This window comes from Nocardiopsis ganjiahuensis DSM 45031 (genome assembly GCF_000341085.1).
In the GTDB taxonomy this organism is placed as follows: domain Bacteria; phylum Actinomycetota; class Actinomycetes; order Streptosporangiales; family Streptosporangiaceae; genus Nocardiopsis; species Nocardiopsis ganjiahuensis.
This window is the reverse complement of record NZ_ANBA01000008.1, coordinates 507,177-563,800: the sequence shown is the minus strand read 5'-3', so window position 1 is coordinate 563,800 and position 56,624 is coordinate 507,177. Positions and strand designations below refer to the sequence as shown.

Sequence of the window (56,624 nt, the reverse complement as noted above, 5' to 3'; positions counted from 1 at the left end):
CGACTGGGGCCCGGGCCTGGACTACCTCAACGGGCTCAAGGACAACGGGGCCTCCACCGCGGCCCAGACCGCCACCGCCAAGGTCGCCCAGGGCGAGATCCCCATCCTCATCGACACCGACTTCAACGGCTACAAGCTCCGCGACGAGGGCGCCGACGTCTCCGTCGTCATCCCCGAGGAGGGCTCGCTCCAGATCCCGTACATCGTCGGCCTGGTCAACGGCGCCCCCAACGAGGACAACGGCAGGGAGCTCCTGGACTTCTACTTCTCCGAGCAGGGCCAGGGCCTCTTCGCCGCCGGGTACATGCGCCCGGTCATCGGCGAGATGCCCGCCGACCTCGCCGAGAAGGTGCTGCCGCCCGAGGACTACGAGCGCGCGGAGACCATCGACTACGTCGAGCAGGGCCTGCGCCAGCAGGAGTTCGTCGAGCTCTACCAGGACGAGGTCGGCTTCTAGTGCCCCTCCCCCTCCGCGCACCCGCCCGGGGGCGCGGCGCGGCGGCACCGGCCTGGCTCGCCGCGCTCCCGGCCCTGATCGTCATCGGCCTGTTCAGCGCCTACCCCGTCGCGGTGATGGTCGCCAACTCCCTCGGACTGGGACAGCCCCCGGCCGACGGCGGCCCCACCCTGGAGCACTACGTCCGGGCGTTCGGCTCCGCGACCGTCCGCGACGCGCTCGTGAACTCCCTGCTCATCGCCGGGGGAGCGGTCCTGTTCACCCTCGTGGTCGCCGTGCCCGTCGTCCTGCGCCAGGCCGACGACGACCGCGCGGGCCGCGGCGGTGCCGCCGCCGACGCCCTGCTCACGCTGCCCATCGCACTGCCCGGCATCATCATCGGGTTCTTCGCGATCGTCCTCACCGGCCGGACCGGGCTGCTGGGGCTGGCCTGGGACGGCTTCTCCGGGCTGGCCTACACCTTCCCCGGCCTGCTCATCGCCTACGTCTACTTCTGTCTGCCGCGCGTGCTCGGTCCGCTGCGCGGCGCGGCCGCGACGCTGGACCCCGCCCTGACCGAGAGCGCCCGCACCCTGGGCGCGTCCCGGCCGCGCGTGTTCTGCACCGTCACCCTGCCCCTGCTGCTGCCCGCCGCCATCGAGGCCGGCGGAACCGCGTTCGCGGTGGCCCTGGGCGGGTACGGCACGGTCGCCACCCTGTCCGAGGGGGTGCGGCTCCTGCCGCTCAACGTCGCCAACGAACTCACCACCGGCTACCGGCTCGCCGCCTCCTCCACCCTCGCGGTGGTCCTCGCGGCGATGGCCGTCCTGGCGCTGGTCCTGGGCCGGGTCCTGGCCCGCCTCGTGCGAAGGGCGGTGGCCTCATGAGCCGCATCGCCACCTGGTCGACCTGCGTTTTCGTGGCCGTCCCGATCCTGGCCACGCTGGTGGCCGCCACCAGTGTCGACTTCTCCCAGGGGCCCTGGGGCCGCGGCCCCACCCTGGACTGGTTCGCCTACGCCTGGCCGCCGCTGGCCCCGGTCATCGGCCGCAGCCTGGCCGTGGCGACCCTGGTGGTCGTGCTCAACCTCCTCATCGGCGGGCCGCTGGCCTGGTGGGTGGCCCGCCACCCCTCACCGCTGACCCGGATCACCGGTTACCTGGTGAACGTGCCCCTGGCCGTGCCCGGCATCGCGCTGAGCGTCGCGCTCGTGGGCACCTACCCGATGCTGCGCCCCAGCGGCCTGCTACTGGTCCTGGGCCACCTCGTCTTCACCCTGCCGTTCACCCTGGCCGCCCTGGTGCCCGCCCTCGCCGACGACGAACTGCGCACCAACGAGAGCGTCGCGCGCAGCCTCGGCGCCGATGGCGCCCGGGTCCTGCGCACCATCACGGTCCCGGCCTGCCTGGTCGCCGTCACCCAGGCGGTCACCATGGTCTTCGCCCTGTCCTTCGGCGAGTTCAACATCAGTTTCTTCATCAACCCGCCGGCCACTCCCACCGCGCCTTTCGCCCTGTTCGACTCCTACTCCACCCAGCGCCTCGAACTCGCCTCGGCGCAGTCGATGATCTTCATCGCCTTCGTCGCGCCGGTGCTGACCGCCATCGCCTGGGCCCGGCGCCGGGCCCCGAGGAGGACCCCGTGAGCACCCACGCCACCGCCACCGGCCACCCGCCCGCCGCCGCACGCGCGGGCGGACTGACCGTGGACGGCCTGACCGTCCACTACGGCTCCACCGCCGCCGTGGAGGACCTGGCCCTGGACGTGGCCCCGGCCGAGACCGTCGCCGTCATCGGCCCCTCCGGCTGCGGCAAGAGCACCACGCTGCGCGCCGTCGCCGGACTCGTCCCCGTCTCCGAGGGGGAGGTGACCCTGGCCGGACGCGACGTCACCGGCCTGGGCCCGGCCCGCCGCAACATCGGCCTGGTCCCGCAGAACTACGCGGTCTTCCCGCACATGAACGTGGCCGCCAACATCGCCTACGGCCTGCGCGCCCGGGGCGCGGCGGCGGACCGCCGTGAGGAACGGGTCCGGGAGATGCTGGAGCTCACGCGGCTCACGGAGCTGGCCGAGCGCCGCCCCGACCAGCTCTCCGGCGGTCAGCGCCAACGGGTCGCCCTGGCCCGGGCCCTGGCGATCCAGCCCGACGCCCTGCTGCTGGACGAACCCCTGGCCGCGCTGGACCCGCAGCTGCGCGGCGGCCTGCGCCGGGAACTGGCCGCGATGCTGGCCGCCACCGAGTGCGCCACGCTCATCGTCACCCACGACCAGCGGGAGGCGCTGGCCCTGGGATCGCGGATCGCCCTGCTGCGCGAGGGGCGACTGGTCCAGTTCGACACCCCGCAACGGCTCTGGGACGACCCGGCGGACGCGTTCGTCGCGGACTTCCTGGCCGGCTCGGTGCTGCTGGACGCCGAACGCGACCACGGGCACGTCGTCGCCCTGAACGGCCGCTGGCGGATCCCGGTCCGGGACCTGGCCGTCCGGACCACCGGACACGGAACCACCCGGCTGCTGCTGCGCCACGACAGCCTCACCGTCACCGACGACTCCGACGAGTCGGCGCTGGTCGCGGAGGTGACGCACTCGGAGTTCACCGGCGACGCCGTCCACCTCACGGTCCGAGCGGGAGGGCAGGTCCTGGGCGTCCGGGTGCCACCGGACGCGCGCATCGGCCGTTCGGTCTCCCTGGCCGCGGTCCCGGGCCGGGCCACCCTGCTCACCCCCGAGACCTGACCGGGTCTCACCCCACCACCTCGCCCCGTGCCCCGGGCGACAGCCACGAGAGGAACGCACATGCTGGAACTGGAGATCCTCGGGTCGAACGCGACCGCACCCACCCGGGAGGGGCCCGCCTCCTGCTACCTGCTCCACACCGAGACCGGGGTGGTGCTGGTCGACGCCGGTCCGGGGTCCCTGCTCGCCTACTGCTCCCGCTACGAGCTGGACCGGCTGCGCGGGATCGTGGTGACCCACATGCACGCCGACCACAGCCTGGACCTGATGGCCTGGGCCTACCGGTGGACCTTCCCCGAGGTGCTGCCCCGGATCCCGCTCTTCGTCCCCGAGGGCGAGACCGACCGGCTGGCCGCCTTCGACGCGGTCTTCGGCATCCCCACGCTGCCGACCATGAACCGGCCGATCACCCAGTCCTTCGAAACCAGGGAGCTGCCGAGGGACGGCACGACCGTGCACGAGGTGGACGGGGTGGGGTTCAGGTCGTTCGCGGCCCACCACAGCGTGCCCTCGGCGGCGCTGCGCTTCGAGGGCCCGGACGGCCGCACGGTGGCGTTCTCCTCCGACACCGGCTACCGCGCCCCGGTCGTGGAGGCAGCCCGTGAGGCGGACGTGTTCGTGTGCGAGGCCACCTACCTGGAGGCCGACGAGCAGGCCCTGCACGGACACGGCCACCTGACCGCGCGCATGGCGGGCGCGCTCGCCGCCGAGGCGGGCGCCCGGCACCTGGTACTGACCCACTTCGCCGACCCCGCCGACTGGGAGGAGGGCCACGGCCACGCCAAGGAGGCCTTCGACGGCCAGGTCAGTGTGGCCGTCCCGGGCACGGCCTTCGTGCCCTGAGAGACTGCCGGGCGGTCCGCCGAACCGCCCGGCGCGGCCGTTCGGCCTCCCCGGTGGGCGGGGGAGGCCGAACGGCCGATCCCTCGTGGCCGGACCCGGCGCGCCCGGCTCCGCGGCGGGCTCCCCGACCCGCCGCCGGTACCGCCGTACACTGCGTTCGGCGCCGTTCGACGGCCCGCCCACCGTCCGCCGTCCGTCCGGACCGGCCGAACACCCGAGGAAAGCATGACCGAACCGACCTCCGTCACCCGAGACGAACTCCGCCGCGTCGAGACCCCCGCCGGACCCGTCGTCGGCAGGGTCCAGGGCGAGGTCGTCCGCGCCCTCGGCATTCCCTACGCGCGCGCCGAACGCTTCGCCCCGCCCCGGCCCGAACCCGGGTTCACCGAACCCTTCCAGGCCACCAGCCCCGCGCCCGCCGCACCCCAGCTCACCTCCAAGGTGGTCTCCGCGGCCGTCGAGGGCGTCTCGGTCGGCCGCCACGACGAGCACTGCCAGCGGCTCTCGGTCACCTTCCCCGCCGACCTGGCCGAGGGCGAGCGCCTCCCCGTCATGGTGTGGATCCACGGCGGCTCCTACGTGACGGGCTCCGGGGACATGGAGATCTTCGACCCCACCCGGCTCGTCGGCGAACAGCGCGTCATCGTCGTCGCCGTCACCTACCGGCTCGGCGTGCTCGGTTACCTGCGCATCGGCGGCACCACCCCCGCCAACCTCGGCCTGCTCGACCAGATCGAGGCCCTGCGCTGGGTGCGCGCCAACATCGCCGCGTTCGGCGGCGACCCCGACCAGGTCACCCTCTTCGGCCAGTCCGCGGGTGGTGACGCCGTCGCCCACCTGATGATCAGCCGGGGCACCGAGGGCCTCTTCCGGCGGGCCGTCATCCAGAGCGCCCCGCTGGGCATCCTCACCGGCCGGTCCCGCATGTCCGAGGCGATGGCCGAGGCCGTGGGGATCCCCGCCCCCGACACCCCGGCCGCCGAGCTCGTCGCGTTGGAGGAGAGGGCGGGCGCCGCCGCCAAGAGGTTCGGGCTGCCCAGCGCCATGCCCTTCGGTGTGCAGTACGGGCACGCACCCCTGCCCGCCGAGTCCGTCCGAACCCGCGCCTGGCGCGAGGCCGCGCCCCGGATCGACGTGCTCATCGGCGCGACCAGCCAGGAGACCGGGCTCTTCGCCGAGTTCCTCCCGCCGATCAAGCGCCTCAGTGCGCTCCCGGTGGTGGGAACGGCCCTGCGCCGCCTCCTGGTGTGGGCCACCACGTACCGCATCTACACCGGTCCGACCAGGCGGTTCGCCCGCGATCACCGCAGGGGCGGCGGACGGGCCACCCGCTACACCGTCACCTGGCAGCCCGAGGGCAGCCCTTTCGGCGCCGCGCACATCGTGGACCTGCCCCTGCTGCTGGGCACCAGGCGGGCCTGGGAGAACACCAAGCTCGTCGGCCGCACCAGCTGGGCGGACCTCGACCGCCGGGGGAAGGCGGTCCGCAAGCTCTGGGCCGACTTCGCCCGCACCGGATCGGTGTCCCGTGAGAACGCCCGCGCCGCCGCCGACAGCCTCACCGTGCACCGCTCCTGACGGTCGCCGGCACCAGCCGCGACCTGCTTCCGGCCGCGGCTGTTCAGGGCGGCCGCCGTCCGCCCGGGGCAGGTGGCGAACAGCGGGCGCACGGTCGGGTCCCGGCACGGATGTTTATCCGACCCGACCGCCGGTCAGGGCGCTCCACGTAGGTTCCGACATCCACCACAGCCGGGGGCCGAGATGAGTGACCACGAAGACGACGCGAAGAACCGCGACCTCGAAGGGGCGCGGGTCGGGTCCGAAGGTGCTCTGACCACCGAGACCGGGGTCAGAGTGGAGGACACCGACAACTCCCTGAAGGCGGGGGAGCGCGGGCCGACTCTCCTGGAGGACTTCCACTTCCGGGAGAAGATGACCCACTTCGACCACGAGCGCATCCCCGAACGCGTGGTGCACGCCAGGGGAGCGGGCGCCTACGGGTACTTCCAGCCCTACGAGGGCCTGTCCGACCTGACCGCCGCGCACTTCCTCAGCGGTTCCGACGTGGTCACGCCGGTCTTCGTGCGGTTCTCCACCGTGGCGGGTTCGCGGGGGTCGGCGGACACCGTGCGCGACGTCCGGGGCTTCGCCGTCAAGTTCTACACCGAACAGGGCAACTACGACCTGGTCGGGAACAACATGCCGGTCTTCTTCATCCAGGACGGCATCAAGTTCCCCGACTTCGTGCACGCGGTGAAGCCCGAGCCGCACAACGAGATCCCGCAGGCCCAGTCCGCGCACGACACCCTGTGGGACTTCGTGGGGCTCCAGCCCGAGACCACCCACATGATGATGTGGCTGATGTCGGACCGGGCGATCCCGCGCAGCTACCGCACGATGCAGGGCTTCGGCGTGCACACCTTCCGGTTCGTCAACGCCGAGGGGCGGGGGACCTTCGTCAAGTTCCACTGGAAGCCGAAGCTGGGCACCCACTCGCTGGTGTGGGACGAGGCGCAGCGCATCCAGGGCAAGGACCCCGACTACAACCGGCGCGACCTGTGGGAGGCCATCGAGCGCGGCCAGTTCCCCGAGTGGGAGCTGGGGGTGCAGCTCGTTCCCGAGGAGAACGAGCACGACTTCGACTTCGACCTGCTCGACGCCACCAAGATCATCCCCGAGGAGCGGGTCCCGGTCCGCCCGATCGGCAAGCTCGTCCTGAACCGCAACCCGGACAACTTCTTCGCCGAGACCGAACAGGTCGCCTTCCACACCGCCAACGTGGTCCCGGGCATCGACTTCACCAACGACCCCCTGCTCCAGGCCCGCAACTTCTCCTACCTGGACACGCAGCTGCTGCGCCTGGGCGGTTCCAACTTCCAGCAGATCCCGGTCAACCGGCCGGTGGCCGAGGTGAACAACAACCAGCGCGACGGCTTCGCCCAGCACCGGGTGCACCGGGGCAAGACCTCCTACTTCCCGAACTCGCTCGGCGGAGGCTGCCCGGCACTCGCGGACGAGGGGGTCTACCGGCACTACACGGAGAAGGTCGAGGGCGACAAGATCCGCAAACGGGCGGAGAGCTTCCAGGACCACTACTCCCAGGCCCGGCTGTTCCTCAACAGCCTCGCCGACTGGGAGCGGGAGCACCTGGTCGCGGCGTTCCGCTTCGAACTGGGCAAGTGCGAGGAGCTCTCGGTCCGCCAGCAGGCGGTGGCCAACCTGGTCAACGTCGACCACGCACTCGCGGTCGGCGTCGCCGAGGGCATCGGGGTGGAACCGCCGGAGGACCCCGGGACGAGCGGTCACACCGACTCCTCACCCGCGCTCAGCCAGGCCAACACGGCCTTCGGCGACCTGACCGGCCGCCAGGTCGCCGTACTGGTCGCCCACGGGGTGGACGGGGAGGCCGCCGAGGCCGTGCGGGACTCGCTGGTGGACCGGGGCGCGGTGGTGGAGTTCCTCGCCCGGTCGGACGGCGCGGTCGGGACGCGGGACGGCGGGGACCTGCCGGTGGACCGCGCGTACACGACCGTCTCCTCGGTCCTCTACGACGCGGTGGCCGTGCCCGGCGGCGCCGACTCGGTCGCGTCGCTCAGCGAGGACGGTGAGGCCAGGCACTTCGTCCTGGAGGCCTACAAGCACAACAAGACCGTCGCCGCCGTCGGTCAGGGGACCGCCCTGCTCTCGGGGGCGGGGGTGCCCGAGATGCTCTCCGAGCCGCCGCTGGACACGGAGACCGTCGACGGGGTGGTGCGCGCCCCGGGCGCGGACCAGCGGTTCGTCGAGGAGTTCGCCCGCCTGATCGGCCTGCACCGGCACTGGGACCGCGCCACGGCGGCCGTGTCGGCCTGACCCGACGCCCTCCCCGGCGGGGAGAGGGCGGTGGACCGGTTCACACCACGGTCGCGGGCGGAAGACGGTTCCGCTCGCGACCGTGGCGCGGGTACCGCCGTCAGACGTCGGACGGCCCGGAATCGGGGCTCAGCGGGTCGTGGCCCACGCGCATCAGCCGCCTGCGCCAGCCGTCGTCCTCCGGCCGGGGCTGCGCGAGCTCGTCACGGACGAACCGGGTGACCCGTTCCATGAGCTCGATGTCGGACGAGGTCACGTCGGTCCTGCGCTTGCCCAGGAGGCGGACGATCTCCTCACCCTCGGCCCCCACGCCGCCGTCGGCGGGAAACGCCTCCTCCCCCGAAGCGTCGGTGAGCAGCCATCGGCGCAGTTCCTCGGAGGTCATGTTGACCGATTCGTGGAACTCCTCCCAGAGGCGATCAGTCTCCGGATCGCTTACCGCCATCGGAAACCTCCTGTTCCCATGGTTCGGGCACGGTGGGCGCTCCTGCGCGGAGCACACCCCCTCGTGCCGTGTGCCGTGTGTTCGACGGTGGTGGCGCGCCCCCGCGCCCGGCACACCGTCCTGTCTGGTCACGGCTACCCGGCCGGGCCCGGTCCCATGCGTGCGGACCGGGCCCCGGGTGCCCGGGGAACTGACGGGGGCCGGAGGTTTTGTACGGGAAGGAGGAGGTTAGTGGCTCTGAGGAAGACAGCGGCCGGACACGGATCGCTGACACGCACCGGCGGACGGGGGCCATCCCGCCCGGCTCGGCCTACGGTGGTGGCGTCGAACCCGGCCCGGCCGACGGCAGACGCGTCGGCCGCCTCGGATGGTGTGGTTCCCGCGGGTCACGGAACCTCCGTCCACAGGTGCCGAGCGGGACGCGAACGGCGTGAGCCGAACACACGTATACGAGGCTGAAGAACCGGAGGACTCCTGATGCTCTCGTTCCCCACCGGCATCATGGTCGTGGACGACGGCTCACCGGAATCCGACAGAGCCCTGACCGCGGCGACGGAGTTGGCGCGCGCCACCCGGTCGGTACTGAGCCTGGTCCACGTCAAGTCGCTGGAACCGAGCGTGGCCGGCACCACCGTGACCCCCGCGCAGGTCGACCGGCTGCGCGAACAGGGCGAGGCGCTCGTCGAACGCCGCGCCGCGGAGGCCGCGGAGCTGGGGACCGAACTCGAGCACGCCGAGGTCCGACTGGGCAGGAACATCGAGGCGACGGTGCTCCGCGCCGCGGCGGACCTCGGCTCGGGGCTGCTGGTCGTGGGCGCCCGGGGCAGGGGCGTCGGCCAGCGCAAGGTCCTGGGCGACCTCTCGCTCCGGATCGTGACCGACGCGCCCTGTTCGGTTCTGGTCGTACGCGAGGAATCGGACACGGGCCGGACCGGGGCGCAGGGCGCCCGCCACCACGAGGAACGCCGATAGGAGCCGGGCATGCCGGATTTCGAGCTCTCCGCGATCGACCTGGTGATCGTCGTGCTGTTCGTGGCGGCGGTCGTGGCCGTCGCCGTGTGGGTCGGACGCAAACAGGAGGGCACCGAGAGCTACTTCCTCGCCGGGCGCACCATGGTGTGGCCCGTGGTGGGGTTCTCGCTCTTCGCCACCCAGTTCGGCGGGACCCAGTACCTGGGCCTGGCGGGTGCGGGGTTCGAGACGGGTATCTCCGTCTGGAACTTCGAGTGGGTGGCCACGCTGGTCCTGCTCGTCTTCGCCCTGCTGATCCTGCCGTTCTACCTGCAGTCCAGGATCACCACCGTGCCGGAGTTCCTCGAGCGGCGCTACGACCGCCGGGCCCGCTACGCCTTCTCCGGGTTCACCGTGGTCACGGCCATGCTCCTGGACAGCGCGGGCGCCATGTTCGCGGGTTCGCTGGTGCTGTCGCTGCTCTTCCCCGACGTCCCCCTGGGCGTGCACATCGCGACGATCGCCCTGCTGGGCGGCGGTTACGTACTGGTGGGCGGGCTGAAGTCGGTGATGATCACCGACACCATCCAGGGCGTGGTGCTGTTCGCCGCCGGGGCCGCGATCTTCGTGATGGTCTTCGCCGAGTTCGACTTCGCCTGGTCGGCGCTCCCCGAACTCGCCCCCGAGGACGGGTTCACGGTCGCACCGCCGCCCGACGACGACTTCCTGCCGTGGCCGGGCATCTTCACCGGCGCGATCTGGCTGTCGTTCTACGTGTGGGTGACCAACCACATGGTCGTCCAACGGGTCCTGGCCGCCAAGAACATCGACCACGGGCGCTGGGGCGCGCTGTTCGCCGGAGCCCTCCAGCTCCCCGTGCTGGTCTTCCTGATCTTCCCCGGGATCCTCGGCCGCGGCATCTACGAGCCCGACGACTTCCCCAACAGCGACCTGGTCTGGCCCGCGCTGGTGTTCGACTTCGTCCCCGTGGGGCTGCGGGGCATCGTGGTGGCCGCCCTGATCTTCGCCCTGATGTCCACGCTCGACTCGGTGCTCAACGGCGCGGCGAGCCTGGTGGTCAACGACTTCGTCAAGACCAGGAGGCGCGAGTTCACCGAACGGCAGCTCCTGACCATCGGACGCGTGCTCGTCGGTTTCTTCATGCTGCTCGCAGCCCTGTGGGCACCGGTGATCACGACGTTCTCCGGGATCGTCGCCTACTTCCAGTCGTTCCTCGGCTACGTGACCATGCCCCTGGTCGTGGTGCTGCTCGGCGGGATCTTCTGGCGGCGCGCCTCCACCGAGGCGGGCGTGTGGACCCTGGCCGTGGTCCCGTTCGGCCTGCTCGCGTTCTTCGCGGGCGAGGTCTTCGGGCTGTTCGACCTGCAGTTCCTGTACGCGACCGGGATCATGCTCCTGCTGAGCCTCGTGGTGTTCGTGGCGGTCTCCCTGGCGACCGAGGCCCCGTCAGAGGAGAAGGTCGCCGCGATCACCTGGAGCAGGGCGACCTGGCTCAAGGAGTCCGAGGACCTCAGGGGGACGCCGTGGTACCAGAACTACCGCGTGCTCGCCCTCATCCTGGGCGCGGTCACCCTCTGCGCCGTGGCCCCCTTCGTCTAGGTACACAGCGGTCCGCCCGGACGCGAACGCGTCCGGGCGGACCGGGGTTGTGCGTCGGCGGCCGGACCGGGGCCGCCCGGCCTCACGAGAGCTCGGGCTTGCCGAACATCACCGCGTAACCGGAGGGCAGGTGGCTCAGGAGCTGGTTCAGCTCCCCTCCGGAGACCGCCCCGGCCACGGTCGTCAGGACCGCTCCGGCGTCCTGCTCCGCGGTCAGGGCCCGCCCGCCGGCCAGCTTCGCCACACGTTCGTGGAACTCCTCGACCCCGAAGGCCTCGGGTTCCGGCTGCTGGGCCCGCCGGGGCCCCTCCTTGAGCTGCTCCGGGAGCTGCGCGACCAGCTTCTCCACGGCCTCGGCCGGCAGACGGGACGCGAGGACCGTGAGCACCGCGGTCGTCACCTCCTCGGCCTCGCGCTGGTTCTCGTACTCGCCGAGCTCGCGCACCTCGGCCAGGAACTCGTCGTAGCGCATCGTTCACCTCGCTTCTCATCGAAGGTCCGGATCCAGCGCCCCGTGCGGGACCTCCCCGCGCGGGCGCACTGAGGGCTCCACCCCGTGCTCCAACTGGTACAGGCGGTCGTGCAGTACCTCCAGCGCCCTGTGCCGACCGGCGTGGCACTCCTCGAAGGCGATGAGCTGACGCATCTGCTCGGCGTCCAGGTGCCGGACACACTGACGGAGCGCTCCGAGCGGAACCGAGGAGTAGTCCTCGATCGGCGCCTTCTTCCGCGTGAGCATCGGTCTTCCCCTTCTTCCGCATGACGAGGAATTGAGGGTGTGGAAGGGCGACTACCCGACAAGGTCGCGATGAAACAGCAGGTGGGGGACGGTTCGGGCCCTCCGTTGTGGTGGGTCCCCGGCACCGGGGGCCCGGACGCCAGGAAAACGGCACGACGACGTTTCGGGCCGGTGCCCGCAGGTCAGTGGCCTGAACAGGGGACCAGGGAAACCGAGGAGAAGGGAGTCACCCATGGTGGACAACGTGGCCCAGTTGATGAATCCGATGCTGCGCACCGTCACGCCCGACACGACCCTGACCGAGGTCGCGCGGGTGATGCGTGACGCCGCCGTGGGCGATGTCGTGGTCACGGAGGAGGGAAGGCTGAAGGGCCTGATCACCGACCGCGACATCGTCGTCCGGTGTCTGGCCGACAACGGGGACCCGGACACCGTCCGGGCCGGGGACGTGTGCAGCACCGAGCTCGTGACGGTGCCGCCGCAGAGCAGCGTCAAGGACGCGGTGCACGCCATGCGCTCGGCGACCGTCCGCCGCCTCCCCGTCGTCGAGGGCGAGGAGGTCGTGGGCGTCGTGACGATGGGGGATCTGGCCCGGGCGGTCGACCCCGGTTCCGCGCTGGCCGACGTGAGCGCGGCCGAGCCGAACACCTGAGGGTCCGACCGCGACCGGATCGCCCCCTCCCGCCGCGCGGAAGGGGGCGATCCGCCCCCGAAGGGCCGGGACGGCCTCACCGGCCGGGGGAGGGGCCGGTGTTCCCGCCGCCCCCGTGCGGTCAGTCCTCGCCCCGGTTCCGGTCCCCGTTCCCGTCCTCGGGCTCGACGATGACGGCCTCGGGCGGGGAGCCCACGATCAGGCCGAAGAACACGTGGTCGACCAACAGGGCGGCCCGCTCCTGCGGACGGGCCTTTTGGGCGTGGGCCAGACCGAGGGCCGGGGCCAACGCCAGTTCGAACAGGCTCCAGGCCAGCACCCCGTAGACGGGGCCGCTGAGCCGGGAGGAGCGCAGGCGCCTCGGTACCAACCCGAAGGCCGCCCCCGCGGTCGCCCCGTAGCCCCAGTGCGCGAACTCGATGAAGGCGGTCCGCCGGTGCTCGGGAACCCGGCGGAGCACGGCCGGTACGCCCTCCCGCAGGATGGCGTCGGGGGGAGTGCGTTGGATCATTCCCAGGCCCACCGCCACCTGTCGCATCCCGCTCATGGCCATCGCCGCCACGGCGCCTCTGGCCGCCCCCCTCATCAGGGGCCGGCGCGGTGGGGACTTCGGTTCGTTCGTCATCGTCTCGCTCCGTCGATCGCGACTGTCCGTGTCCGTCCCCTGACCGGTCCGCCCGGTGCGTACACATCGAACGGGCCGCAACGGTCCTCCTCTTCGGAGGGGCCCGTTCACTCCTCGTCGCTCAGCTCGTCCCGCAGCTTCTCCAACGACGCGGTGAGCAGCCGGGACACGTGCATCTGGGAGCAGCCCACCTCCTGGGCGATCCGCTCCTGCTTCCACTCGTCGAAGAAGCGCCGTTTGAGGATCAGCCGCTCCCGGGCCGGGAGGACCTGCAGGACCGAGCGCACGGACTCGCGTGCCACGACCAGGTCGATGTTGCGGTCCTCGGATCCCAGACAGTCCTCGAGGCTGGTGGAGGACTCGTCCCCGTGGGGTTCGGGGGCGTTCAGCGAGAGGGTGTTGTAGGCCTCGGAGACCAGGCGGATCTCCTCGACCTCCTTGACGGAGATCCCCATCGCCTCGGCGATCTCCGGTGTCTTCGGGGGTCGGGCCAGGCGCTGTTCGAGATCCCGTCGGACCCGGTTCATCTCGGACCGGCGGGACTGGGGGGTCCGGGGCGTGTGGACGGCCCACGTGTGGTCGCGGAAGTGCCGCTTGATCTCCCCCGTCACTGTGGGAAGGAGGTAGGAGATGAAGGCCTTGCCCCGTCCCGGGTCGTAGCCGCGCATCGCCTTCGCCAGTCCCACGTGGGCCGTCTGCCGCAGGTCCTCCAGCTGTTCGCCGCGCCCCCCGTAGCTGCGGGCGATGCGGTTCAGGAGCGGCAGGTAGTGCAGCATGACGCGCTCCCGCAGGCGCTGGGCCAAGGGGTCACCGGGTTCCAGGGGCTTCAGGGCCGACAGCAGTTCCTCTGCGGAGGCGTCTTCCGGAGGCTCGCGGTGCGGTTCCGGTACGACCGGCCTCGACTTCTCGATGGTGGTGCCTGCTGTGGTGTGCATGCTCTCCTCCTCACCATGGGGTGCGGTGCCTGGCCGGGACTCCGGGCCGCGGGTCCGACCACCGCGTGGTGGGGGCGGGCCCGGGGACACGACCGTTCTCCGTTTTCCGGGGGATGGGATGGCGCACTGCGAACGGGCTTCCCGCTGAGAAGCGTCTTTAACACACGGCCGCTTGCCCTTGGCGGACGATTGCTCCTTTTTTCCCCGGTCGTGGCCGGTCCGTGGCGGCCACGTTTAGCGGTCGCGGTCCTTGGTAGTCGTCTCCGTGTACTCCGTACCGGAAGCGAGCCTCGTTCTGGAGGGGAACCATGAAGGTGCTCGGTGTGAACTCCGTCTTCCAGGACCCGGCGGCCGCTCTCGTGGTGGACGGCAGGATCGTCGCCGCCGCGGAGGAGGAGGGGTTCTCCCGGCGCGAGCGCGGTAAGGAACCGGTCCCCTTCTCGGCGTGGGAGCTCCCGGTCGAGTCCATGCGCTGGTGCCTGGACCAGGCGGGGCTCTCGCCCCCGGACCTCGACGTGGTCGCCTATTCCTACGACCCCGCGCTGGCGTTGGCGGAGGGACCGGCGTTGGACCCCGGCTGGGAACGCCTCCGGCTGATCTACGCGGAACGCGCACCGTACTTCCTGGCCACGGCCCTGCCCGGGCTGCAACCGGCCAGGGTCACCCACATACCGCACCACGTGGCGCACGCGGCCTCCGCGGCCCTGGCCGCACCCCCGGCCGCGGGCGGGCACGCGGGACGCGCGGTCCTCGTCACCGACGGCCGCGGCGAGAGCACCTCGCACCTGGCGGGTTCCTACACCGCGGAGGGCGACCTGGACGTCCTCGTCCGCCAACCGCTCCCGGAGTCCCTGGGGATGGTCTACCAGGGACTGACACAGCACCTCGGGTTCCGCCCCTGCCGTGACGAGCACAAGGCCATGGCCCTGGCCGCCTACGGGGAGCCGACGATGACCGGGCTCCTGCGGGACCGGATCGCCTACCGGGGCCACGGCCTGATCGTGGCCTCGGGCGTGGACTGGGAGGCCCTCGCGCCGGCCGCGGAACCGGGCAGCAAGCACACCCGGCAACACGCCGACCTGGCCGCCAGCGTCCAGGCGAGGGTGGAGGAGGTCCTCCTCGAACTCGTGGGTTGGCTGCACGAGCAGACCGGGCACCGCAGTCTGGCGCTGGCCGGGGGGATGGCTCTGAACCGCAGCGCCAACAGCCGCATCGCGAGGGACGGCCCCTTCGACGAGGTGTGGGTCCAGCCGGCCGCCGGAGACGCCGGGACGGCGTTGGGAGGCGCGCTCCAGGCAGCGGTCGACCTGGGGGACACGGTCGAACCGATGCCCGGCGCGGACCTGGGACGCGACTGGGACGAGGAAGCCCTGGCCGCCGTCCTGGAGGAAGCGGAGATCGAGTACGAGCGCCCCGCAGACCTCACCGCCGAGGTCGCCCGGGCACTGAGCGAAGGGGCCCTCGTCGCCTGGTTCCAGGGACGTTCCGAATACGGTCCGGTGGCCCTGGGGCACCGCTCGCTCCTGGCCGACCCCTCACGGAGGGACAGCCGCGAAAGGCTCAACCGGGCCGGAGGCCGCGAACAGTTCTGCCCGGTGGCGTCGATCGTGGCCGCCGAACACGCGGCGGACCTCTTCTCGGGCGGCCCCCTGCCCAGCCCCTACCCCCTCTTCGTCCACGACGTGGCGGCCGAGTGGCGTGAACGCATACCGGCCGTGGTCCATGTGGACGGCACCGCCACGGTGCAGACCGTCGAGGGCGGGGACGACTCCCTCCTCTCCCGCCTGCTCGCCGATTTCCGGGCCCTCACCGGCCTTCCCGTCCTCGCCAACACGAGCCTGAACACGGCGGGACGCCCCACCGTGGACTCCCCCCGCGACGCGCTCGAGTGCTTCGGCTCCGCGCCGGTGGGCGTTCTGGCCCTGGGGCCCTACCTCGTCCGGCGGCGGAGGGCGTAGCCCGCGGCCCCGGCCGCGCACACGGCGGCGCCGACCAGCAGAGCGCGCCCCCGCCTGCGGTTCACCTCGTCGAGGAGGCTGACCTCACGCGACTCGGCGTCGAACTCTCCGTGCGCGCCGAAGTCACGGGTGTCGTCCACGGGCTCGAAGAGGTTGTCACGCCTGGGCGGCGGCTCGTCGCGGACCTGGCTCTCCCGCGCCGTGTACCCGAGCTGCAGGTCCAGTACGCGGGGCGCGAGGCGCTGGGCCAGAACGGTGCCCACGGTCGACGCGCCCACCCAGTAACGGCGCCGTCGGGGGTGTTCGGCCGCCCACACGATCGCCCGGCCCGCGACCTCCGGCTGGTACACCGGTGGAACGGGCCTGGTCCGCCCGCCCACCCGTGAACGGACCCACGAGAACTGCGGGGTGTTGATCGCGGGGAGGTGGACCTCCGTCAACCTGATCCCCGAACCGGTGTTCACCAGTTCGGCGCGCACGGAGTCGGTGAACCCGCGTACCGCGTGCTTGGCTCCGCAGTACGCGGCCTGGAAGGGGATGCCCCGGTAGGCCAGGGCCGACCCCACCTGCACGATCACACCCCGGCTCCGGGGCCCCATCAGCGCCAGCGCGGTACGGGTCCCGTGCACGTAACCGTGGTAACAGACGTCGGTGACCCGGTGGAACTCCTCGGGTTCGACCTCCGGGAAGGGGGCGATGACGGACGCGAAGGCCGAGTTCACCCACACGTCCACGGGACCGAGTACGGTCTCGACCCGCTCCGCGGCCTCGCGCACGGCTCCGGGGTCGCTGACGTCCACCGGCAGGGCCAACACCGGCACCCCGGCGTCGTGCACCTCCTGTTCGGCGGCGGCGAGCCCCGCCTCGCCGCGTGCGAGCAGGGCGACCGCGTACCCGTGGCGGGCGAACTCCCGTGCGGTCGCCCGACCGACGCCCGCGCTGGCCCCGCTGACCACGACCACCTTGTGCCCTCCGTTGCGGGCCTCCATACCGTCCTCCGTCTCCTCCGAACACGGAACTGCGGCCTTCTTTCCCCCCGCTACCCGGGAGAGCGGTTCCTCATGTACGCCGTGTGTGAGTCGGGACAAGCGTCCGAACTGCTGTTTCGCCGCGGCCCCTCCAGGGCAGTCGGACGGACAGGAGCCCACGGAAGGACGACGGGGGACTGATGGAGCAGAAGGAAACAGCTGTCGGGGACCACGGCTTCCTCTCGGACTGCCACACCGCCGCGCTCGTCACGCCGGACGGCACGATCAACTGGTTGTGCGCTCCGCGGTTCGACGGGCCCGCCTTCCTCTCGGGGATCCTGGACCCCGAGCGCGGCGGCGAGTGGACCCTGGAGGTCCAGGGAGCGCGGCCGGTGTCACGCTCCTACGCGGACGACAGCCTCGTCCTGGAGACCCTGTGGCGAGGGGAGGACGTCGAGGTCGTCGTCCGCGATCTGCTCGCGGTCCGAAGACCGGAGGGCGAGGCGGTCCTGTCCCGAGAAGGCCTGCTCGTCAGGCTCGTCGAGTGCCGCTCGGGCAGCACCTCGGTGCGCTCCCGGTTGAGCGCCCGACCCGACTTCGCCCGGGAGCGGCCCGCGTGGCGCGAGGCGGACGGGGGCCTTCGCGAGGCCTCGGGTCCGCTGTTGTCCGGGGTGCCCTCTCCCCGCATCGCCGAGGACGGGGACCCCGAGTTCCGGGTCGAGCTCTCCGAGGGGGAGACCGCGGTGTTCGCCCTGGACTACCTGCGGGGTGAGCGCGGAGTCGGTCCGGGGCAGGGGCAGGCGCTGCTCAGGGAGACCCTCGAAACCTGGCGCGCCTGGTCGGCCCGGACCGGGTACGAGGGCGTCGGCGCCGCCCACGTGCGGCGCAGCGCGCTCGTCCTGCGCGGCCTGCTCTTCGAGGAGAGCGGCGCCCTGATCGCCGCGCCCACCACCTCCCTGCCCGAATGGCCGGGAGGGACCAGGAACTGGGACTACCGGTATCTCTGGCACCGGGACGCGGCCCTCGTGGTCCTCGCCTTCCTGCGCCTGGGACACGCCGAGGAGGCGGGGAGGTACCTGCGTTTCCTGCTGCGGGCGTGCGGTCGGCCGACCGGTTGGATCCCGCCCGCGGAGGCGGTGGACGAGGCGCCGCCTCCGAAGGAGACGACCCTCGACCACCTGGCCGGACACGGTGGGGCACGCCCGGTGCGGATCGGCAACGCCGCCTACTCCCAGCACCAGCTGGACGTGTACGGGCACATCCTGGACGCGGCGCTCTCCTACGAGGAGGCCACCGGGAGCCTGACACGGAGCGACCTCCAGCAGCTCGACTCCGTGGTCGAGGCGGCCCGCGCGCTGTGGCGCGAGCCCGACGAGGGTGTGTGGGAGGTGCGGTCGAGCCCCCGGCACTGGACCAACTCCAAGGTCTACGCCTGGGTGTGTCTGGACCGGGCGATCCAGCTCGCCGAGTCGACCGGCCGCCAGGGGGAGGTGCCGTTGGACGAGTGGCGTGAAGAGGCGCGGGCGATTCGCGAGCAGGTCCTCGAACGCGGTGTCGACGCCACCGGGGCCTTCGTCCAGTCGTACGGCTCCACCAACACGGACGGCTCGCTGTTGCGGGTTCCGCTCCTGGGATTCCTCGAGGGGACCGACCCGCGCGTGCTCCGCACCCTGGAGCGGGTGGAGGCCGAACTCGGGGACGACGGCTGGCTCGTGCGCAGGTACGACCCCAAGGAGACCGACGACGGGATCGGCACGCCCGAAGGCGCCTTCCTGCTCTGTTCCTTCGACATGGTGTCCGCCCTGGTGCTCGCCGGGCGGAGTACGGAGGCCAGGAACAGGTTCGAACGGCTGTGTGCGAGCTCCGGGGACCTGGGGCTCCAGGCCGAGGAGATGGCCGCGGACGGCACCCCGCTGGGCAACTTCCCCCAGGCCTTCACGCATCTGGCGCTGATCGAGGCCGCCGTCAACCTCGACGGTGCGGGGGACAGGGAGGAGCTGCACGCCTGGGCCCGTGACAGGTCCACGGGGGACATCGGAACAGGACGACGAAAGGACGGCAGAGATGAATGACGGTGCCACCGGCATGGAGAACGCCCGGAGAAGCATCCAGAGGGAGGCGGAGGCCTATCGCGGGGACAGTGACCAGCCACTCGCCGGGTACGCCGCGACGGCTTCGGCCTACGCGGCGCTGGTCGCGGCCGGCGTGCTCCTCGCCCGTCGTTCCGGCAGACGGGGGGCCGCAGCGTCCGTGGGCCCCTGGGACCTGGCGCTGATGGGCCTCACCACGCACAAACTGTCGCGGTTGCTGGCCAAGGACCCGGTCACCAGCCCCCTGAGAGCCTTCTTCACCCGTTTCCAGGGCGTGTCCGCCCCGGCCGAACTCGACGAGGAGGTGCGTGACACAGGCGGGCGCAAGGCGGTCGGTGAGTTGCTCACCTGTCCCTTCTGCACCGCTCAGTGGATCGCCACCGGGTACGCCTTCGGCCTCGTGTTCGCACCCTCCCTCACCCGGAGCGCAGGAGCGGTGTTCAGCGCCGTGGCGGTCTCCGACTGGCTGCAACTCGCCTACGTGCGTCTGCAGAAAGCACAGGAGTGAAGCGCTCCACTCGTTGTGGTGACACATCCTGCCGGCTGCCCGCTGATCGCTCATCACAGCGGATTCCCCGCTTCCGGTCACGCATAGACGCGGGGTAGCCGGGTAGCCGCCAGAGTACAGACCACATCCCCCTCGCTCCCTATACGCGAAGGACGGTGCGGCAACGTGAAAAACGTTTTCGTCATGGGCTTGGACAAGCGCAACCAAGAGCTGCTGGAAAGGACGCCGATCGGGAAGAACTGCCGGTTCCACCAGTTGCTCGACCTCGAAGAGCTCCAGAGCGGTGAGATCGACGTCGAGAGAACCCTCGCCGCCGCGAGAGGGGTGCTCGACGGCTTCGAGGACGCAGATCCCGAGAACACGGTGGACGCCATCGTCGGTTACTGGGACTTCCCGGTCACCCTGCTCGTCCCCATCCTCTGCGCCGAACGCGGTCTGCCCTCGGCGGACCTGAAGACCGTGGTCAGGTGCGAGCACAAGTACTGGAGCCGACTCCTCCAGTCCCAGGTGACCGACGCCCATCCGCCTTTCTCCGCGGTCGACCTGGACTCCTCCGCCCCGGAGCACGGCCTCGAGTACCCCCTGTGGTTGAAGCCCGTCAAGTCGGCCTCCTCGGAGATGGCCTTCCGGGTGGAGGACGACGAGGGGTTCTACGAAGCCGTCGAACGCATCCGCAGCGACGTCGACCGGATCGGGCGCCCCTTCGAGAGCATTCTCAGCAGGGTGGACCTGCCCCCGGAGGTCGCCGAGGTGGGAGGACACCACGCCCTGGCCGAAGGCGCCCTGCACGGGATCCAGGTCGCCACGGAGGGGTACGTCCACGGTGGGAAGGCCACGGTGTACGCGGTTCTGGACTCCGTCGACTTCCCCGGAACCCCCTCCTTCCTGCGCCACCAGTACCCCTCCGGTCTGTCCGAGAAGGTCCGGAGGCGGATGAAGGACATCTCCGAGAGCATCATCGAGCGGCACGGCCTGGACAACACGACGTTCAGTGTCGAGTTCTTCTACGACCCCCTCGAGGACAGCCTCGGGATCGTCGAGATCAACCCCCGTCACTCCCAGACCCACGCCTCTCTCTTCGAACTCGTGGACGGCGTGTCCAACCACGAACGCATGCTCCGCCTGGGCCTGGGGGAGAACCCCGTCCTCCCCGAGACCCGGGGCCAGTACTCCGTGGCCGCCGAGTGGTACCACCGGCGGTTCCGCGACGGGGTCGTCACCAGGGTCCCCACTGCGCAGGAGGTGGCTGCCCTGGAGGAGAGCCTGGACGGTGTGAGCGTCAAGGTCGTCCCGGAGGAGGGCCAGCGCCTGTCCGAGCTGCCCGCCCAGGACAGCTACAGCTTCGAACTGGCCAAGATCGTCATCGGCGGCGCCGACGAGACCGAGATGCTGGCCAAGTACGAACGCTGCGTGAAGAGCCTTCCCTTCGAGTTCGAGGGCGAGGACAGCCTGGTGGACGAAGGCGGCCCGGCCGAGGACGACACACGAGGCTGAGGGAGGTACGACTGTGCGACTGGTGGAGGACCTGCCGTACGAGACCCGCTCCGAGGAGCACTTCTGGATCCCCATGTCCGACGGTGTGCGCCTGGCAGGGAGGCTGTGGCGGCCGTGTTCGTCGGACGACTCACCGGTTCCGGCCGTCCTGGAGTACATCCCCTACCGGAGACGGGACCTGACCGCGGTGCGCGACTCCATGCACCACCCCTACATCGCGGGACACGGCTACGCCTGCGTGCGTGTGGATCTGCGGGGCACCGGCGACTCCGAGGGGGTGCTCACCGACGAGTACCTGGAGCGCGAGCAGCGGGACGCCGAGGAGGTCCTGGCCTGGCTGGCGGAACAACCCTGGTGTGACGGCAGCACCGCGATGATGGGTCTGTCCTGGGGCGGGTTCTCCGCCCTGCAGGTGGCCGCGCACCGCCCGCCGAGCCTGCGCACCATCGTCATCAGCTCCTTCACCGACGACCGCTACGCCGACGACTTCCACTACATGGGCGGCTGCCTGCTCTCGGACAACCTGGCCGAGGCCGGGACCACCTTCGCCTACAGCACCTGCCCGCCGGACCCGGAGGTCGTCGGCCCGGTCTGGCGGGACATGTGGCGGGAGCGCCTGGAGGCCAACCGCCCCTGGGTCCTCAAGTGGCTCCACCACCAACGGCGGGACTCCTACTGGAAGCACGCCTCCGTCTGTGAGGACTACTCCCGGATCAGGTGCCCGGTCCTGGCCTCCAGCGGTTGGGCGGACGGGTACTCCAACGCCGTCCTCAGGCTCATGAAGAACCTCGACAGCCCGGTCAAGGCACTGGTGGGGCCCTGGTCGCACCGGTACCCGCACATGGGCTACCCCGGACCGGCGATCGGCTACCTCCAGGAGGTGGTCCGCTGGCTCGACCGATGGACCAAGGGCGAGGACAACGGGGCCGAGAAGGAGACCGGGCTCTGGACCTGGATGCAGGAGAGCGTCCCGCCCTCGACCGCCTACGAGGACCGGCCCGGACGCTGGGTCCACGAACCGGGGTGGCCCTCCGAACGGGTCGACGACTACTCACTGCCGCTGTCCGAGAACCGCCTCCTCCGGCCGGGGGAGCGGGGCACCACCGATCCGCTGACCCTCCGGTCCCCCCTGTCCGTGGGCCAGTTCGCGGGCAAGTGGGCCTCCTACAGCGCCCCGCCGGACCTGCCCTACGACCAGAGGGAGGAGGACGGGGGCTCCCTGGTGTTCGACAGTGATCCCCTCCCCGAACGGGTGGAGGTCCTGGGCCCCACACGGGTGGTACTCGACCTCACCGTGAGCGAACCGGTCGCGATGGTGGCCGCCCGGCTGTGTGACGTGGCACCGGACGGCAGCGCCACCCGCGTGACCTACGGGCTGCTCAACCTGACCCACCGGGACGGACACGAGGCCCCCCGCACGCTGGTGCCCGGTGAGTCCTACCGGGTGGAGCTCACGATGAACAGCGTCGCCCAGGCCTTCCCGGCCGGCCACAGGGTGCGGCTGTCCTTGTCCACCTCCTACTGGCCGCTGGCCTGGCCCCCGCCGCGGCCGACCCTGCTGACGGTGCGGCCCGGCACGAGCGCCCTGGTCCTGCCGGTGCGCCCGGTCCCCGAGGAGGAGGACTCCTACCCCGAGTTGTTCGACGCCCCGGAGGCCACGCCCCCGATCCCGACCACGCGGCAGCGTCAGGGCGAGCACGACTGGTCGGTCCACCGGAACCTCGTGGACAACCACTTCTCCCTGGAGATCCTCAAGGACGGCGGCGTCCTGCGCTTCGAGGACATCGGCCTCGACGTGACGCGCAGGGCCCACGAGATCTACGACGCGGTGGGGGACGACTTCACCTCGGTACGCGGCCGTTCCACGTGGACGATGCGCTTCGCCAGAGGGGACTGGGACGCCAGAACCGAGACGCACACCGTTCTCGAGTGCACGGAGGACGAGTTCCGGGTCCACGCGACCCTGGACGCATACGAGTCGGAGGAGAGGATCTTCTCCCGTGAATGGACGGAGCGTGTACCCCGTGACCACGTGTGAAGCAACGAGTCTCGCGGAGACGACACGTCTCCTGTCATCGGTTCTGCTGCCCACCGTCGCACGCGGCGCCATCGTCCGCCGCCCGGTCGGGGAGACCCTGGCCGCGGCGACCGAGAGCGACCGCAGGATCGTCTCGGTCCTGCGTGAACTCCGGGAACGGCACGGTGACGACCCGTTGCCCCTGAGCTACACGGGCCGGCGGATCGCGCTGGTACTGGCACCGGAGGACGTCCGCAGACTCCTGGAGGGCACCCCGGAGCCGTTCTCCCCGGGCGGGGCGGAGAAGCGGGGCGCGCTCTCCCACTTCCAACCGCACGGCGCCCTGGTCTCCGAACACCGGTCCCGCCCCGAGCGGCGCCGGGCCAACGAGGAGGCCCTGGCCCCGGGGCGGCTGCTCCACCCCGATGCCGACAGCATCGCCGGGCACGTGCACGCGGAGGCGCAGGCCCTGGTGCTGGCCCTGCGCAACGCGGGATCCAGGGGCGGGGAACTGGACTGGTCGCGGTTCTCCGAGACCTTCGACGCGCTGGCCCGCAGAGTGGTCTTCGGAAGCTTCGCCGCGGGGGACCGGCGCACCACCGAGCTCCTGCGCGCCCTGCGGGGCCGGGCCAACTGGTCGTACCTGCTCCCGGTGGACCGCAACCTCAGGGGCGCCTTCCTCGACCGGGTGCGCGAGAACATCGACCGCGCCGAGCCCGGAAGCCTGGCCGCGCGGCTGGGCCGACCGGAGTCCGCGGAGCGCCCGGAGGACCAGGTGGCCCACTGGCTGTTCGCCTTCGACGCCTCGGCCATCGCCGCCTTCCGGGCACTGGCTCTGCTGACCTCCTCCGGATCGGCCGTCGAGGCCGCCCGTGCGGAGGCCCTGACGGAGGAGGGGACGGACCTGCCCCTGCTCCGCGCGACCCTGCGCGAGTCGGTCCGGCTGTGGCCGACCACCCCGGTGGTGATCCGGGAGAGCACCCGGGAGACCACCTGGCGCAACGGCACGATCGAAGCCGGAACGGCGTTCCTGGTGATGAGCTCCTACTTCCACCGCGACCCCGCCCAACTGTCCTACGCCGACGCCTTCGAACCCGGCATCTGGACGGACGGCCGCGCCGAGGGCGAACCCGGGATCGTGCCCTTCAGCCACGGCCCCGCGGGGTGCCCGGCAAGTGACCTGGTCCCTCTGACCGTCTCCTACCTGCTGCGGTCACTGCTCGGAGGAGGGCCGCTGCACCGGGTGGACGGCGGGCTGCCGTTGCACACCCGGGAGCTCCCCGACTCGCTCAACCATTTCGGTCTGCGTTTCTCCTACTAGCCGGAGGGCCCGGGCCGGGGGGTGAGGGAACCCGGCCCGGGGACGGCCCTCAGGACACGAACCGATCCATCTCTGCGCGCAGGGTCCGTTCGGCCTCCGCCGCGGTGAGGCCGCCGATCAGAACACGCATGGACAGGCCGTCGGCGGTGGCCATCAGCGACCGCGCCGCCGCACGGGGATCGTCGAGTCCGGGGGCGAGCCCGCCGAGCAGCCGGGCGGTCTCGTCCTCCTCGCCCTCCTTCGCCCGGGCCAGCATGCGCGCCAGTCCCGGATGGTTGAAGGCGGCGGCGACGTACTGGTGGAACACCGACACCCCGGCACGGGCGGTCTCCGCCCGGGGAATGGGGTGGCCGACCAGTTGCCACAGCGCCTCGCGGTCGTCGACGCCCCCGGCCGCGTCGGCATGGAGCCGGGCGGCGTTCGAGAGCATCGCCTCCAGGCTGGCCCGCAGGAGCTCGTCCTTGCTCGGGAACCAGTACTGCACCCGGCCGACCGAGGCCCCGGCCGCCGCGGCCACGTTGCGGATGGACACCGCGCCCATGCCTCGCTGTGCGATGACCTGCCACACCGCATGGATGATCGCGGTCCGGCGTTCGTCGTGTTCGGAGCTGTCCATACCGACATCCTAGCCAACGACAATACGACCGTATTGACAGAGGTGTACACTCGGAGGAACTGAGCAATACGATCGTATTTCTGGAGTGGCTGTGAAGGACAGGGCAGAACGAGGGATCCGCCGGCGCCGCGTGCTGCTGGTCCTGGCCGCGTTGGCGGTGGCCTGGCTGGTGGTCGACAAGGCGGTCTCGGTCGTCGCATCCGACCCGGGAGTGGGGCACTGGCGAAGTCGGGACGGATTCGAGGACTACCGCTCCGCCTACGAGGAGGTGATGGCCACCCTGCCCGAACCGACCCGCGCCCACGACGTCACCACCGAGTACGGCACCGTGCGGGTGTACGAGTGGACCGCCTCGGACCAGGGGGAGCGGGACGAGGATGCGCACGGCGAGGGCGGCGCCGGTGAAGAGGGTGCCGCTGGAGAGGGCGCCGGCGGAGAAGAGGACGGCGACAGGCTGCCGGTCGTCCTGCTGCCCGGCATCAGCTCCGGCGCGCCCATGTGGGGCGAGAACCTCACCCACTGGATCGGCCACCGCACCCTGTACGCCATGGACGCGGTCGGCGACGCCGGCATGTCGACCCAGTCCGTGCCCTTCACCTCCTTCGACGACCAGGCCGCCTGGGTGGAGCAGATGCTCGCGGGCCTGGACGTGGAGCGCGCCCACATGGTGGGGCACTCCTTCGGCGGGGCCATCGCGGCCACCCACGCGCTCGCGCACCCCGGCCGGGTGGCCTCCCTGACCCTCCTCGAACCGGTGATGGTCCTGCAGGGCCTGCCCGCCTCGACCTACCTGTGGTCGTCGCTGCTGGTCCTGCCCGTGCCGCAGTCGTGGAAGGACCGCGGCCTGGCGGAGATCGGCGGCACCACGGTCGAGGAGGTGCGCGAACGCACCCCGATGTCGGTGATGATCGACGAGGGTTCCGAGCACTACGCCGCCGTCATGCCGGTGCCGCGGACCCTCACCGACCAGGAGTGGGAGTCGCTGGAGATGCCGGTCCGGGTCGACATCGCCGACGACAAGTCCCTGGCCGGAGGGGAGGAGGCCGCCCAGCGCGCCCGTGACCTGGGGAAGGAGCCCGTCACCGTCTGGCCCCGGACCACGCACTCCCTGCCCATGCAGGCGGCGGAGGAACTCGGCTCGGAACTGGAGCGGTACTGGTCCGAGCACGACCGGTGACGCGCCCCGCCGGGCCCTCACACCTCGACGGCCGACCCGCAGGTGCGGGTCGGCCGTCGAAGGCCGTTCGTTCCGTGCCCGCTCAGAAACGGTCGACCAGGAGCTGCCCGTCAGCGGCGCGCAGGCCCGCCGTACCGCTGCCGTAGGCGGCCTCGACCCGCGAGCGCTCGGAGGCGTTGGGCGCGGGGTTGGTGCAGTTCACGCCGCCGGTGGAACCCGACATCAGGGACGAGCACGGGCCGGGCTTGGCGTCGGGCAGGCCCAGGCTGTGGCCGAGCTCGTGCGCGGCGATCCGCACCGCGTCGTAGCCTTCGGCGGTGCCTTGGCGGCCCATCCAGACGGTGACCCGTCCGCCCGGCCGCACCGGCCCCAGATGGGCGCGGGGCCAGCCGTCGTCGGCGACGATCCGGATCTCGGCGTGCTGTCCGGAGGACGCCGGCTCCAGCCGGACGTTGCCGACGCTGGAGTTCCACACGTCCACGGCCGAGGCCACGGCGGAGGTGTACTCCGCGGCCTGGCTGGAGTCGTAGTACAGGACAGTCCGAACCAGCGGCCGGGACTGCTCCGCGGGCGCCGCGGTGGCCGGTGCGGCACCGAACAGAGTCAGTGCCAGTGCACTCAGCGTGATCAGTAGGGGCGTGAGGATACGTCTCAGCATGGGGGGCTCCCGGGGGTGAGGGCGCTGATGCCTTGAGTGACCGGGTGGGGTCGGCCCGATGCTATGCGTAGTGATCAATCACGACAAGACGTGCAGAACACCCGATTTCAACTTCGCTTAGCTGCGCAGGGGAGGGGCCGCACGCTTCCTCTGCTGGAGGGAACAGCGCTCTTCCCCGAGCCGACCCGGTTCCACGGCGGCCTCGTGGCGGGGAACCTGCTGGTCGTCGACCGGCCCGGCCCGAACCCGCCGTCTTCCACAGCCGCGAACTCCACCGGCTCAGCCGGGGCCGGTGAGCCCGTGCCGCCCCCGGTAAGCGGCGGTCGGCGGCTCGTTCCAGCCCTCGACGAGCTCGGGGGCCGGGCGGTGGACCTCCACGCCGAGCGGTCGGCACACGTCGATCGGGTCCCGGGCGTCCGGTCCCCACAGCGGAACCGAGAGGTCCCCGCCGGGGCAGGTCGACAGCGCGCAGAGCAGGTCCTGTTCGGCGAAGAACTCGAAGAAGTCCCCCGGCCCGGCGGGAGAGGCCTTCATGAAGTACTGGTCCCCCTCGTTGAGTCCGGTGCACTGGAAGACGTTGAGCACGTCGTGCACGTCGAACTCGGTCAGCCCGTAGGGCAGCACCGCGCGGGTCAGGTTCGAATGGCAGTGCCGGTCGAAGTCCTCCCCGGTGAGCATCCGGTTCACGTACGGGTCGCACCGGGTTCCGAGCAGGTCGTGCACCCGCCCGCCGTCCTCGTCGGTCCCGTACCACTCCAGGGTGTCGTTGGTGATCGTCACCAGGGGGCGCAGGTACGGCAGGGTCGACCACAGGCGGTCGTGGCGGGTCACGTGGGAGCTCTGCAGCTGGCGGGTGCGTGAGGCCCACAGGCGTTCGCGCGGGTTGTGCCGGTTCCAGATGTTGAGGTCCCCGACCTGCGGCCCCTCCGGTGTGGAGATTCGGCACAGGTGTCCGGCGGGCACCTCCCACGCCCGGCCGGACCGGATCGGCAGCACGAACCGCTCCACGAGCTCACGGCCCTCGGTGTGTTCGGCGAGCCGGTCGTAGAAGGCGGTGTCGACACTGAGGGCACTGCCCTCACCGGACTGGTAGGCGGCCTCGGGTGAACCCAACGTCTCCTCGTTTCCTGACGCATCCGTGTCCCGGGTGCGCACCCGGTCAGGGGCGCGCCCGGGAGCGTACCCGTGTGCTCCCCACCCCAAAGGCCCACGTCGCCGCTAACCTGCCGCACATGACTTCTGCCGAAAGCCGCGACGACGGCCAGGGGACCCGTGTCCCCGGCGGACCGGGCTGGTACACGGACGCGCTGACCCTGCTCCCGGTGATCGAGGACCTGGCGGAGTTCCGGCGCGCGAACGCCTCTGACCCGGCCCTGCGTGTTCTCGAGGAGCTCTGGAGCGGCCGCCCCGAGGAGGCAGAACCCCTCGCGTCGGCCCTGGTCGAGGAGGCCCCGACGGTCCGCCACCGTGCTCTGCTGGCCGATGTCCGCCGTGACCTGGGCCGGATCGCATGGGCGGTCGGGGAGTACGGGCAGCTCCTGGAGGACTGCCGCGGCACCGCCCGCGAGGCGGTGCTGTGGCAGCACCTGGGCAAGGCGCACTTCGTCGGCGGCGACCTGCGGGAGGCCGCGGAGGCGTTCTCCCGAGCCCTTCAGCTCCGCGTCTTCGAGGGAGCGGACCCGGCCCTGGTCGCGTCCTCACGTGTCGCCCACCAGCGGGCGGAGGCGCTGCTGGACCGGGCCCGGCGGTGATCCGTCCGACTGCCGAACCGGCGCTCAGGCCGGGCCGACCGGGCCGGCCTCCGCTGTCGACGACGGCCCGGCGGCATCGGCGAAACGGTGGGACAGCGCACGGAAGGCGTCGGCCAGCTCGCGGGGCGCGACCTCGGTGACGGCGGCGTCGAACCGGCCGATCGAGGCGGCCAGCGCCACCCAGGACCAGGAACCGGCGATCAGCCGGCACCGGTCCGGTGCGAGTTCCTCGACGACTCCGTCGTGAACGAACGGCGCCACGTCCCGCGCGGCCAGCTCCAGGACAGCCTCGCCCGTGCAGGGCCAGGTGTTCCCGCCGTCCGAACCCTTCAGCCTGGCGGCGAGGAACTCCCTGATGTCGCCGCCGGGTACGGGGCGCGGGGCGAAGCGGGGGCCGGTCGGGACACCGGGGACCATCCGGTCGATCCGGTACACCCGCCAGGCGTCCCTGTCCAGGTTCCAGCCGACGAGGTACCAGCGCCCGGCGGCGAAGAGGACGTGGTGGGGTTCCACGCGCCGACGCGAGGGGGCGGTCGAGGGATCACGCCCCACCGGTACGTAGTCGAACCGCAGCACCTCGCACGCCCTGACCGCTCTGCTCACCGCGACGAGAACGTCCGGATCCACCGGTGAGGAGGTGTCCCCGGGAAGCGCGGTGAACGCCAGCCCGTCGATCCGGTGGCGCAGCCGCGACGGCATCACCTGCCGGACCGTCGTCAGCGCCCGCAGCGCCGCCTCGCTCTCCGCGGCCCCGGAGGCGGCGGCGACCCGAAGGGCGGTCGCGAGCGCGACGGCCTGGTCGTCGTCGAACAGCAACGGGGGCAGCTCCGAGCCCGCGTCCAGCCGGTAGCCGCCGTCCGGACCCTTGGCCGCGGTGATCCCGTAGCCGAGTTCACGCAGGTGCTCGATGTCGCGGCGCAGCGTGCGGTCACTGACCTCCAGCCGTTCGGCGAGAACGCGCCCGGGCCAGTCCCGTCCGGTCTGCAGCAGCGACAGGAGCTTCAACATCCGCGAGGGTGATCTGGCCATGCCCTCCATTCTGTGCGAGAAGCGGACGCGGTATGACCGGTACTTCCGCGAGGCTCGTTCTGTGGCCGGAGAGCCGACCCGGCTCTCCCCGAGAACAAGGAGTCCCCTCATGACCGTCGACATCACGCCTCATCTGAACTTTCGCGGTGACGCCCGCCAGGCCCTGGAGTTCTACCACTCCGTGTTCGGAGGCGAGCTGACCGTCGCCGGCTACGCCGACACGGGCGGCACCGGCCCGGAAACCGCCGACCGCGTCGCCTTCGGGCAGGTCGCCGCGGACAACGGGTTCCGGATCATGGCCTACGACGTCTACCCGCACCTGGAGTGGGACCGGGGCAGGGACCCGTTCTTCGTCTCCCTGCGGGGTACCGACCCCGCCGAGCTCCAGGGCTACTGGGACGGGCTCGTCGACGGAGCACAGGTGCGGCAGCCGATCGGCCCCTCGGCGTGGGCGCCGCTCTACGGCCAGCTCACCGACCGCTTCGGAGTCACCTGGGTGCTGGACGTCGCCGCCGAGTACTCCGCCGCCTGACCGGCGTCCCTCCTGACGGCCGCCGCGTCCGCAGCGGGCGCGGCGGCCCCTCGCGCGTCCTCCTGGCGGACGCGGCCGCCCGGTCCGTACGATGCGGACATGGGACTGTTGACCCCGCTCGCCGTGCGGATCGGCGCCGCCCCGTGGACGCCGCGGCTGCTGCCCTGGATCACCCGGAGCGACCGGGCCCTCCAACGGGTCAGCCGCGGCCGAGTGGGGGTGCTCGACCTCGCCGGTCTGCCGAACATCCTGCTCACGGTCCGCGGCCGCAACAGCGGTGAGCCGCGCAGTGTGCCCCTGCTGTATGTACGCGACGGAGCGCATCTGCTGGTCGCCGGTTCGGCCTTCGGCGCACCGGCCGCACCCCAGTGGGCGCGCAACCTCCGCGAGGCCCGGACCGCCCTGGTCGAGAAGGCGGGACGCCGGGTGGAGGTCGGGGCGGAGGAGCTCACGTCCCACGAACGCGACCGGGCCTGGTCGCTCATGTGCCTGGTCTGGCCGAACTTCTCCCTGTACGAACAGCGCACCGACCGGCTCATCCCCGTGTTCCGGCTGACCCCGGTGACCGGCTGACCCCCGCTGTCGTGAACCGGGCACGGCCCCAGGCCGACGTGGCGCGCCGTGCCCCCGCCCCCGCCCTGCGGGGGTTCGCGCCGATCCGAGCGGAACCGCCGACCGCGACCTGAACCGCCGGTGGTGCCGGGTGCCTCGGCCGCGCCCCCGCTCCTCCGTGACGAACGAGCCGACCTCGGACGAAATCTCCGTGAACCGGGTGGAGGCCGGACGAGAGGAAGCCCTGGCCGGGAGACCGGGCCGGAATCCTGCGCCGTTCACTTCCTACACAACGGACCGGCTAACTGGTAGGAAGTTCACGCACGGGGCCCTCCGCGCAGGGCCCTCCGCCATCCCCCAGCCGCCCGGAGGCTTCCCATGAATCGCCGGTGGTCGATCCGCTCACGCACCCCCGCCGCCCTGGCCGCGGTTCTCGCCCTGGTCCTCGCCCTCGCGCCGGTCACCGGCGCGAACGCGACCAACGCCGACCCGAGCGAGCACACCGGGTTCAGCGAGACCGTCGAGATCCCGCCGGACGGCACGGCCACACAGGCCGCCGACCCGGAACCGCGCCTGGAGACGTTCGACACCGAACGCCCCGTCGCCCCCGGCGTCACGCTGACCTCGTTCGACGCCTACGGGCCGGACGCCTACACGGGCAACCCCAGCTGGCTGCAGGCCGACCTGCTCACCGCCGACCTCACCGGCGGGATCAGCGTCGACTACCTCTTCCCCGGCCGGATGACCGACCCGGAACCGCTGAGCGAGCAGGCCGACCGCGCCGAGGCGGTCGCCGCGGTGAACGGCGACTTCTTCGACATCAACGCCTCCGGCGCACCCCAGGGCGTGGGCGTGCGGAGCGGTGAACTGATCCATTCCCCGGGCCCCGAGGACTACCGCGGGTCCGCCGCGATCTTCACACCCGACGGGCTCGGCTCGATCGGCGAGGTCTTCTTCGAGGGCGCCGTCGAGCTGCCGACCGGTGAGGCACCGTCGCTGGACGCGATCAACAAACCCGTACTGGACACCGGCGGGATCGCCGCGTTCACCCCGCTGTGGGGCGAGTACTGCCGGTGCCACGCGGTCGGGGGCGCCGAGACGGCCGTGGAGGTCGTGGTCACCGACGGGGTCGTCACCGAGGTCGTGGAGCAGCCGCGCGAGGGAGAGATCGCCGACGACGCCTTCGTCCTGGTCGGCCGCGAGGACGGCGCCGAAACACTGTCCGACCTGGCCGTGGGCGACCCGGTCAGCATCGACTACGACACCCGGGCCGGCGACGACCAGGAGATCCACGCCGCGCTGAACGGCCGCCAGATGCTCGTCGTCGACGGACAGGTCCAGCAGGCCCGAGAGGGAGACAACACACCCGGGGCCCCGCGCACGGCGCTCGGGTTCTCCGAGGACGGCTCGCAGATGTTCCTGCTCAGCGTCGACGGGCGGCAGCCCTCCTTCGCCGAGGGCGTCGGCCTCGACGAACTGGGCGAGATGATGGTCGAGGCCGGTGCGCACACCGCGGTCAACCTCGACGGCGGCGGCTCGTCCACCATGGTGGCGCGCACCCCCGGCACGGACCGGGTGCGGGTCGAGAACCGGCCCTCGGACGGCGGGGAACGCGAGGTGCCCAACGGGCTCGCCCTGTTCGCCCCCGAGGGCAGCGGCCGGCTCGACGGCTTCTGGGTCCAGCCCCTGGTCGAACCCGAACGCGCCGACGGCTCCGGATACTCGGCGCCCAGCCGACCCGACCGTGTCTTCCCCGGCCTGACCAGGACGCTGACCGCGGCCGGCCACGACGAGACCTACGCACCGGTCGAGGCCGACCCGCACTGGCGGTCCGACGACAACAGGGTCGGCACCGTGGACCGCGACGGCGTGTTCACTGCCCGCTCGGCGGGCACCGCCACCGTCACCGCCATGCGGCGGAGCGCCACCGGCGACGTCGACCTGACCGTGCTCGGTGACCTGACCCGGATCGAGACCACGCCCGAACGGGTGGGGCTCGCCGACGCCGAGGCCGCCACCGTGCTCGAGGTGACCGGTTACGACTCCCGCGGTTTCACCGCTCCGATCGAACCGGCCGACGTCGAGCTGACCCTCGACGAAGCCGTCGCCACGGCCTCGGTGACCGAGGACGGGCGGTTCGAGATCCGGGCCGCCACCGACAGCGGTTCCACCCTCGCCACCGTCCGGGTCGCCGACGTCGAGACGACCTTCGCGGTCACCGTAGGCCTGGACGAGGTCGTCGTCGCCGACTTCGAGGACGCGGCCGACTGGACCTACTTCGGTGAGCGCGCCGACGGAGGCGTCGCGGTGACCGGGGGCCGCGACGGCGACGCGGTGGAGCTGACCTACGACTTCACCGCCTCCACCGGGACCCGTACCGGCGGGGTCCTGCCGCCCGCCGGGGAACTGGAGATCCCCGGGCAACCGCAGGAACTGCGCGCCTGGGTGCATTCCGAGGGCAACGGGGAGTGGGCCAGCCTGCAGGTCTGGGACGGTGCGGGCCAGCTGCTGCCCGCGCTGCGCGCCGGGTACCTCGACGAACCGGGCTGGCAGCAGCTGGTCTTCGAGGTCCCGCCGGGCACGCAGTACCCGCTCTCGCTGCGCCGCATCTACTTCGCCGAGACCGAGCCGAGCGCGAGCTACCAGGGCGAGGTGATCGTCGACGAGCTCGCCGCGATGGTGCCGCCGCCGGTGGAGGTGCCACCCGCCGAACCGGTCGTCGACCCCGTGGTGGCGCCCGGTGCGACCGTGGCCGGCCAGGACTGGCGGTTCGCCGTCCTGTCCGACGCGCAGTTCGTCGCCCGTGACCCCGACAGCGAGATCATCGCCTACACCCGCCGCGCTCTCCGCGAGATCCGGGACAGCGACGCCGAGTTCCTCCTCATCAACGGCGACTTCGTCGACGAGGCCGCACCGGAGGACCTGGCGCTGGCCCGGCTCATCCTCGACGAGGAGCTGGAGGGCGAGCTGCCCTACTACTACGTTCCCGGCAACCACGAGGTGGACGGGGGCACGCTGGACAACTTCCGGGACGCGTTCGGGGACACCCAGCACGTGGTGGACCACCACGGCACGAGGTTCGTCCTGCTGGACACCGCCCGGTTCTCCTACCGGTCCAGCGACTGGTCACAGCTGCCGCTGCTGCGCCGGGAGCTCGACGAGGCGGCCGAGGACCCCGCAGTGACCTCCGTCGTGGTGGCCCAGCACGTGCCCTTCCGCGACCCGCTGCCCTCCAAGGCCAGCGAACTGTCCGACCGCAAGGAGGCGGCGACCGTCGAGAGCTGGTTGTCCGAGTTCCAGTCCGAGACCGGCAAGGGCACGGTGTTCATCGGCGCGCACGCGGGAGTGTTCCACGCCGACCGGGTGGACGGCGTGCCCTACGTCATCAGCGGCAACGTCGGCAAGAACCCCTCGGCCGGTCCCGCGGACGGCGGCTTCACCGGCTGGTCGCTGTGGGGTGTCGACACCGGCGGGAGCCCCGGGGACAACTGGGTGAGGACCGAGCTGCGCCCCCACGTGGACGGTCTGGAACTGGACGCGCCGACCTCGCTGGAGGTGGGCGGGCAGGCCGACGTCACCGCGACGGTCGACAACGACGGCACCGCGGTCCCGGTCGCCTACCCGGTGAGCGCGGACTGGTCGGGTTCCGACGACGTTCACATCGGCCCGGCCGAGGACGCCGGGCCCGACCACGCAGCCGCCTTCGATCCGGCGACCGGCCGACTCACCGCGATCTCGGAGGCCACCATCGACCTCGAGGTCACCGTGAACGGTGTCACCGAAGGGATCACCGTCGAACTGAAGACCTGATCCCGTGACTCCTGGCCCCCTGATCCCGTAAAGCCGTGGTCCGCTGACCCCGGGCCGCCGGGGTCAGGGGGTCGCCCGGGCTTTGCCCGAACCGGGTGCGGTGATGGCCGACACCGGAACCGCGGTTGCCCCGGTCCACGCACCTTGATCAAGCCGGATTGGCGGAACGGCTCCCGCGCATGGCCTGGCCGCGTCTTCGGGCAACGGGGACTTTGCCCGGCTGCGAGGCGGCTGAGCCTGCCCGGACCGCTCACGGGTGCCGGGGCTCCGGCGCTCCGCGGTCGGAGCGCCGGAGCCCCGAAACCGCCTGCGCCTACGGGGACGGGGGTCTGGTCCGCACGGGCATGCCGGGCGCCTGGGATCGGGCGGGGTGATCCACCTGCAACCCGGCCCGAACGGTTGCTTCGGCGCGCTGTCGTCTATCACACCTGCTCAGAGCGGTTACAAGCCTGTTCAAAGCCCGGGTCATCACGTACGTTGCTTGCATGAACTTTATCGAACTGATGCCTAAGCGTGTGTTTACTGCAACCACTGGCCTGGTGCTGGCCGGCGGAATCCTCCTTGCCGGGCCGGGTCTGGCCGCGGCCGATGACAACAAGGACTCCGACAAGTCCGAGCAGGGATGCGTGGCGCTGGACTCCGACGACAACGCGGACGTCTACACCGACGACGACAAGAAGGCCGCCAAGGAGCTCAACGCCGAGCTGAGTGACGACATGGCGGGCAACATGGACGGCCACAACGCCTCCTGCGCCCGTATGGTGGTCGAAACCGCCAAGGACCGCGGCCTCGACGAGGAGGCCGCCGCGATCGCGATGTCCACGGTCATCGTCGAGACCCACCTGGACAACCTCCCCGGCGGCGACCGCGACAGCATCGGCCTCTACCAGCAGCGCGACCACTACGGCTCTGCGGAGGAGCGGCTCGACCCCACCTGGGCCACCAACGCCTTCTTCGACGAGCTGGAGGCCGTCTACCCCGGCAAGAGCTGGGGCGGCACCTCGCTGGGCAAGGTCGCGCAGGACGTGCAGCGTTCGGCCTACCCCGACCGTTACGGCCACCAGATCGAAGACGCCGAGATCATCGTCGACTACTTCTGGTAAAGAGCCGCTCCGCCGGGCCGACTCGCCCTCGGCCAGCGGTGACGTGCACACGGGACAGGGTCGGAGCTCGGGTCACCGCGGTCACGAGTTGACGCGGGGACGAATCGGCCGGCCCGTCCGCATCGATTCACCGAACCGGGCGCACGCGATCGCGGCGCCCGGATCGACGGCCGGCGCGGCCACGCCCGCATTCCGCGGGCGAGTGTCGGTACGGCACGCTAACGTCCCACCATGACCGATCTGACCTTCCCCCCGATGCTGGACGACCTTCGTAGGACCGGCGGCGTCGAGGGCATGGACTTCGAGATGTACGAGGCGTTCGAGCACCCCGACGAAACCGCGTGGTGGTACCGCCTCTGGACCGGAAACGAAGAGGCCGACGGGGGCGAGTTCCGCTTCTTCGGCATGGAGGGCGCAGGCGGGTACACCGGCCTGTGGCTGGTCCGGGAGGGACGGCCCCTGAGCGAGCAGCCCGTGGTCTTCCTCGGTTCGGAGGGAGACCTCGCTGTGATGGCCACCGATGTCGGGGCGTTCCTGTGGCTGGTGGCCCAGGGGTACGGGCCGGTGGAGGCCATGGGCTGGAGCGATGAGCCCTGCGAGCCCGGGCCCGAGCTCCTGGAGGTCGCTCAGCGGCACGCTCCCGATGCCCGCCGCACCCCGGAGGAGATTCTCAGGCGGGCTCGTGAGGAGTTCCCGAACCTGCAGGAGTACATCGACGCCCAGTGCCGCTGAACGCTGCTTGCGGAGTGCGACCTCCTCCGGTGGTGCAGAGAGAACCGTGGGCGAACGCTTCCCGCGCGGCCCGTGCCGGCTCGGCCCAGGGAGCGGTCCGAGGAGGCGTCGAGGCGGCGGAGGCGTCAAGGCGGCGGGGCCTCCGGCGCCGCCCCTCTGATCATTCTGCTTGTGGCGCCTGGATCCCCGTGGTGTGAGGTGTTCGCGGGTGTGCTTCCTGGACGCTGGGTATGCCTGGGGGGACTGTGCTCCCGACAGCACGTGCCCCAGTACACGTACCCCCAGCGACCAGGAGAGCTAATGGTGGACACCGAGAGTGCGCCCAGGTGGAGCGCGGCGGTCAGCGGACTGGTGCGAAGAGTGCTCGGGGACGGGCACCCGCCGACGACCCTCCGGGAGGACCCGGCACCCGAACGGTTCTTCGAGTACCGCGCTGTGAACGGCGAACTCACGGTCACCGCCTCCGACGCGATCGCGGCCGCTGTGGGTCTCCACACCTACCTGCGGGAGGTCTGCGCCGTCACCGCGGACTGGGACGCGCGCCTGCCCCTGCCGGTCACCGAGTTCGCCGACGCCCCTCCCACGCGCCGCACCGCCGAGGTCGACCAGGCCTACTACCTGAACTTCTGCACCACCGGTTACACCTCCCCCTACTGGGGGTGGGACGAGTGGGAGCGCGAGGTCGACTGGATGGCGCTGCACGGGATCACCACACCCCTGACCGCGGTCGGGCACGAGGCGGTCCTGCACGACGCCTACGTCCGGATGGGGCTGACCGACGAACAGGTGCGCGCCTTCATCGGCGGACCGGGCTACCTGCCCTGGCACTTCATGGGAAACCTCGACAACTTCGCCGGACCGACGCCCGCGTCCTGGATCGACAGCCACCTGGACCTGGGGCGCCGGATCCTGGACCGGCAGCGCTCCCTGGGCATGACCCCGGTCCTGCCCGGCTTCACCGGACACGTGCCGCCCGAACTGGCCCGGGAACGGCCCGGCGAACGCACCCGGACCCGGACCTGGCAGGGACTGGTCACCCACGTCCTCGACCCCGCCGACCCCCTGTACGCGGAGATCGGCGCACGGATCACCCGAAGCCAGCAGGAACTGCTCGGCACGGACCACCTGTACGCCATCGACCCCTTCATCGAGATGGTCCCGGTCGACGCCGACATCTCCTTCCCCGGGGCGATCGCCGACGCCACCCTCGAAGGGCTCGTCCGCGCCGACCCCGAGGCCGTGTGGGTCATGCAGACCTGGCCGTTCTCCTACCAGCGCTCCTTCTGGAACGACGAACGGGTCACCGCCTTCCTCGACGCCATCCCCGACGAACGCCTCGTCCTGCTCGACCTGTTCGGCGAGCGCTCCCCCCAGTGGTCGCGGTTCGACTCCTTCGGGGACAAGGCCTGGATGTGGTGCGCCCTGCTCAACTTCGGCGGCCGCACCGACCCCATGGCCAACCTCCAGCGCACCCTGGACCGGATCAACGCGGCGAAGGACACCCGCAACCGGCCGACCGGGATCGGGCTGGCCATGGAGGCCACCCGCAACAACCCCGCGTTCTTCGACCTGGTCATCGACCAGGCATGGACCCGGACCGAACAGGTGGAACGGGACTGGCTGCCCGGGTTCGTCGAACGCCGCTACGGCCGGGGAAGCGACCCGGCCCTGCTGGAGGGGTGGCGGGGCCTGCTCGCCACCGTGGACGCGGCCCCGGAGACGCCCTTCCGCTACCCGGCCGACGAACACGGGGTCCTGGGCCGGCGCCCCCACTACCGGGACCTGGCCGACCCCGCGGGCCTGCGCGCACAGGTCACCGCCCGGGTCTGGTTCGACTGGCCGGACCTGCTCCGCGCCTGGGAGCAGCTGGTCGGCGCGGCCGAGCGCGCCCCGGCGCGGGCGGAGGGGTCGTTGGGACGGGACCTGGCCGACGTGGCCATGGCGGTCCTGTTGCGGGTCTTCGACCACCGCTACCTGAACCTCGTCGAACGGGCGGCGGGGGCGCGCGGCCAGGACCACGGAGCCGGGTTCGAGAAGGAGCTGGGCGGGCTCCTGGAGGTGATCGACGACCTCGAATCCCTCCTGGCCACCCGGCCGGAGTACCACTACCGGCGCTGGGAGGAGCAGGCCCTCGCCTGGGCGGAGGGCCCCGAGGACCGGCGGGTACTGCTGGACAACGCCCGCCGCATCCTCACCGTGTGGACCGAACCCGGGGACGGGGAGCTCGACGACTACGCCAGCCGGCTGTGGTCGGGGCTCGTCGGTGACTACTACCGCTCCCGGTGGGAGCTGTGGGGCGAGGGGTTGGAGCGGGCCGCGGCCGACCCGGCGGGATCGACCGAGGCTTCCGCCTGGCTGGACCGCTCCCTGCTCGCACGGGAGGAAGCCTTCCTGGAGCACGGACCGGGCCGGGGCGCGTCCCACCCGCCCGGTGCGCAGCAGGAGGGCGGAGGCGTGGTGACCCGCTCCCGGGAGCTCCTGGACCGCTACGGCCGGGCGGAAGTCCTCTGACCTGCGGGGTTCCGGGACTTCGCAACCCCAGCGGCCGCTTCTCGACTCCGGCCGGACCTGCCTGAGCACGCCTGCGGTGTCCAGGACGGTCCGCGCTGTTCCGGCCGGTCCGCGCCGGACGGGTGGGGCCGGCCAGAGGCGACGGCGGTGCTGAGAGCTGTTGCCGTCCGTCCGCCGCTGCCGGGCCCGAAGACCCGTGCCGGACGGACGGCACCCGGAAAACCCCTGGCGGTGTCTGCGGGGCCGGGGTTACCGTGCCCGAATGGCTGACACTGAACCGGCACCGGTATGGGACGACGAGATGGCGCAGGGCTACGACACTCCGGGGGAGGGGATGTTCGCGCCCGAGAAGGTCGATCCGGCCGTCGCGCGGCTGGTCGAACTCGCCGGGGGCGGGGCGGCGCTGGAGTTCGCGGTCGGCACCGGCCGGATCGCGGTGCCGCTGGCCGCCGCCGGGGTCCCGGTCACGGGCATCGAGCTGTCCGAACCGATGATCGCCCGGTTGCGCACCAAGGCCGACGAGGCCGCGATCCCGGTGACGGTCGGTGACATGGCCACCACCGGGGTTCCGGGCGACTTCTCACTGGTGTACCTGGTCTTCAACACGATCTCGAACCTGCTCAGCCAGGCCGAGCAGGTCGAGTGCTTCCGCAACGCGGCCCGGCACCTGGGCCCCGGCGGACGGTTCGTCGTCGAGCTGGGCGTGCCCGACCTGCGGCGCCTGCCTCCCGGCCAGGACGGGTTGGTGTTCGCCCACCGCGAGGGCTACGTGGGCCTGGACACCTTCGACATCGAACGCCAGCACCTCGTGTCCCACCACATCAGCTTCGACAACCGCCGTGAGCCCCGGGTGATCAGGGTCAGGCAGCGGTACGTGTGGCCCGCCGAACTCGACCTCATGGCCCAGATCGCCGGGTTCGGACTGGAGGCCCGGCACGCGGACTGGCAGGGGAGCGAGTTCACCGGCGAATCCCGCTCGCACGTGTCCGTCTACCGGCTGCCCGCGGCGGGCTGAGCCCGGGACGACCCGCTGTCGGCCCCGGGCCCCCGAGCGCGCTCACGGCGACCGTGCCCCGGTGCTCGGTGCTCGGTGCTCGGTGCTCGGAGCCCGGAGCCCGGTGCCCTCACGGCGCGAACCCCCTCCCGAGCTCGGTGATCTCCTCCGTGTCGCACATCCGGTCGACGAAGACCAGGCGGTGGGCGAGTTCGAGGGTGGCGGCCGGTTCGAGGAAGAGGGTCCGGTCGAAGGAGGGGGAGGGGCAGAGCACGGGGAAGGGCTCGGACCGCACGAACCACTTGACCGGAACCGTGCCGCTGGTGGTGCCGGAGAAACCGAGGACGGTCGCGCCCCCGTCGATCTCGTCGTGTCGGCCCACGAGCGCGATCCACTCCGCCTCCGTACCCATGGCCTCGGTGTCGCCGCTGATCCCCGAGGAGGTCAGGACCCGGCAGCCGGTCCACGAACGCGGGCCGCGCCAGAACAGCCCCGCGTACCCCGCCGCCGGTCGGCCGTGGGTCGTCGGGCTGCCCAGGGCGAGCTGTTCCCCGCGCACGTTGGTCAGCGCGGTGGTGAAATCGAGCGCCCACAGGCCGCGCCCGGGGTCCACCGAGTGGACGCGGTGGGTGCGGGTCTCGGAGAGCCAGTCGTGCCCTCGGGAACTGACCCACGTCAGCCGCTCGGTGAAGGCGACCTCCCCCGGCCGTTCGGTGACCTCGGCGAACTCCTGGTGCCGGATGCTCCCGACGTTGTCGAGCCACTCGTACTCACCACTGTCGCCCACGTAGGTCGGGCCGCCCCAGAAGTTCTGGCCGGAGACGTGCGACCAGGTCATCTGGAGACCCTTGTGCCAGCGGTGGTCCCACGGCCGGACAGCGGTCAGCGGAGCCCCGCTGAGGGTGTTCAGCGGGTGGAAGTACGGCTTGGGCGCCTCCACCTGGGGGGCCTGTGGGCGCAGGACGTAACGCGCGATCACCACCTCGCCGACCGACACGGTGAGTTCGTCGTCGTCCCTGCGCAGTGTGGGGTTCTCAGACACCTGGAGCCGTTTCCCTTCGGGTGAGGACCGATGCGGCGGCGTCCGCGTCGCCTCCGTGCATCGAGTGGTAGAAGTCGTGGCCGGGCAGCAGGTCCCGGCGGCGGAGCGTGGTGCCGGTCAGGGCGGAGCCGTACATCCCCGCGATGAGTTCGAGGACCCGGCGGCCGTCCTCCCCGCTCGCGCGCGGGCGCTCCCCCCGGGAGTAGGAGTCGAGGAAGGAGGCCAGCTGGGCCCTGTGCGAACTCGGCTCGTCGGTCTCCGGCAGCCAGGCGGCGGCCGTGTCCTCGTCCACACCGGGGCCCGGGGTCCACCGCCAGTGCGCGTTGTCGTAGCCGTAGAGGTGCTCGAGCTCGACGGTGGCCCGCTCGAAGTCGAAGCGCAGGTAGCTGGTCTCCCTCGGGGAGAGCAGGCTGTTGACCACCGACAGGGTCGCGCCGGACTCCAGGACCACGATCGCCGTGGAGACGTCCTCGGTCCGGGTTCGGCGCGCCGTCGTGGACATCACGGCCGTCACCTCGGACCAGTCGCCCAGCAGGGAGAGCACGAGGTCCATCTGGTGGATTCCGTGGCCCATGGTCGGGCCGCCGCCCTCGGTGTCCCACCGTCCCCGCCACGGGACCTCGAAGTAGGCGGTGTCCCGGTACCAGAGGGTGTGGCACACACCGACGAGGGGCCGGCCGAGTGTGCCCTCGTCGACGTGCCGGCGCAGCCGCTCGGCACCGGACCCGAAGCGGTGCTGGAACACGTAGCCCGCGTAGGGGCCGTTCCCGTCGCCCTCGTGCGCGGCCATCTCGTCGTACTCCGCCAGGGACAGGGCCGGGGGCTTCTCGCACCAGACCCACGCACCGGAGTCCAGGCTCGCGACCACCGCCTCCCGGTGGGAGGCGGGCGGGGTGCAGATGACGACGACGTCGGGGGACTCCGCCGCGAGCATCGCGTGGACGTCGGTGTACCTGCCGGGGATCCACCACTCGTCCGCGGCGGCTGACGCGCGGGCCGCGTCGACGTCGACCAGCGCGACCACGTCGACGCGTTCGCTCTCCGAGGCGAGCGCGGGAAGGTGCCGGCCCCGGGAGATCCCGCCGCCGCCGACGACGGCGACCCGGATCGGGGGAGAGTGGGGAGTGCGGGGGGTGGTGGGTTGCGGCAAGGGCGCCCCTGGGATCGCTCTCGAGTAATAGTGAACGTTCACTATTTCGGTTGCGGTCTAAGGTATGGACCCAGCGCCCACCGTGTCAAGATTCGTTGAACCGGCCGAAATGAGGAGTTCTCCTTGGCAGTTCCCGGCACCCCCCGGCGGCGTCCGACGATCATGGAGGTCGCTCGCGAGGCCGGAGTCTCACACCAGACCGTCTCCAGGTACCTGCGCAACAACGGGGAGGGGCTCAAGGACGCGACCAGGGAACGGGTCGCCGCGGCCATCCGCGAACTCGACTACCGCCCCAACCTCGTCGCGCGGTCCATGCGCACCCGCCGCACGGGACGCCTGGCCATCCTGCTGCCCGTCCTGCATTCGTGGAACGCCGCCCGGATGCTGGACGGTGCGGTCTCCGCCGCCCACGAGGAGGGGTTCGTCGTCGAGGTGATGAGCCTGGACGGTGACGCGCGCGCCCGGGGCGAGCGGATGTTCGAACTGGCCGACTCCGGGCAGGTGGAGGGCATCCTCTCCCTCACCCCGCTGCCCCCTGAGAGCGCGAGCGGCCTGCCGGCCGGCGCCGCCGTGGTCGTCTCCGCGGACTACGACGACAAGATGCGGGGGATCGGGGAGCTCGCCGACGGGTCGACCGTCGGCGAGATCATCGAGGCTCTCGCGGGCATGGGGCACCGGCGCTTCCTGCACGTCTCCGGGCAGCTGCAGTTCTCCTCCGCGCGGGGGAGGCTGCGAACCTACGTCGACACGATCGCCAGACTGGGGCTGGAGTCCCACGGCGTGGTCGAGGGGGACTGGACCCCCGAGGCGGGACTGGAGGCGATCCGCTCCCTGCCGGAGGACAGCGGTGTCACCGCGGTCATCGCCGCGAGCGACGTCATCGCCGCCGGCGTGTGCAGGGGGGCCATGGAGCGCGGCTGGCGGATCCCCGAGGACCTGAGCGTCACCGGCTGGGACGACAACCCCGTGGGCGCCCATCTCCACCCCTCACTCACCACTGTCAGCGTCGACCTCGGGCTGCTGGGAAGGAACGCCATGAAACGGTTGGTCGCGGTGGTCCGCGACGTGGAACCGGAGCTCGTCGAACGGCCGCTCAACCGGATCGTCTGGCGTGAGTCGGCGGGGCCCGCGCCCCGGGCCAGGACCGCGGGCGGCCCCGGCCCGGTCAGGCGTCGCGCCTGACGAAGACCAGCGCCGCGGCGGCGCCCGTCACCAGCAGCCACCCGCACAGGACCAGCAACCCGGTCCACGGGGTGAACACGGTGTCGGCCCCGGGCAGGTAGAGCAGCTGGCCGGCCCGGTCCGGGAGCCAGCGCGCGTGTTCGGTCAGCCCGCCGAGCAGGGGCGAGACGATCAGGACCAGGCCGAGCACCGACACCAGCGGCGGCAGCAGCGAACGCGCCACCACCGTGACCAGGTGGGCCAGCAGGCCGAGGAGCGCGAGGTAGGCCGCGGCCCCGGCCGGCCGCCACGGGGACACGTTCCCCACCAGGGCTCCGTCAGTGACCGCCCACGCACCGGCCAGCCCCGCTGCCACGGCGACCGCGCCGGTCAGGGCCGAGGCCAGGAAGCAGGCGGCCGTCTTGGCCGCCAGCAGCCGTCCGCGCTTCGGAGTCGCGGTCAGGGTGGTGCGGATCTGGCCCCCGGTGTACTCGCCGGCCGTGGTCAGGACCCCCAACAGGACGGTGCCGACCTGGAGGAACACCACCAGCAGGAGGACGGTCGGGGCCGCGTCCGCCGGTGCGTGATCGGCCCCGGCCGTGAGCGCGGCCAGCCCCGCCGAGACCGCGGCGGTACCCAGCGCGGTGGCCAGGGCCGCGGGCAGGGTGGCCAGTTTGACCAGCTCGGACGCCAGGGTACGCGCGAACCCGACGGAGTGCGCGGGTCCTGGGGTGTGGGCGGGGCCGTGGGCGTGTGCCGGTTCCTGGGCGGGCGCGGCACCGGGGGTGCGCGCGGTGCGGTGGTTCACGCGTCCCTCCGGTGCAGGACGAGGGCGGCGACAGCGAGCAGCGCGGCCGCCCAGGCCGCCATGACCAAGCCGCCGGGCAGCGGGTCGAGGACCAGATCGAAGGCCGTGTAGGAGTCGGCGTCGTCACCGAGGAACAGACCGGTACCGGCGAGGTCGGGCAGGTACCGGGCCAGCGGGGTGACGTTCGACAGCAACAGGGAGAACGAGACCAGGGAACTGTTGGTGATGAGCAGGACCATCGGGACGATCCCACTGCGGGCCAGGGCGGTCAGGGCCAGGGCGATGAGCGCGGTCAACGACCAGTAGACGAAGGCACCGAGAGCGCGTGCGGCCACGTCACCGGGGGCGGCGGCCTCCGCGGCGGCGTCTCCGATGACGGCCCGGGCCAGGAACAGGCCGGCCGGGAGGGTCACGGCCGCGGAGACGGCGACCAGCGCCACGGTGACCAGGGCCTTGGCGCTGAGCACGGACAGGCGGCCCGGCGCCGCGGTGAGGGTGGCGGTGATCTGCCGCCCGCCGCCGGCGTCGTCGCTGTTGGCGGTGTACTCGCTGCTCATCGCCACCACTCCGAGGACCACCGCGCCCACGGTGCCCAGGGGAAGGGCGGCGAACACGGTCTCCACGGGGGAGGTGCTGACCACCCTCTCCAGGTTCCCCGACGCCGCGGCGTTGCGGACGCTGACCGAGTTCAGCAGGGTGACCGCGAGCGAACCGAGCACCGCCACGGCCAGCCCTGCGAACACGGCGGGCAGGGTGGCGGCCTTGCGCGTCTCCGCGGCGACCAGTCGGAGGAGGTTCATCGGGAGCCCCCGTCGGCCCGGTGGGCGGCTCCGCCGGTCAGGGTGAAGAAGGCGTCCTCCAGACTCGCGTGACCGGCGGTCACCTCCAGCAGCGGGCCGGCGGCGGCGATCCGGCCCCCGGAGATCACCACGAGGTCGTCGGCGATCTCGGCCACCTCGCCCATCAGGTGACTCGACAGCAGAACCGTCCCTCCGGCGTCGGCGTGGGCGCGCAACAACCTCCGAAGCCATCGGATGCCCTCGGGGTCCAGCCCGTTGACCGGCTCGTCCAGCACCAGCGCCTCGGGTTCACCGAGCAGGGCCGCGGCCAATCCGAGGCGCTGTCCCATTCCCAGGGAGTACCGGCCCACCCGGGTACGGCCCGCATCGGCCAATCCGACCAGGTCGAGCACCTCCCCGACCCTCCTGCGCGGGATGCCGTTGCTGCTCGCCACCCAGGACAGGTGGGCGCGGGCGGTCCGGGAGCGGTGCGCTCCGGACCCGTCCAGCACCGCGCCCACCGTCCGCAGCGGTGACCGCAGTTCCCGGTAGGGGCGCCCGTTCACGAGGGCCCTGCCACCGCCGGCCCGGTCCAGGCCCAACAGGATCCGCAGTGTGGAGGACTTGCCGGCGCCGTTGGGGCCGAGGAACCCGGTGACCCGCCCAGGTTCGGCACGGAAGGTCACGTCGGAGAGGATGACGCGCGACCGGCGCCGTTTCGTGAGGTTCTCGATGGACAGCATGGCCGCCATGCAAGCAGCGCGCACCCCTTCCTGGCATCGGTCCGCGGCCCGGATCCGGACCTCGGCCCCGGACCGGGGTCCCTCAGACCCTGGTCCGATGCCCGCCGGCCGGCACGCTCCTAGAATCGGGACGGTGGAGACCCTTCGACCGTCCCGAACCCCGCCGCCCCGGACCCCGCGCCTGTGGCTGATCCCCGTGCTGGCCCTGGGCGCCGTGCTCCTGGTGGCGGTCACCACGGGCAGCGACGGGAGCAGCACCGCCGTCCTCGCCGGCATGGCGCTGCTCGCCTCGGCCGGGACCGGGGCGACGGTGTGGACGACGCTGCGCGCCCGGCGCCAACGCGAGGAGTACGAGCGGCGCCTCGCCGCCTGGGCGGGGGAGCGGGCGGTACAGGCGGAGCGGATCCGGATCGCCCGGGACCTGCACGACCTCGTCTCCCACGGGCTCGGGACCGTGACCGTGCGCGCCGCCGCGGCAGCGCGGGTGACCGGCCCGGCGGGCGCGGAGGAGCGGGTCAGCGCGCTGGCCGACATCGAGGAGGTCAGCCGCCGCACCACCACCGAACTGCGGCGCATGCTCACCGTGCTGCGCTCCACGGATTCCGGGACAGCCCCGGTCCGGCCCGCCGAGACCCTGGAATCCCTGCCGGGGATCGCCCAGAACGCGCGGGACCGGGGACTGACCGTCACCCTCGACCTCCCCGGACTCGGTGCGGTGTCGCCCGGCGTGCAGCTCACACTCTGCGCCGTCGTCCGTGAGGCCCTCGACAACACGGCCCGACACGTGGGCCCCACCGCGGTTCGGGTGGAGGTGCGCCGTGAGGACGAGACCATCCGGGTCACCGCGGCCGACGACGGGCCGGCCGACGGCTGGGAACCCCGCCCGGGCGCCGGCTACGGGATCATCGGCCTGCGCGAACGCGTCCGCGCCCTCGGCGGCACCCTCGACACCGGCCCGGCGGGTCCCGGGTTCGCGCTCACCGCGCGCATCCCCGACCGGGAGACGGCGTGACCGACACCGGTACCGCGGGTGTGCGCGTGCTCGTCGTGGACGACCAGCCCCTGCTACGGCACAGCCTCGCCCTGCTCATCGGCGCCGCCCCGGGCATCATCGTGGTCGGCCAGGCGGGGACCGGCGGTGAGGCCGTCGAGCTCAGCCGCGACCTGGCCCCCGACGTCGTCCTCATGGACATCCGCATGCCCGGTGGCGACGGGATCGAGGCCACCCGGGCGATCACCGCAGACCCCGGCCAGGCGGACACCAGGGTGCTGGTGCTGAGCATGTTCGAGCTGGACGAGTACGTCCACGCCGCCCTGCGCGCCGGTGCCAGCGGGTTCCTGCTCAAGGACGCCCACCCCGACCAGCTGGTCGACGCCGTCCGCCGCACCCACGCCGGGGAGTCCCTGCTGGCCCCCAGCATCCTCACCCGCGTGGTGGAACACTTCCTCCACGGCCCCGGCACCACACCCGCGCGAGGGCTCGACGGCCTCACCGAACGCGAGACCGAGGTCCTGGCCCTGGTCGCCCGCGGGCTGTCCAACACCGAGATCGCCCAGGCGCTGACCATCTCGGTCAAGACCGTCAAGACCCACATCGGCAACCTGCTGGCCAAGCTCGCCGCCCGCGACCGCGCCCAGCTGGTCATCGCCGCCTACGACAGCGGCCTGGTCACCCCGCCCTGACCCGGAGCCCCCGGACAGGGGAACGGCGTCAGGTCGTGGCCCGCACAACGCCCAGGACCTCGCCGTGCATCCGTTGCGGCGGAGGCCGGATCCCGACCGCCGCTCGTTCGCTGCGGTCCGTGGCGGTCACCTTCAGCGGCTGAGGGTTCCTGCTTCGGCTCCCGGGACGCGGCCGTCCACGCGCCTCCGACCGAGTCCCTCCCCGTCAGTGGGCGCGGGCAGCGTACACCTCGATCCCCCGGGGGAGGGAGGGGGTTCCCGCCCTCGGGGGAGGCCGGGGCGGGCGGGAACGGCGATGCTGGGGAACCCGGGCGACGGGTGGGGAGTGAGCCCCGGTGGCCACCAGCAGGAACCAGGATTCGAGGAACCAGCACGTGAGTCAGCAGGATGCGAGCGGACAGGGTGCCGGCAATCAGATGCGCTGGCCCGCGTACACGATGGCGGTGCTGTTCCTCGGGTACGCACTGGGCAAGGCGGTCCGTGCTGCGCAGGGGCGGCTCGGATTCCCGGGCGGTCCGGAATCCTCCGTCGCCGAGCACGAGTGGTACGCGGCCAACGTGATGGACGTGGCCACCGCGCAGTGGTGGGCGGTGGCGACCGGACTCGCCGCCGCGGCGCTGGTCCTGGCGACGGTGACCCCCGTGGGCCGCCGGGTTCCGCGCTCGCTGATGCTGGTGCTGCTGGCCGTCGCCCTCGTGGGGCTCGGATCCGGGGCGGTGATGATCGCTGCCGGCGGGTTCTTCGGGATCGGAGCGGACTGGCAGTGGTACCACGGACTGGCGGGGATCGCCGTGATGGCGCTGCTGACCGCGACAGTCCGGTCCTACGCCAGAGCGACCGTGTGATCCGGATGATACTTCCGGGTGCCTCCTCCCGGGTTCGGGAGCCGACTTCGGGGAAGGGCTCCGGGAGATCGGACGTCGACGCGAGGGGGCGTGATGGCCAGGCTCGAAGAGGCCAGGTATCCGGCCGGGGTGCCCTGTTGGGTGGAGCTCACCGAACCCGAGGGTGTGCTCGCGCCCTCGTTCTTCGGGGAGGTGCTGGGGTGGCGGTTCGAGGACCGCGCCCCGGACGGAGCCCCGGGGCCGTACTCCGTGGCGAGCCTGCCGGACCAGGACGGGGACGTCGCCGGGTTCGGCTCGTTGCTCGCCGAGACCGTGGACTCCCCGGTGTGGACCACCTATGTCCGGGTGGACAGCGCCGACGAGACGGCCGAGCTGGTGGTTTCGGCCGGCGGCACCGTGCTCCAGGGGCCGAAGGAGGTCGAGGGCATCGCGAAGGTGGCGGTCTGCACCGACTCGGCGGGGGCCCGGTTCGGACTGTGGGAGCCGAAGGGGATGGGCGGGGCCCATCTGGTGAACGCTCCGGGGACCTGGAACTTCAGCAACCTGGTGACCTCCGACCCCGAGACCGCGGCCGAGTTCTACGGCACGGTCTTCGGCTGGCGGACCCGGAGCGTGCAGTTCGGGGGAGACTCCGAGGACGCCACCATGCTGCAACTGCCGGGATACGGCGACTTCCTGGAGGAACGGGCGCCGGGTACCCGCGACCGGCACGCCGAGTCCGGGGCGCCCCCGGGCTTCACGGACGCCATCGGCTGGCTGTCCGTGGTCCCCTACGAGGCTTTGGCGGACACCGTGCCGCAGTGGTCAGTGGAGTTCAGCGTCTCCGACGCGGAGTCGGTCCTCAGCCGTGCGGCACAGCTCGGCGGTACCGTGGTGACGCCCCTCGCCGACCTGGGCGGCATGCGCTACGGAGCCTTCCAGGACCCGAGGGGCGCGGCCGTGGCGGTCAACGAGTTCCACCACCCGCCCGCATGACCGCCGGACCCGCGCCTCGCACCGCCGGGTTCTTCGGGACGCGGACGAATCCTGACGGACGGGGACCTCGGCTCCTGGCTGAAGCTCTGCTTTCGGTTCGGGGCCCGGGGGCGCCCGCGTGAAGCAGCGGGTACGGGTGCACGAGGTCGGAGCGGGCGGTGACGAGCTCAGGGTGATCCGCCCGGTGTCCGCTCCGGGGGAGAGTTGTCCACAGCTGAGAATCGGCTCTTGCCGCTGGTGGAACCGCTGCGCAGACTTGGATGCGGGAGGGCTTCCCTCCCGTTCTCCCCTCCTTCGAGCAGTAGGGACCGCCATGCAGGAATCGATCTTCGACACGCACGCCTGCCTCGACACCCTCGTCATGTACACCACCAAGGTCGAGGAGTGCCGGGACTTCTACACCTCGCTCGGCCTGGCCTTCGGCGAGGAGCACTCCCCCTTCGCCGACGGGCCGCTGCGCTACTCCTGCCGGATGCCCCTGGGCCCCGTCCTCGAGATCCACCCGGCCACCGACCACCACCGGACCAGCGACCTCAGGCTGAGCCTGGCCCTGGACGTCACCGAGACCAACCCGCCGCTCTCCCGAGGGGAGCACCTGCTCACCGACCCCGACGGCCGCAAGGTCGACGTGACCGTGCTGTGAGCCCGGCCGGGTGAGCCCGGGCCTCTGCGGGTCCGGAGCCGTCCTCCCGCGGTCGTGAAGCGGCCCTTCAGCTCTGGGTGAGCTTCATCGACACGTACGCCTCGAAGCCGCTCCACCTGGAGTGGTTGGCCCTGCGTCGTTTGTACTCGTGGAACCCGACGCGCTCGTAGAGCCTGAGCGCGGGTTCGTTGGTGTCCTTGATGTCCTCCAGCGTGTATTCGTCGTACTCGGGGAGGGCGAGGAGGTGGTTGAGGACGGCCTTGGCGGCCCCCTGGCCGCGGAAGCGCCGTGCGCTGGCGACGAAGCCGATCTCGACCCGGCCCGGTTCGGGCTCGACGGAGTTGCCCTGGAAGTGTGTGCGGAACACCCGGTTCGCGATGGTGCCCTTGACCAGGCCCAGGTGCCTGCGCAGCGTGCGGGCGTCGTGGTCGACGGCCTCCTGGCCGCCCTCGGTGAGGCTGGCCAGCGCCGCGGGCCGACCGTCGATCAGTGCCACGTGGAAGCGCTCCAGCACGAGCATGTGGTCGATGGCCGCGGCGAGTTCGGCCGGGTCCTCGGCGAAGTACCGCAGGTCGTCGCCGAACCCCTCGACGAACACCTCCGCGATTCCTCTGCGATACCCCTCGCCCAGCTCGTCGCCGCGTTTGACCTCGATCATCGCCGTCTCCTCCATCACCGTCTCCTCGGATCCCTCAGACATCGTCGCCCTCCTTGAGCACAAGCCCCATCACGGTGGCCGTACTCGGCACCACACACCCCTCACCCAGAGCGGAGCGCATCGTCACCAGCCCGTCGAACATCGCGAAGAAACAGGACGCCAGCTCCTCGGCGGGCCCGGGGCGCAGGCTCCCCTGCGCCTGGCCGCGTTCGATCAGTTCCACCGCCGCCTCCAGCAACTCCGTGTTCCGGGCGACCAGGTCGCGGACGGCGGCCGGGGCCTCCTGCTCCGAGGAGACCCCCTGGGTGAACGCCTGGTGCATGAGCAGGAAGAACTCGACGAAGTCACCGGTGCCGGCCAGGTCCGCCAGGAACTCCTCGGTGAACGCCCGGAGCGATTCCACGGGCTCCCCGGGGCCGCGGAACAGCTCGACGACCGAACCCAGACCGGTGGCCGCCTCGGCGACCAGGTCCCCGAAGAGCTCCTCCTTGGTGGCGAAGTGGCGGTAGATGGAGCCGGTGCTGATTCCCGCCTCCATCGCGATCTGCCGCATGTTCACCGCCGCGTACCCCTGGCGTGCGAACAACCGCACCGCCGCCGACCGCACCCGCTCCCGCGTGGCCGAGCGCATCGCCTCGTGCTGCTCCGGACTCCGTGGCATCGAGCCGACAACCCCCGTCAAACCGCGATTTTTGAATGAACAGATGTTCATCCTATCCGGAACGCGGGTGATCGCAAGGCCTCCGGGCCGAACTGTCCGAACCGCCCGGGTCGCACCCCGTCTCTCCGAGCCGCACCCCTACCGCGCCGATGACACCGGCCACCACCGGTGGTCCAGCCACGGTCCGGGGAGGCATGTGACCACGACGATCCGACGCGCGCTGGTCCCCGCCGCGGCCAGGGGCCCCGACTCCTGCCGCTGGCCGAGACCGCCCCCGGTACGGCACCGGGAACGCGGCTGCCTGCCTGGTCGCCCAGTTCGCCCCCGGTCCTGGCTCACCCCGAGCACGGTCCTCCCTGCGCCGTCTCACCGAGGATCGGGCCACCGGTCCTGACCACCCACTGAACCCCGGAGGCGTGCGACAGCGAACCCGGTTCCGTCCCCACCCGGCGGTTGTGTCCGGTGCCGTGCGGCCTGGGGCCCAAGGGGGCCTCGGCCCGGTGCTGCACGGCGGGGTTCTCCGGTCGTCGCACCCGGTCGGTCCCGGTCGGGCAGGTCGGCCTGCGGGAACCGGATCCCGGTGCCGGGCCCGCTCTGTGCGGCTCCGGGGCACCTCTGCGCTTTCCCCGGGCGCGCCCACGCAACCTCTGCTCACGGGAAGGGGCGTGGCCGTCCGCCTTCCCCGGGGGCGGGGCCTCATCAGGCACAAGAGGCCATATACAGTATTCAATGCTCATGGATCACTACCGGTAGAGCCTTATATGTCCGGTGATGTGATCACCCCTCCGGAGGCGGTCCCCCCGTCTCCCCACCGGAAGGAGCCCCCCGGAGCATGCGGGAGTTCACCACACGCCCCGAACTGCGCGGGACCTTCGGGATGGTCGCCTCCACCCACTGGATCGCCAGCGGTGTGGGCATGTCCGTCCTGGAGCAGGGCGGTAACGCCTTCGACGCCGCGGCCGCCGCGGGTTTCACGCTGCAGGTCGTCGAACCGCACCTCAACGGACCCGGCGGTGAGGTCCCGATCATCTTCAAGGCCCGCGGTGAACAGGCGACCGCCCTCTGCGGGCAGGGCCCCGCCCCGGCGGCCGCCGTCCCCGAGGCCTTCGCCGGCATGGACCGGATCCCCGGCAGCGGAGTCCTGCCCGCGATGGTCCCCGGCGCCGTCGACGCCTGGCTGCTGCTGGCCCGGGACCGGGGCCGCATGCCCCTGCGCGCACTGCTGGACCCGGCCATCGGCTACGCGCGCCGCGGCTTCCCCCTCATGCCGCAGATCACCGACAAGATCGCCTCCGTGCAGGAGGTGTTCACCGAACTCTGGCCGACCTCGGCCCAGCTGTGGCTGAACGGCGGCCGCGTCCCCGACGCCGACTCCTTCCACCGCAACCCGGCTCTGGCCGACACCTTCCAGCGCCTCCTGGAGGAGGCCGAGGCCGCCGGCAGCGGACGCGACGCCCAGTTCGACGCGGCCCGCAGGACCTGGCGGGAGGGCTTCGTCGCCGAGGCCGTCGTGGACTTCCTCGCCGAACCCGTCGCCTCGGGCGAGGGCGAGTACCACCGCGCGCTGCTCACCGGGGACGACCTGGCCGGATGGAGCGCCTTCTACGAGGACACCGTCAGCGTCGACCACGCGGGACTCACGGTGCACAAGACCGGTCCCTGGGGACAGGGGCCGGTGTTCCTGCAGCAGCTGCGGCTCGCGGACGCCCTCGGGCTCGGCGGCGCCCAGGGCTCCGACGTGCTCAGCGCCGAGTTCGTCCACCTGGTCACCGAGGCCGCCAAACTGGCCTTCGCCGACCGCGACGCGCACTACGCCGACCCGCGTTTCGCCGACGTCCCCCTGGAGACGCTGCTCAGCCCCGAGTACGCCGCGGAGCGGGCCGCACTCGTGGGTGAGCGAGCCTCGCTGGAGCTGCGCCCCGGCTCCCCGGACGGGCGCACCCCCTTCATCCCCGAACTGCGCCTGGCGGGCGAGACCACCGGCACCGACCGGGCCAGCGGCGAACCCACCGTCGACCGCACCGGAGGACAGCGCGGCGACACCTGCCACGTGGACGTGGTCGACTCCGAGGGCAACCTGGTCTCCGCGACCCCGAGCGGCGGCTGGCTGGCCAGCTCGCCGACCATTCCGGCGCTGGGCTTCGCACTGGGCACCCGCGGGCAGATGTTCTGGCTGGACGAGCGCTCACCCGGCGTGGTGGCCCCCGGCAAACGACCGCGCACCACGCTCACCCCGACCCTGGTCACCCGCGGCGACGAAGGGGTGATGGCCCTGGGCACCCCCGGCGGCGACCAGCAGGACCAGTGGTCCTACACCTTCCTCCTGCGCCTGCTGTACGGCGGGATGAACCTCCAGGAGGCCGTCGACGCCCCGATGTTCCACAACAACTCGTTCCCGGGGTCCTTCTACCCCCGCGAGTTCGCCCCCGGCGAGCTGGTCGTCGAGGACCGCTTCGGCCCGGAGGTCGTCGCCGACCTCCGGCGCCGGGGCCACCGGGTCACCGCCGGAGGCCCGTGGACACTGGGGCGCCTCTCCGCGGTCTCCCGCGACCCCGAGAGCGGTGTGCTGCGCGCCGGCGCCAACCCCCGCGGCATGCAGGGCTACGCGGTGGGCCGCTGACACCGCAGCCCTCGGACCCCGCCCCGCCCCGCCGCCGGGTGCGGCGGGGCGGTTCCGCGGGGCTGAGGTACTACGACCGGGTGCGCCGCACGACACCGCCGCGCAGGACCGTGCGCACGCCCCGCTCGGGCTCGGCCAGCAGGGACAGGTCCGCGAGCGGGTCCCCGTCGACCACGATCAGGTCGGCCCTGGCCCCCGTGCGCAGCGTGCCCACCTCGCCCTCCAGTCCGAGCAGCGCCGCCGCCTCGCTGGTGGCCGAGCGCACCACGTCCGCCGCGGGCTGGACCTCGCCGCGGATGGCGAACTCGGCGCTCTGGTGGCTCTGCATACCGCCGAGCAGATCCGTGCCGAAGACCAGGCGAACGCCCCCCTCGTGCGCCATCCGCAGAGCCTCCAGGCCCCGGTGCAGGACCGTGTCCACCTTGGCCTGGCTCGCGGCGGGCAGCCCGTTGGCGGCGCCCTGCCGTGAGAGCTCGCGGTAGGTGACCAGCGTCGGGACCAGGAAGGCCCCGTGCTCCACGAACAGCTCCACGCTGCTCCGGTCGATGAGGTTGCCGTGCTCGATGCAGCGCACGCCCAGGCGCAGCCCGCGGTTGACGGCCCGCGCGGTGTAGGCGTGCCCGGTGACGTACCGGTTGGCCGCCTCGGCCTCCTCCACGACCGCGCGCAGCTCGTCCTCCGAGGACTGGGTCGAGTCGATCCGGTCGGTGGGGGAGGCCACCCCGCCCGAGAGCATCACCTTGACGTGGTGCGCCCCGGTGCGCAGCTGCTCGCGGGCGGCCCGGCGGAACTCGACAGGGCCGTCGCAGACCAGTCCGGCGCCGGGACAGCACCCGTGCTGGTCCGTGCCGTGCCGGCCGCGCGGCCGGAAGTCCGCGTGCCCGCCGGTCTGGGAGAGGGCCTTTCCGCCGAAGACCAGCCGGGGCCCGTCCACGAGCCCGTCGTCGACGGCCTCGGCCAGCCCCCAGTCGGCGCCGCCGACGTCGCGCACCGTGGTGAAGCCGCGGTCGAGCATGGCGGACAGGGAGGTGGCGGCCCAGGCGGCGACGTAGGAGGGGGAGTGGTCGGCGACGGCGCCGAGGTCGGCGCTCAGGGCGGTGACGTGCACGTGGGCGTCGATGAGTCCGGGCATGAGGGTGGCCCCGCCGAGGTCGACCGTCTCGGACCGGTCGGTCACGGAGGCCGGTACCTCACCGGTCCCGCGTGCCGTGATGACACCGTCCTCGACCAGCAGCCAGGACCCCGGGGTACGGGTTCCGGTCTCGGGGTCGAGCAGGGCGGTGTTCGTGTGGACGGTGGGCCGGGGACTTCCGGACACAGGGATCCTCCAGGGGTCGGGTGCACGGTCTGTTGCGGAATGACTCACAACGACAGAATGCAATATACGTTGCAAGTGGCCCCCGTTGTCGAGCGGGAGTGGTATCGCTGTGGTTGGCGCGACCCGGGTGTTCCGGACCGCCCGAACGGAGGACGGGAAGACCGATGGCGGACTGGATCGAGGAGACGCTGGCGCGAGGGCGCCTGGGCAGGGCCACCGAGAGGGTGCTGCACGTGCTGCGGGACGAGCCCCGGTTCGCCTCCTACGCGACCGCGGCCGAGGTCGCCGAACACGCCGAGGTCAACGTCGCCACCGTGGTGCGCGCGGCCCAGCAGCTGGGGTTCACCGGCTGGCCGGCGCTGCGCGTGGAGCTGAGATCGCGCTATCTGGCCTCGCTCAGCGCGGGCGAGGTGCTGGCCGAGCACTCCGGATCCGACGTCGATCCGGTGCGCGCCGCCGTGCGCTCGGACCGGGAGAACCTGAGGCTGCTGGAGCGGACGCTCGAACCCGAGCGGGTGCGCTCGGTCGCCGCCGCCATCCACGGGGCGCGCCGCACCCTGGTCCTGGGGTCGGGCACCTTCGCCGCGCCCGGGGTCCAGCTCTCCCACGCCGCCGGGATCATGGGCTACGACGTGCGGCTCCACGAGTCCGGAGGCACCGCCCTGGCCAACGCGCTGGCCAGGACGGGCGAGGGCGACCTGCTGGTGGTGTGCGACCTGTGGATGCTTCCGGTGGCGCTGCGCCGCGCGGTGGAGATCGCCGCGGAGGAGTCCGTGGAGATCGCCCTGATCACCGACCGGCGGGACTCCCCCCTGGTGCCCATGGCGGCCCACGTCGTGGCCGTTCCCAGCGAGGGCGTGGGCATGTTCCCGTCGCTGACCGCGGCGATGGCGGTCGTGCACGCGGTCCTCGCGGAACTGGCCCGTGTCGGGGGCGAGGAGGCGTTGGACTCGGTCCGGCGCGCGGAGGAGCTCTGGCGGCGCGCCGAGCTCTTCTGAGTGATCTGGGTCACATTGAATGCAACAAGCATTGCAAATCTGATCGTGTTGCTGGTTACATCGGGCGTCACCCGCTGTTCACCCCTTCGTGTCCCTTCCTGAGGCAGCCCATGCAAACGACCCACCTCGTCCTCATCACCGCCTATCTCCTGGTGATGGTCGGGATCGGCCTGTACTTCTCCCGCTCCTCCAAGGTCCGCACAGGAGAGGACTTCCTCTTCGCCGGACGGAGCCTGCCCACCCCCGTCATGATCGCGACCCTCGTCGTCACCTGGGTCGGTTCGGGCACGATCATCGGCGGCGCGAACTTCGCCTACCACTACGGGCCCTTCGCGGGCCTGGTCTTCTTCGCCGGAACGCCCGTGGGCATCCTGGTCCTGCTGCTGGCCGCGCGCCGCATCCGCAGGGCGGCCCGGCACACCGTGCCCGAACTGCTCGAGGCCCGCTTCGGCACCGGGGTGCGCACGGTCGCGGCCGTGGTCACCACCCTCGCCTACGTCGGTCTGGTCGCCTCGCAGTTCGTCGGCGGCGGCTACGTCCTCGCCCTCATCACCCCGCTCACCCCGACCCAGGGCGCCCTGGTGGTGGCCGCGGTCGTCACGGTCCTGACCGTCACCGGCGGCCTGTTCTCCGTCGCCTACACCGACTTCGTCTCGGCCGTCATCGTCTTCGGCGCGCTGATCATTGCCGTGCCGCTGATCCTGGTGGCCGTCGGAGGCCTGCCGGTCTACTGGGAAGGGCTGCCCGAGGTCGCCCGCACCCCCACCGGCGGACTCAGCCCGCTCCAGCTGCTCGGCTACTTCCTGCCGCTGTTCCTGCTCCTGCTGGCCGACCAGAACCTCTACCAGCGCCTGGCCGCAGCCAAGGACGAGCGCGCCGCCCGCA

Annotated in this window: 52 protein-coding genes (2 of these 52 cut by a window edge); 34 read left to right on the top strand and 18 right to left on the bottom strand. The window is 71.9% G+C overall.

The features are described from left to right. The 7 genes from D458_RS0111140 to D458_RS0111110 form a co-directional block, all read left to right on the top strand. Positions 1-457, top strand: partial view of an extracellular solute-binding protein gene (locus tag D458_RS0111140; RefSeq protein WP_017586829.1) — the 3' portion only. Its footprint begins 587 nt before the window's first position; only the last 457 of its 1,044 coding nucleotides appear in the window; the start codon falls outside the window, past its left edge; its stop codon occupies positions 455-457. Continuing rightward, a complete protein-coding gene (locus D458_RS0111135) occupies positions 457-1,323 on the top strand; it encodes an ABC transporter permease (protein WP_017586828.1) in 867 nt (288 codons plus the stop codon). The genes D458_RS0111140 and D458_RS0111135 overlap by 1 nt, the downstream gene beginning before the upstream one ends. Continuing rightward, positions 1,320-2,081, top strand: coding sequence for an ABC transporter permease (locus D458_RS0111130; RefSeq protein WP_017586827.1), 762 nt, complete (start codon positions 1,320-1,322; stop codon positions 2,079-2,081). The genes D458_RS0111135 and D458_RS0111130 overlap by 4 nt, the downstream gene beginning before the upstream one ends. Continuing rightward, a complete protein-coding gene (locus tag D458_RS0111125; RefSeq protein ID WP_017586826.1) occupies positions 2,078-3,172 on the top strand; it encodes an ABC transporter ATP-binding protein in 1,095 nt (364 codons plus the stop codon). Before D458_RS0111130 ends, D458_RS0111125 begins: the two co-directional genes overlap by 4 nt. Before the next feature lie 60 nt (positions 3,173-3,232). Beyond that, complete coding sequence (locus tag D458_RS0111120) at positions 3,233-4,015, top strand: MBL fold metallo-hydrolase (RefSeq protein ID WP_017586825.1); 783 nt, start codon at positions 3,233-3,235, stop codon at positions 4,013-4,015. A gap of 225 nt (positions 4,016-4,240) precedes the next feature. Next, the gene (locus D458_RS0111115; RefSeq protein ID WP_017586824.1) at positions 4,241-5,593 is read left to right on the top strand and encodes a carboxylesterase family protein; all 1,353 of its coding nucleotides are present in this window, start codon (positions 4,241-4,243) and stop codon (positions 5,591-5,593) included. A gap of 183 nt (positions 5,594-5,776) precedes the next feature. After that, positions 5,777-7,867 carry a catalase gene (locus tag D458_RS0111110; protein WP_017586823.1) on the top strand — a complete coding sequence of 697 codons (2,091 nt, stop codon included), beginning with the start codon at positions 5,777-5,779 and terminating at the stop codon, positions 7,865-7,867. Positions 7,868-7,967: 100 nt separating this feature from the next. Here D458_RS0111110 and D458_RS0111105 read toward each other — a convergent pair whose 3' ends face one another. Then, on the bottom strand, positions 7,968-8,312 hold the full coding sequence (locus D458_RS0111105; RefSeq protein WP_017586822.1) for a DUF3140 domain-containing protein: 345 nt from the start codon (positions 8,310-8,312) through the stop codon (positions 7,968-7,970). A gap of 477 nt (positions 8,313-8,789) precedes the next feature. On the opposite strand from D458_RS0111105, the gene D458_RS0111100 reads away from it, so the two are divergent. Beyond that, the gene (locus D458_RS0111100; protein ID WP_017586821.1) at positions 8,790-9,284 is read left to right on the top strand and encodes a universal stress protein; all 495 of its coding nucleotides are present in this window, start codon (positions 8,790-8,792) and stop codon (positions 9,282-9,284) included. Positions 9,285-9,293: 9 nt separating this feature from the next. Next, positions 9,294-10,883: a sodium:solute symporter family transporter gene (locus D458_RS0111095; protein WP_017586820.1), complete on the top strand. Its 1,590-nt coding sequence runs from the start codon at positions 9,294-9,296 to the stop codon at positions 10,881-10,883. 82 nt (positions 10,884-10,965) lie between these two features. On the opposite strand, the gene D458_RS0111090 is transcribed toward D458_RS0111095, so the two are convergent. Together D458_RS0111090 and D458_RS33355 are read right to left on the bottom strand one after the other, a co-directional pair. After that, positions 10,966-11,355, bottom strand: coding sequence for a DUF2267 domain-containing protein (locus D458_RS0111090; RefSeq protein WP_017586819.1), 390 nt, complete (start codon positions 11,353-11,355; stop codon positions 10,966-10,968). Between the two features lie 15 nt (positions 11,356-11,370). Next, positions 11,371-11,622, bottom strand: a complete 252-nt coding sequence (locus D458_RS33355; protein ID WP_017586818.1) for a hypothetical protein — start codon at positions 11,620-11,622, stop codon at positions 11,371-11,373. A 232-nt stretch (positions 11,623-11,854) separates the two neighbouring features. On the opposite strand from D458_RS33355, the gene D458_RS0111080 reads away from it, so the two are divergent. Beyond that, positions 11,855-12,274 (top strand): CBS domain-containing protein, encoded by a 420-nt coding sequence (locus D458_RS0111080; RefSeq protein ID WP_017586817.1) that lies wholly within the window; start codon positions 11,855-11,857, stop codon positions 12,272-12,274. Between the two features lie 121 nt (positions 12,275-12,395). On the opposite strand, the gene D458_RS0111075 is transcribed toward D458_RS0111080, so the two are convergent. Next, positions 12,396-12,827: a hypothetical protein gene (locus tag D458_RS0111075; RefSeq protein WP_017586816.1), complete on the bottom strand. Its 432-nt coding sequence runs from the start codon at positions 12,825-12,827 to the stop codon at positions 12,396-12,398. A gap of 179 nt (positions 12,828-13,006) precedes the next feature. Continuing rightward, positions 13,007-13,834 carry a SigB/SigF/SigG family RNA polymerase sigma factor gene (locus D458_RS0111070; protein ID WP_017586815.1) on the bottom strand — a complete coding sequence of 276 codons (828 nt, stop codon included), beginning with the start codon at positions 13,832-13,834 and terminating at the stop codon, positions 13,007-13,009. A 308-nt stretch (positions 13,835-14,142) separates the two neighbouring features. Here D458_RS0111070 and D458_RS0111065 point away from each other — a divergent pair, with 308 nt between their 5' ends. Further along, complete coding sequence (locus D458_RS0111065) at positions 14,143-15,792, top strand: carbamoyltransferase family protein (RefSeq protein ID WP_017586814.1); 1,650 nt, start codon at positions 14,143-14,145, stop codon at positions 15,790-15,792. Here D458_RS0111065 and D458_RS0111060 read toward each other — a convergent pair. Next, positions 15,765-16,781, bottom strand: coding sequence for an SDR family oxidoreductase (locus D458_RS0111060; protein WP_017586813.1), 1,017 nt, complete (start codon positions 16,779-16,781; stop codon positions 15,765-15,767). The genes D458_RS0111065 and D458_RS0111060 overlap by 28 nt on opposite strands. 179 nt (positions 16,782-16,960) lie before the next feature. On the opposite strand from D458_RS0111060, the gene D458_RS0111055 reads away from it, so the two are divergent. The 5 genes from D458_RS0111055 (at position 16,961) to D458_RS0111035 (ending at position 24,190) form a co-directional block, all read left to right on the top strand. After that, entirely contained in the window at positions 16,961-18,832 is a 1,872-nt protein-coding gene (locus D458_RS0111055; RefSeq protein WP_017586812.1) for a glycoside hydrolase family 15 protein, read from the top strand. Then, positions 18,825-19,358: a DUF1360 domain-containing protein gene (locus D458_RS0111050; RefSeq protein ID WP_017586811.1), complete on the top strand. Its 534-nt coding sequence runs from the start codon at positions 18,825-18,827 to the stop codon at positions 19,356-19,358. Before D458_RS0111055 ends, D458_RS0111050 begins: the two co-directional genes overlap by 8 nt. Before the next feature lie 183 nt (positions 19,359-19,541). Then, a complete protein-coding gene (locus D458_RS0111045) occupies positions 19,542-20,852 on the top strand; it encodes an ATP-grasp domain-containing protein (protein WP_017586810.1) in 1,311 nt (436 codons plus the stop codon). 13 nt (positions 20,853-20,865) lie between these two features. After that, a complete protein-coding gene (locus tag D458_RS0111040) occupies positions 20,866-22,890 on the top strand; it encodes a CocE/NonD family hydrolase (protein WP_017586809.1) in 2,025 nt (674 codons plus the stop codon). Further along, complete coding sequence (locus tag D458_RS0111035) at positions 22,868-24,190, top strand: cytochrome P450 (protein WP_017586808.1); 1,323 nt, start codon at positions 22,868-22,870, stop codon at positions 24,188-24,190. The genes D458_RS0111040 and D458_RS0111035 overlap by 23 nt, the downstream gene beginning before the upstream one ends. A 49-nt stretch (positions 24,191-24,239) precedes the next feature. Here the strand turns inward: D458_RS0111035 and D458_RS0111030 are convergent, their stop codons facing one another. Then, positions 24,240-24,806: a TetR/AcrR family transcriptional regulator gene (locus tag D458_RS0111030; protein ID WP_017586807.1), complete on the bottom strand. Its 567-nt coding sequence runs from the start codon at positions 24,804-24,806 to the stop codon at positions 24,240-24,242. A gap of 91 nt (positions 24,807-24,897) precedes the next feature. Between D458_RS0111030 and D458_RS0111025 the strand changes: the two genes are divergently transcribed. Then, positions 24,898-25,983, top strand: coding sequence for an alpha/beta hydrolase (locus tag D458_RS0111025; protein WP_026119192.1), 1,086 nt, complete (start codon positions 24,898-24,900; stop codon positions 25,981-25,983). Between the two features lie 82 nt (positions 25,984-26,065). On the opposite strand, the gene D458_RS0111020 is transcribed toward D458_RS0111025, so the two are convergent. Together D458_RS0111020 and D458_RS0111015 are read right to left on the bottom strand one after the other, a co-directional pair. After that, a complete protein-coding gene (locus tag D458_RS0111020; RefSeq protein WP_017586805.1) occupies positions 26,066-26,641 on the bottom strand; it encodes a snapalysin family zinc-dependent metalloprotease in 576 nt (191 codons plus the stop codon). 279 nt (positions 26,642-26,920) lie between these two features. Beyond that, positions 26,921-27,754 (bottom strand): urea carboxylase-associated family protein, encoded by an 834-nt coding sequence (locus D458_RS0111015; protein WP_017586804.1) that lies wholly within the window; start codon positions 27,752-27,754, stop codon positions 26,921-26,923. A gap of 119 nt (positions 27,755-27,873) precedes the next feature. Between D458_RS0111015 and D458_RS0111010 the strand changes: the two genes are divergently transcribed. Beyond that, positions 27,874-28,392, top strand: a complete 519-nt coding sequence (locus tag D458_RS0111010; RefSeq protein ID WP_017586803.1) for a tetratricopeptide repeat protein — start codon at positions 27,874-27,876, stop codon at positions 28,390-28,392. 24 nt (positions 28,393-28,416) lie between these two features. Here D458_RS0111010 and D458_RS33350 read toward each other — a convergent pair whose 3' ends face one another. Further along, positions 28,417-29,421: a helix-turn-helix transcriptional regulator gene (locus D458_RS33350; protein WP_040702363.1), complete on the bottom strand. Its 1,005-nt coding sequence runs from the start codon at positions 29,419-29,421 to the stop codon at positions 28,417-28,419. Positions 29,422-29,530: 109 nt separating this feature from the next. Between D458_RS33350 and D458_RS0111000 the strand changes: the two genes are divergently transcribed. The 7 genes from D458_RS0111000 (at position 29,531) to D458_RS0110970 (ending at position 39,676) form a co-directional block, all read left to right on the top strand. Continuing rightward, positions 29,531-29,953, top strand: a complete 423-nt coding sequence (locus tag D458_RS0111000; RefSeq protein WP_017586801.1) for a VOC family protein — start codon at positions 29,531-29,533, stop codon at positions 29,951-29,953. Between the two features lie 99 nt (positions 29,954-30,052). Continuing rightward, positions 30,053-30,526, top strand: coding sequence for a nitroreductase/quinone reductase family protein (locus D458_RS0110995; protein WP_017586800.1), 474 nt, complete (start codon positions 30,053-30,055; stop codon positions 30,524-30,526). Between the two features lie 357 nt (positions 30,527-30,883). After that, a complete protein-coding gene (locus tag D458_RS0110990; protein WP_017586799.1) occupies positions 30,884-34,315 on the top strand; it encodes a phosphodiester glycosidase family protein in 3,432 nt (1,143 codons plus the stop codon). A 485-nt stretch (positions 34,316-34,800) separates the two neighbouring features. Continuing rightward, the gene (locus D458_RS0110985) at positions 34,801-35,418 is read left to right on the top strand and encodes a hypothetical protein (RefSeq protein WP_239647932.1); all 618 of its coding nucleotides are present in this window, start codon (positions 34,801-34,803) and stop codon (positions 35,416-35,418) included. A 231-nt stretch (positions 35,419-35,649) separates the two neighbouring features. Then, positions 35,650-36,150 (top strand): hypothetical protein, encoded by a 501-nt coding sequence (locus D458_RS0110980; RefSeq protein WP_017586797.1) that lies wholly within the window; start codon positions 35,650-35,652, stop codon positions 36,148-36,150. Between the two features lie 300 nt (positions 36,151-36,450). Continuing rightward, entirely contained in the window at positions 36,451-38,661 is a 2,211-nt protein-coding gene (locus D458_RS0110975) for an alpha-N-acetylglucosaminidase (RefSeq protein WP_017586796.1), read from the top strand. Between the two features lie 262 nt (positions 38,662-38,923). After that, positions 38,924-39,676, top strand: a complete 753-nt coding sequence (locus D458_RS0110970; protein WP_026119190.1) for a class I SAM-dependent DNA methyltransferase — start codon at positions 38,924-38,926, stop codon at positions 39,674-39,676. 109 nt (positions 39,677-39,785) lie between these two features. On the opposite strand, the gene D458_RS0110965 is transcribed toward D458_RS0110970, so the two are convergent. Together D458_RS0110965 and D458_RS0110960 are read right to left on the bottom strand one after the other, a co-directional pair. Then, positions 39,786-40,697: a DUF6807 domain-containing protein gene (locus tag D458_RS0110965; protein ID WP_017586794.1), complete on the bottom strand. Its 912-nt coding sequence runs from the start codon at positions 40,695-40,697 to the stop codon at positions 39,786-39,788. Beyond that, positions 40,690-41,847, bottom strand: coding sequence for a Gfo/Idh/MocA family protein (locus D458_RS0110960; RefSeq protein ID WP_017586793.1), 1,158 nt, complete (start codon positions 41,845-41,847; stop codon positions 40,690-40,692). Before D458_RS0110960 ends, D458_RS0110965 begins: the two co-directional genes overlap by 8 nt. A gap of 123 nt (positions 41,848-41,970) precedes the next feature. Here D458_RS0110960 and D458_RS0110955 point away from each other — a divergent pair, with 123 nt between their 5' ends. Beyond that, on the top strand, positions 41,971-43,029 hold the full coding sequence (locus D458_RS0110955; RefSeq protein ID WP_017586792.1) for a LacI family DNA-binding transcriptional regulator: 1,059 nt from the start codon (positions 41,971-41,973) through the stop codon (positions 43,027-43,029). Here the strand turns inward: D458_RS0110955 and D458_RS0110950 are convergent. The 3 genes from D458_RS0110950 to D458_RS0110940 are packed head-to-tail and all read right to left on the bottom strand — an operon-like array spanning position 43,013 to position 45,338. Further along, positions 43,013-43,816, bottom strand: a complete 804-nt coding sequence (locus D458_RS0110950) for an ABC transporter permease (protein ID WP_017586791.1) — start codon at positions 43,814-43,816, stop codon at positions 43,013-43,015. The genes D458_RS0110955 and D458_RS0110950 overlap by 17 nt on opposite strands. Then, positions 43,813-44,616, bottom strand: a complete 804-nt coding sequence (locus D458_RS0110945; protein WP_017586790.1) for a hypothetical protein — start codon at positions 44,614-44,616, stop codon at positions 43,813-43,815. Before D458_RS0110945 ends, D458_RS0110950 begins: the two co-directional genes overlap by 4 nt. Further along, positions 44,613-45,338 carry an ABC transporter ATP-binding protein gene (locus D458_RS0110940; RefSeq protein ID WP_040702361.1) on the bottom strand — a complete coding sequence of 242 codons (726 nt, stop codon included), beginning with the start codon at positions 45,336-45,338 and terminating at the stop codon, positions 44,613-44,615. Before D458_RS0110940 ends, D458_RS0110945 begins: the two co-directional genes overlap by 4 nt. A 133-nt stretch (positions 45,339-45,471) precedes the next feature. Between D458_RS0110940 and D458_RS0110935 the strand changes: the two genes are divergently transcribed. The 5 genes from D458_RS0110935 to D458_RS0110915 all read left to right on the top strand — a co-directional run bounded on the left by D458_RS0110935 (position 45,472) and on the right by D458_RS0110915 (position 49,484). Next, positions 45,472-46,350 carry a sensor histidine kinase gene (locus D458_RS0110935; RefSeq protein WP_017586788.1) on the top strand — a complete coding sequence of 293 codons (879 nt, stop codon included), beginning with the start codon at positions 45,472-45,474 and terminating at the stop codon, positions 46,348-46,350. Beyond that, complete coding sequence (locus tag D458_RS0110930) at positions 46,347-47,021, top strand: response regulator (protein WP_017586787.1); 675 nt, start codon at positions 46,347-46,349, stop codon at positions 47,019-47,021. Before D458_RS0110935 ends, D458_RS0110930 begins: the two co-directional genes overlap by 4 nt. Positions 47,022-47,395: 374 nt before the next feature. Continuing rightward, positions 47,396-47,866, top strand: coding sequence for a hypothetical protein (locus D458_RS0110925; RefSeq protein ID WP_239647931.1), 471 nt, complete (start codon positions 47,396-47,398; stop codon positions 47,864-47,866). A gap of 93 nt (positions 47,867-47,959) precedes the next feature. Further along, complete coding sequence (locus tag D458_RS0110920) at positions 47,960-48,841, top strand: VOC family protein (RefSeq protein ID WP_040702308.1); 882 nt, start codon at positions 47,960-47,962, stop codon at positions 48,839-48,841. Between the two features lie 313 nt (positions 48,842-49,154). Beyond that, positions 49,155-49,484: a hypothetical protein gene (locus tag D458_RS0110915; protein WP_017586784.1), complete on the top strand. Its 330-nt coding sequence runs from the start codon at positions 49,155-49,157 to the stop codon at positions 49,482-49,484. Positions 49,485-49,551: 67 nt separating this feature from the next. Here D458_RS0110915 and D458_RS0110910 read toward each other — a convergent pair whose 3' ends face one another. Together D458_RS0110910 and D458_RS0110905 are read right to left on the bottom strand one after the other, a co-directional pair. Then, entirely contained in the window at positions 49,552-50,184 is a 633-nt protein-coding gene (locus D458_RS0110910) for a GNAT family N-acetyltransferase (RefSeq protein ID WP_017586783.1), read from the bottom strand. Continuing rightward, positions 50,177-50,803, bottom strand: coding sequence for a TetR/AcrR family transcriptional regulator (locus D458_RS0110905; RefSeq protein WP_026119187.1), 627 nt, complete (start codon positions 50,801-50,803; stop codon positions 50,177-50,179). The genes D458_RS0110910 and D458_RS0110905 overlap by 8 nt, the downstream gene beginning before the upstream one ends. A gap of 832 nt (positions 50,804-51,635) precedes the next feature. Between D458_RS0110905 and D458_RS0110900 the strand changes: the two genes are divergently transcribed. Beyond that, positions 51,636-53,423: a gamma-glutamyltransferase family protein gene (locus tag D458_RS0110900; RefSeq protein WP_017586781.1), complete on the top strand. Its 1,788-nt coding sequence runs from the start codon at positions 51,636-51,638 to the stop codon at positions 53,421-53,423. A 70-nt stretch (positions 53,424-53,493) separates the two neighbouring features. Here the strand turns inward: D458_RS0110900 and D458_RS0110895 are convergent, their stop codons facing one another. Beyond that, positions 53,494-54,741: a metal-dependent hydrolase family protein gene (locus D458_RS0110895; RefSeq protein WP_017586780.1), complete on the bottom strand. Its 1,248-nt coding sequence runs from the start codon at positions 54,739-54,741 to the stop codon at positions 53,494-53,496. A gap of 164 nt (positions 54,742-54,905) precedes the next feature. On the opposite strand from D458_RS0110895, the gene D458_RS0110890 reads away from it, so the two are divergent. Together D458_RS0110890 and D458_RS0110885 are read left to right on the top strand one after the other, a co-directional pair. Beyond that, on the top strand, positions 54,906-55,739 hold the full coding sequence (locus D458_RS0110890; RefSeq protein ID WP_017586779.1) for a MurR/RpiR family transcriptional regulator: 834 nt from the start codon (positions 54,906-54,908) through the stop codon (positions 55,737-55,739). Positions 55,740-55,849: 110 nt separating this feature from the next. Further along, positions 55,850-56,624: the 5' portion of a sodium:solute symporter family protein gene (locus D458_RS0110885; protein WP_017586778.1), read on the top strand. 635 nt of this gene lie beyond the right edge of the window; the window shows 775 of its 1,410 coding nt (coding positions 1-775); its start codon is at positions 55,850-55,852; its stop codon lies beyond the right edge, outside the window.

Excerpts from the sequence above, each read along its gene's own strand:
- D458_RS0111130 (WP_017586827.1), top strand. The coding sequence starts at position 1,320 with ATGAGCCGCATCGCCACCTGGTCGACCTGCGTTTTCGTGGCCGTCCCG.
- D458_RS0111120 (WP_017586825.1), top strand. The coding sequence starts at position 3,233 with ATGCTGGAACTGGAGATCCTCGGGTCGAACGCGACCGCACCCACCCGG.
- D458_RS0111115 (WP_017586824.1), top strand. The coding sequence starts at position 4,241 with ATGACCGAACCGACCTCCGTCACCCGAGACGAACTCCGCCGCGTCGAG.
- D458_RS0111110 (WP_017586823.1), top strand. The coding sequence starts at position 5,777 with ATGAGTGACCACGAAGACGACGCGAAGAACCGCGACCTCGAAGGGGCG.
- D458_RS0111105 (WP_017586822.1), bottom strand. The coding sequence starts at position 8,312 with ATGGCGGTAAGCGATCCGGAGACTGATCGCCTCTGGGAGGAGTTCCAC.
- D458_RS0111100 (WP_017586821.1), top strand. The coding sequence starts at position 8,790 with ATGCTCTCGTTCCCCACCGGCATCATGGTCGTGGACGACGGCTCACCG.
- D458_RS0111095 (WP_017586820.1), top strand. The coding sequence starts at position 9,294 with ATGCCGGATTTCGAGCTCTCCGCGATCGACCTGGTGATCGTCGTGCTG.
- D458_RS0111090 (WP_017586819.1), bottom strand. The coding sequence starts at position 11,355 with ATGCGCTACGACGAGTTCCTGGCCGAGGTGCGCGAGCTCGGCGAGTAC.
- D458_RS33355 (WP_017586818.1), bottom strand. The coding sequence starts at position 11,622 with ATGCTCACGCGGAAGAAGGCGCCGATCGAGGACTACTCCTCGGTTCCG.
- D458_RS0111080 (WP_017586817.1), top strand. The coding sequence starts at position 11,855 with ATGGTGGACAACGTGGCCCAGTTGATGAATCCGATGCTGCGCACCGTC.
- D458_RS0111075 (WP_017586816.1), bottom strand. The coding sequence starts at position 12,827 with ATGGCCATGAGCGGGATGCGACAGGTGGCGGTGGGCCTGGGAATGATC.
- D458_RS0111070 (WP_017586815.1), bottom strand. The coding sequence starts at position 13,834 with ATGCACACCACAGCAGGCACCACCATCGAGAAGTCGAGGCCGGTCGTA.
- D458_RS0111065 (WP_017586814.1), top strand. The coding sequence starts at position 14,143 with ATGAAGGTGCTCGGTGTGAACTCCGTCTTCCAGGACCCGGCGGCCGCT.
- D458_RS0111060 (WP_017586813.1), bottom strand. The coding sequence starts at position 16,781 with ATGGAGGCCCGCAACGGAGGGCACAAGGTGGTCGTGGTCAGCGGGGCC.
- D458_RS0111055 (WP_017586812.1), top strand. The coding sequence starts at position 16,961 with ATGGAGCAGAAGGAAACAGCTGTCGGGGACCACGGCTTCCTCTCGGAC.
- D458_RS0111050 (WP_017586811.1), top strand. The coding sequence starts at position 18,825 with ATGAATGACGGTGCCACCGGCATGGAGAACGCCCGGAGAAGCATCCAG.
- D458_RS0111045 (WP_017586810.1), top strand. The coding sequence starts at position 19,542 with ATGGGCTTGGACAAGCGCAACCAAGAGCTGCTGGAAAGGACGCCGATC.
- D458_RS0111030 (WP_017586807.1), bottom strand. The coding sequence starts at position 24,806 with ATGGACAGCTCCGAACACGACGAACGCCGGACCGCGATCATCCATGCG.
- D458_RS0111020 (WP_017586805.1), bottom strand. The coding sequence starts at position 26,641 with ATGCTGAGACGTATCCTCACGCCCCTACTGATCACGCTGAGTGCACTG.
- D458_RS0111010 (WP_017586803.1), top strand. The coding sequence starts at position 27,874 with ATGACTTCTGCCGAAAGCCGCGACGACGGCCAGGGGACCCGTGTCCCC.
- D458_RS33350 (WP_040702363.1), bottom strand. The coding sequence starts at position 29,421 with ATGGCCAGATCACCCTCGCGGATGTTGAAGCTCCTGTCGCTGCTGCAG.
- D458_RS0111000 (WP_017586801.1), top strand. The coding sequence starts at position 29,531 with ATGACCGTCGACATCACGCCTCATCTGAACTTTCGCGGTGACGCCCGC.
- D458_RS0110995 (WP_017586800.1), top strand. The coding sequence starts at position 30,053 with ATGGGACTGTTGACCCCGCTCGCCGTGCGGATCGGCGCCGCCCCGTGG.
- D458_RS0110990 (WP_017586799.1), top strand. The coding sequence starts at position 30,884 with ATGAATCGCCGGTGGTCGATCCGCTCACGCACCCCCGCCGCCCTGGCC.
- D458_RS0110985 (WP_239647932.1), top strand. The coding sequence starts at position 34,801 with ATGAACTTTATCGAACTGATGCCTAAGCGTGTGTTTACTGCAACCACT.
- D458_RS0110980 (WP_017586797.1), top strand. The coding sequence starts at position 35,650 with ATGACCGATCTGACCTTCCCCCCGATGCTGGACGACCTTCGTAGGACC.
- D458_RS0110975 (WP_017586796.1), top strand. The coding sequence starts at position 36,451 with ATGGTGGACACCGAGAGTGCGCCCAGGTGGAGCGCGGCGGTCAGCGGA.
- D458_RS0110970 (WP_026119190.1), top strand. The coding sequence starts at position 38,924 with ATGGCTGACACTGAACCGGCACCGGTATGGGACGACGAGATGGCGCAG.
- D458_RS0110945 (WP_017586790.1), bottom strand. The coding sequence starts at position 44,616 with ATGAACCTCCTCCGACTGGTCGCCGCGGAGACGCGCAAGGCCGCCACC.
- D458_RS0110940 (WP_040702361.1), bottom strand. The coding sequence starts at position 45,338 with ATGCTGTCCATCGAGAACCTCACGAAACGGCGCCGGTCGCGCGTCATC.
- D458_RS0110920 (WP_040702308.1), top strand. The coding sequence starts at position 47,960 with ATGGCCAGGCTCGAAGAGGCCAGGTATCCGGCCGGGGTGCCCTGTTGG.
- D458_RS0110915 (WP_017586784.1), top strand. The coding sequence starts at position 49,155 with ATGCAGGAATCGATCTTCGACACGCACGCCTGCCTCGACACCCTCGTC.
- D458_RS0110910 (WP_017586783.1), bottom strand. The coding sequence starts at position 50,184 with ATGTCTGAGGGATCCGAGGAGACGGTGATGGAGGAGACGGCGATGATC.
- D458_RS0110905 (WP_026119187.1), bottom strand. The coding sequence starts at position 50,803 with ATGCCACGGAGTCCGGAGCAGCACGAGGCGATGCGCTCGGCCACGCGG.
- D458_RS0110900 (WP_017586781.1), top strand. The coding sequence starts at position 51,636 with ATGCGGGAGTTCACCACACGCCCCGAACTGCGCGGGACCTTCGGGATG.
- D458_RS0110890 (WP_017586779.1), top strand. The coding sequence starts at position 54,906 with ATGGCGGACTGGATCGAGGAGACGCTGGCGCGAGGGCGCCTGGGCAGG.